Here is a 57,671-nt window from a genome sequence, read left to right on the forward strand (position 1 = left end):
GTGAAAAATTTTAAACATTTGTTTGGGGATCGGGTGAGAGTGTGGGAGGGTTGGAGAGTTTGAGCGTTGGAGAGGGTGAAAATGGATCATTCGGGGGAGTTTCGAGATGCAGGGTGCGGGGTGTGGGCTGCGAGCGGGGTGAGTTTGAGAGTAAGGAGTAAGGATATGATATAGGATGCGGGGAGCGAGATGCGGGGTTTTTAGGGTGACCATTGATCAAAAGAAGGTATATATATTATATAGTAGAGTTTTTTTTAAATTAATAATCTATATATAAGCTTGGGCTAAAGCCGAATTAAGGAATTCCTTTTGATTAAACGGGCTTCCTTCGACGATGCTCAGGATTATAGTCCGTTCCTATTGAATGGTTTTTATTTTTAACCGCGGATGAAACAGATTGACACGGATCATGTTGAATATTTTATTATAGCCTATGTGAACTTGTTTTCATTTGTGCCAACTTATTACTTATTACTTATTACTTATTACTTATATCCTCCCCTCGTCCCCTAGCCCTGATAGTAATGGTTACCCCGCAGCAGGGGTTGGAGGGTTGGAGGGGCTGAGCGTGGGAGTGCGCTGGTGCGAGGAGTAGAAATGGATAGCAGGAAATAGCTCCTGAGAAAGAAAATCATACTATATACATATATAATAAGTGCTGAAAATAGATATTCTTTATACTATAATATAATAGGCAGGTTCATCCGGATGTCATAATCAATCAAATAGTCTTAATTGCTGATCGCGGGTTCCGGTAAAATTAGTGGCTGAAAGTTTTGGAAATTCTTTGCCATCAAAAAACTTCTTTCTGCCGATCTTAAAGGTGGTATGAATCATTTCTGCAATATTCCCTTCTCCCATTTGTCTTTCAAAATATCTTTTATCTCCAAGTTTTCCGCCTCTCATAGAACGGATAAGGTTTAATACTTTCTGCGCCCTGTCCGGAAAATGAGTTTCAATCCAGTTCACAAAAACCGGCTCAACGGTATCATTTAGTCTTACAAGGGTATATCCGAATCCTAAGGCGCCGGCATCCGAAATAGCCTTCAATATATTTAAAGGTTCATCACTATTGAGACCTGGGATAATAGGGGCAACCATTACGTGTACAGGAATTTTGTTTTCAGAAAGAATTTCTACAGCTTTTAATTTATTTTTTGCTGAGCTCGTTCTTGGCTCCATCTTTCTTCTTAATTCTTCGTTAATGGTTGGAATGCTTAGAGAAACAGAAACCAGATTCTGTTCTGCCATTGGTTTTAATATATCGAGATCTCTTAACACCAGTGCATTTTTTGTCAGAATATTGACAGGATGTCTGTAATCAAGACAAAGCTGCAGTAGTTTTCTGGTAATTTCAAATTGTCTTTCGGCCGGCTGATAGCAGTCTGTATTTCCGGACAATAAAATCGGGGCAGCTTGATAGCCTCTTTTTTGAAAAAATTTCTCCAGTAGTTCGGGAGCATTTTTCTTTACCATGATTTTTCTTTCGAAATCAATTCCGGCACTGTAGCCCCAATATTCGTGGGTAGGTCTTGCAAAGCAGTAAGAGCAGCCATGTTCGCATCCCTGATAAGGATTCATGGAATATTCCATTGGAAGATCTTCACTTTTAACCTGATTGACAATAGTTTTGGGAAATACTTCTGTGAAAGAGGTTTTTACCGTCTCGAAATCTTCATCCTCAGGTTCATAGGTATATCTGTCGAAACGATTGACAACGTTCCGCTGAGCTCCCTGACCTTTTATGAAATTTTCGTTTTGCATTCTGTTGTAAAATTAGAATGGAATTTTTATAAAATAATGAGTTTTAACATTAAAGTTTTCCACAAGAAAAATCCAACACTTTCAAAAGCGTTGGATTTAAACATAATTAAATATATTTTTTTACTACTTCAGCGCGAATAATTCTACTCCATGAGTTTCATCATCATTATTTTTTTCATCAAAGTGTCTGTGATAGTCCGAATAGGAATCACTATATTTTTTATCTTTTTTAGTCAAAATTTTTTTAATGCTTATTAAACTCAATACTGCCAAAAGACCAACTCCTCCTGCCAGTAAAACTCCAACTTCTTTTTTCATATTTTCTCTGATTTATTATTGATACCATTGCAAAAAGTATACCTATTTTATTTTTTAAGATTATAATTTTTGTTAACATTAAACTTTATTTTTAGGAAAATTACAATCTGCTATTTTTCTTGCATTTAAGATGGCAATGGTTTAATTATTGTACTTAAAAACAAAAATATTATTATGGAAAATCCAGAAAACATTGACAGAATGACGACCTTGAGCCAAGTGATGAAAACGCTTTCTGAAAGAGGAATACACAGGGAGTTCAGAATGAACGAAAAATGTGAAATGAAGTTTGAAAACTCTGAGAAAGTGTACCAGCCATCTGAACTGATAATTTTAAAAACTTACCGCTTTGAAGGGGACAGTAACCCTGATGATAATGCAGTACTTTATGTGGTAAAGGATAATGCAGGCAACCGTGGAATGATTATAGATTCTTATGGTGCAGACAGCAATTATCCCGGTGAAGAATTTGATAAGTTTTTAAGAGACATCCCTATTCAGGAAAGTGACGAATTCAATTTTTAACAATTTTATCATATTTTAATTTTTTAAACCATTAAGGTTGTTGTAATTAAAAACATTGGGATCCTTATCTCGCAGTCAACAATTCCACCTTAATGGTTTAAAGAATTATTCTACGTTTTTCTCCTTTTTTCTGAACATATTTTTCAGAAAACCTTTCTTTTCTTTTTTCTCAGCTTCGGGCCGGGGAGTTTCTTTTTTATTTTTTATTTCCTGCTTTATTTCTTTTACCGACTGTTTCATTTCTTTTACAGAAGAAACTGCTTCTTTGACTTTCTTTTCCGTTTTTTCGACATTTGCACCAATCAGGGTTTTCTTTAATCCCTGTTCTATTCCTCTCCAGAAAAGATTAAAGAAAGATTTTGTAGGATCACGTTCAACATTTTCTACCGTCACTGCATCAGGGAAGTTTCCTGAGTTTGATTTCAGAAAAACATTAGCTACTACGGTCAGAAATCCTTTTTTCTCATGGTTATTCTTATTGAGAACAGCAATTTTCAGGTCTTTATGCTTAAGATTAAAGGTTCCGTGTAATCCGGCAGGGTTTCCTTTGAAGTTAAAAAGCATTTCCTGGATAGTTCCTGCAGTAGCTGTCACATGAAGATAAGGCCTGATAAAGGGATTGATCCCACTTGCAGGAAGATTGGATGTTTTTCCGGAAATGGCAAATCTATCATTCGGGTCCGCTACATCAAAGTTCCAGTTTACGGAAAGTGGTGAGAGATTCATGAAAGAACAGTTGATTTTTATGTCCACTTTTGTAGGTCTTCCTTTTATTTTAGCAGAATTCAGATTTTTAACGTTCATATTAAAGTTGCTGAAGGTCAGTTTTCCCGGTCCCATACTTTCCGGAGTATCTTCTTCGTATACCAGAACCGAATTTTTCAGATCAAGGTTATGAATGGTCATTGGAATTTTAATAGAACGCAGCATTTTAGAATATAATGCTTTTATTTTTGGGTCATCTTTGGGGATTTTACTTCTGAAAATATTGGCATGTGCGGACTCAATACCTACTTGCGAAGCATTTACCATTTTATTGTGAGAAAACAGGTCCCATTCTCCTTCTGCGGTAATTTGTCCGGCTTCTAAGTCATACAGATCTCTTTCAACGGGTATCATTTTGATAAACTGTGCTCTTGAAACGAGAGGCTTCATGGCAAAACTGGTAATCTGTATCTTATTTTTATTCAGCTTAAGAAGTCCAAGGCTCATGTTGTAAAACGGTGTTTTATAAGCCAGGTTCCTCATGGTAATATAATAGTCTTTCACTTTGAAGGACAGCCCCGGCTGATTAGGCTTAGGAGATAATTCAATATTATTTACCGTTGCATTAAGATCATGGAAAGTCAAAGGCTGTTTTCCTTTATCATAAGTAATGTTTGAGTTTTTTAAAGATGTTTTTCTTATGATGACGGAATTAATAATACCGGGCCCGGCAGATTTATTGGCTGGCTTTTCTCCTGCTCTAAAAGTACCGTTTACATTTTCTATAAGAAGGTCTTTAAGATCAACATTGAGTTTTTTATCAATAAATTCCAGTTTATTGATATTAAAAGCAATATGATTCGTTTTTAAATCTGCTGCTGTCTTTCCTGGTGCAGGATGACCTGACGTCAATACAACGTCCCGGATTTCCCCATTGGCGGGCTTCAGCGCAAAGCTTCTTACTGTGATATTCTGAGCGTTGGAATATTCAATATTCCTGGCTGCAATAGTAAAATCTTTGTATCCTACAGGAATGACCTGCTCGGACGTTTCTTTATTAAACCTCAGCTGATTGATATTCAGCATAAGATTTCCAACGGACAGAAGATTATTTCCATCTGGTTTAGTAACCTTTACTATAGCATTATTAAGCTTTACATTTTTTAAATCAACCTCAAAATTTGATTTTTTTTCAGTTTTTTTAGGTTTTACTCCAGTATTATAGACTTTCAGAACAGGATTCCGGAAGTCTGCATTGGTAAGTGAAACTTTATTTTTGTTTAAAATGACATCGGTAAAATCCATCTTAGGAACCGCAAATTCAAATAATTGGGCTTTTTTAGGATAAAACTTTTTGAACTGAGCGAATGAGAGCAGCGGAGTCAGTCTGAAATTCTCGACTGCCATCTGCCCGTTACTGGTATTGATACTGCTTATAGTGACCGCATACGTGTCATCAGGGCGGAAAAAGAATTTTTCTCCTTTAATACTGTATCTGTCAAAAACGACGGGTAGTTTATCTTCTACAGATTCTTCCGTCATTTGTAAATTTTCTACAAACAGATCCAATTGCTGTACCGATAGAAATTTCTGCTTGGTATGTCTGAAAACAGCAATTTTACCCTCGTTGATCCTTATATTTTCAAATAAAACCGGATTTCTTTTTTTTCCGGTTTTGCGGTCTACAGGCTTTGCAAGAATGACATTTAAAACAGGTTTTGAAAGCAGCAGATCGGATGAGTTGATTCTTTTATTAAAAACAGCATCATAAATCCCGAAACGACTTATTTTTAAGGTATCTACAGTACCCTGCAGTCCAATAACGTCTGTGTTTTGGGGATCTTTACTGTTAACAGAGATTCCCGTTGCTAAAATATTTCCGGTTCCTAAATCCACATCAAGGGCTTTGTAGGAAACCTGATAGTCCGTGTTCTTTTTTATATAGTCCGGAAGCTGGGTTTTAAGCCATATATTTAATCCGAAATTTGCAACGAGAACAAGTCCCACCAGAACCCCGAAAACTATGAGTAAATTTTTAATCCATCTGTTCATTTCCTGATCTTGTTAAATGTAAGTTTAAATATAAGATTATTAAGTGCATATTTTACTTGTTTATACTTCTTAATAGTAAAATAAATATGATTTATCACTTTTAAACAGGAAAATATTTCATTGTAAAACAGCAAAAGACCATCTCAATTTAAGATAGTCTTTTGCCCGCTAAAAAGAAAATTCGTTTATCGAAAATAATTAAATTACTCTTTTACTATTTTTTTTGATAAAGCTTCGCCTCTGCTATTCTTAAAAAAAACAATATAATTACCCTGCTGCAGACGAGAAACATCTATAACATTTTTTCCATTTTTAAGGTTTCCAGCCAAAGCAGTTCGCCCATCAGTGGTATACAGGATATAGGATAAATCTTCTTTGGAAGTTATATTGATTACAGATTTGACACGGGTTACATCAATTTCAGCAAAAGACGTCTTGCTTTTTGTCATATCATGTACTCCTAATGTCGCATTAGGATTATATCTGTAGGTAAATGTTACAGGTGTACCATATTCATTATTAAAGTTATCAACCAGATAATATTTTATTATATAGTCCATTGGGAATGTTCCTGAACCAGTGTCTTTGTTCCACATGGTATACCCACCTGAAACTTCAGAATTTGCCGGAACATTGATTGCCGGTTTGGAATTTCCGGGATAAACTGCTCCTAAAATGATAAATGGTAGACATGTATTCTGGTAACAGAACTGAAAATTACTTCCGTCAGCATTGATAATATTCATAACTTTTGATCGAACATTAACAGGGCTGGAAGAGGTATTTTTAATCTTGTAATGTAAAGTTGCGAGGTTTTCATCCACGCTGTTATAAGTAATAACACTTCCGTCATTTATTGGTGTTCCGTCTTCTTTTGCCAATGCAAGCTGCGCTTTCCCATAAAAAGAGATAAAAACGAGCAGAAATATAATGTAATTAATATTTTTCATAATTTTTTAATTTATAAAACCAGGAAGCTGTTATACAGCTTCCCGGATTGTGAGAAATTACTTAATAATTAACTTTTTAGTAACCGGTTCCGCATCTTTTTCTTTGATGGAAACAAGATAAGTTCCTTTTACAAAATCATGTACAGAAATCGGAGTATTAGGCTCTACACCTTCTTTTTCAAGAATTATTCTTCCATTGACATCAAAAATTTTAATGTTCACTTTTCCTTTTCCGTTAATTTTGAAATAGTCTTTTGCAGGATTAGGATATAATGTATGCTCATTATCTGTCTTTTCAGCAGTATGAACTCCTAATGTTGTGCTTATGGCAAAAGGTCCTGCAGCATTTACTATTTCACCGGTTGTACCATCCAATAAAAGCAAAACAACTTTTATTTTATCCAAGTTATATGTGGTTGGAATATCTGCTGTAAATGTATAATTTACAACCTGTCCGTCAGTTATGGTAGCAGGAACAGATCCGGTTTGTCCGGCATATCCACCCAACAGCATTCTGCCTACATGATCATAAACCATATCCGCAGCAGGCACCGGATTGGGCTTACTTTCATATCCACCCATAGGTCCGGCCGCTCCTCCGGCATAATAATTTGCCTGGTTATAGCCTGAAATAGTTCCTTTTACTTCATTTTCTATAACAACTGCTGCGAATCTGAAGTTAGCATTTGTAAAGTTAGTTCTGAAAACAGCAGATGCATTGAATGTTAAGGATCTTCCTGCCAGGGAAGATGTTGCATTTAGTGCAACTGGGACAATCAGTGATTTTCTTGCATTAATAAACTCAGAAAAGTCAGGACCAACACTCAACTTCAGAAGGCTTCTGTCCACATTCATTCCCGGAAAGCTGTTAAAGCTTGCTCCTGTATTATATGCAGCCAAAGTCATTGGATCATTATTATGTACGGCAATTCCTATAAAATCATTAGGAAAACTATTTTCAGCATTATGCATTCCTACCGCTCCTCTTGGACACCAGCCGCACCATGTTCCCGTCCCTTCTTCAATCACTACTTTTTTAGGTGAATTCTGGCTTACACTTATAAACTGGGTTGACAATGTATTGTCTGCGGGAGTAGAATCCGCTGCTCCATTGACTCCGGTAACAGAAAATGTAATATTTTTATTTACGACTGTAGGATAATTCACAGCAACCGAATGCGTAATTACTTTTTCCTGTCCGGCTGCTAAAGGCGTAGTTAATGCTATTACAGCAGAATGGTCTGTGCCATCATTCCAGTTCAGCGTTATATTATTAACACTTTGTGCTCCGTTGTTTTTTACAGTTGCTGCGATAAAATAATCTGTATTGATTACTCCATAACGGGTTAAGGAAATGTTTTTCAGTGCAACATCATTGTTATTTAATGTTTTTACAACAACATTATCCATCCCAATTAACCAAAAAGGGGTAGAATCATAATGCCTGAAGGATACATATACCTGCTGTCCTATAAAAGACGAAAGGTCAATAGTTTTTGTTTGAACCCCGGCATAAGAAGGGCTTTCAGTATAAACCGGAGTAGAAGCTGTAATGGCCGTCGGATTATTGGTTGTAGTAATATAAACAGAGTATTTTTCTGGTGTTCCTGAATTTTGAGGATGTGTCATGACATCATACAACAGGAAAACATTGGAAGCAGTAACCGTACTCAAATCGATTAATGGAGAAGTAAGCAAGTCATTGGGTGTAAGTGCCTGTCCGCTTTTATAAGAATATGAAACCATAGTTCCCGAACCGAGATTGGGATATATACCGGAAGCATTTCCATTAAACCACTGATTCCCATCACCGTCGATATCCGTGCTCACCCATCCGTTGAGCCCGGCAGTATTAAAATCCTGACTGTAATAAGTCTGTGAATAGTATATCCCGAACATCAGGATACACATCGTGAATAAAATCTTTTTCATTTGTTTGATAATTTAAGTTAGTAAATAATAATTTTATAAAAATTCATAGGTGTTGGTTATGCCTATCTTTTCTTCTCTTACATTCAACACATTTCCTTTTCCATCCATTACCATCACAATAATTTTAAGGTGGTCCCGCTGGTATGCTGAAGGAATAGTATATTGAAATGTTCTTGAATATTCGTTGGAAATCCCGGTCTGTGAATCCGGAATGTTTTCTCCCGCAACCGATGACGTCAGCTTGTCCCGTAAAACATTATGGTGAACATAATCGTAAATTGTAGCAGGACCCAAAGCTGGAACATAATTCTTTTGTTTACCTACCAGCTCGTCTTCTACAATAAACGCAGCCATTGTAAGTCCTGAAAAATTTTGGGCAAAAGAAATCCGGGCATCAACATTCAGGGTATTGCCAGACACATCAGAGCCTATTTTTATCCCAATTTTACTGAAGGCTTTTAACTGAGACAACGGTAACGACATATCAGTATAATTTTCACTATCGTCCCACATTATATTTCTGTTAATGAACATAGTGGGCCAGCCAAGGTCTGATCCCGTAACATTTTTGAAAATTTCAGTTTCAGTACTTACAGCATTTGACCAGGGATCCTGGCCGCTCGGACCATGGATTCCCATAAAGACAAAGCCATCATCCGTCTGCAGTTTCAGATTTTTGGCTCTGGCACCCGCACGGGTACAGTTTCCACACCATGTGCCAGTAAAATCCTCATATAAAATTCTATGTTTAAAATTAACGCCGTCATTGATGACAGCATTTACAGAGATGGGATTTACAGGGAGATTTCTGTATTGGGCACGAATAGTGTACACTCCTTTTTCTAATGGCGTATAGAGATTTCCATTTATCAGCAGATTATTGACATAAATTTCACTTTCTGCAGTAATGTCATTATTGAGATTATCTTTTACCTTGAAAGTAAAGGTTTTTCCCAACAATTTTTCGTTACCTCCTTCTGAAGAAATTGTAAGATAGGTAACCGCATTATCTCCTTCGTCACTCATAGATCCTTTACAGGAAGCCAGTAACAAAAAAAATAAAATCACACAATTTTGAAATAATAACTTTTTTTTCATTTTAATTTGAAATTTTTAATGTGTTATTTTAAAAAATGAAGCTTTACGTGTGCGATGTTAATGAATAAGTTGAAAATTTAAACATTAACATTTTGATAAAATCAATGATTTCAACAAATACATGAATAATTCGCATTAAATCTACACAATTTATTATATATTAGCCAACAAAATAAATGTTTAATTATTAAAAACAATATCATGTCAAAAATAATCTTATCAGCAATCTTATTTTTTTTAGTAAGTTTTTGTTACGCTCAGGACCTTCCCAATATTTCAGTAAACACATTGTCTGGCGATAGAATCAATTTTTCTAAAATAGATTCCTCTAATCCGGTGATTGTCAGTTTTTGGGCTACTTGGTGTCTGCCCTGTATGGAAGAACTTACTGCAATTAATGACAAGTATGAAGACTGGCAGAAAGAAAGCAACTTTACCTTATTGGCAACCGCTACAGATGATGCCCGTACGGTATCGAAAGTAAAAACACTTGTTAAAAGCAAAGGATGGCCTTACACGGTATTACTGGACTCTAATCAAACCCTTAAGAGAGCCTTAAACATTAACAGTATTCCCCACGTCATAATCATTCATAAGGGTAAAGTTGTATATTCACATATAGGCTATTCTCCCGGAGATGAAGATGAACTGATCAAAAAGATTAAAGAATACAATACCGCCCATTAATTATGCAAAAGAAATTATTATATGGTGCCGCTTTTTTGTGCAGTGTCAATCTTTTCAGCCAACTTTCTGTAAATCTGGAATCCAATTCACAATATTATATTGATGACGGCAAAGTAAAACTCTCCGATGCTGAAAAAGACCGGAGATTCAGATCAAATAACTACCTGAATGTCAACTATAAATTAAAAAACTTCACCGCAGGGGCACAGCTTGAAGCATATGAACCAAAAGCCTTACTTAATTATTCCCCGGTTCTGAATAAAACCAACCTGGGCACTTATTTTATAAACTATAATAATGAAAAGGCGGGAATAGATGTCACATTAGGTCATTTTTATGAACAGTTCGGCAGCGGCTTAGCTCTACGTGTATGGGAAGATAAGCAGCTTGGAATTGCCAATTCCCTGCTGGGAGGAAAAATAAAATATACTGATCCCAGCCAAACCGTCATTCTAAAAGCATTAATAGGTAAACAGAGATTAGGATTTCATCTTTCAGACGGACTGATAACAGGACTGGACACCGAACTGAAACTGGATAATATGATAAAGGCGAAAGATCTTCACACAAGTATCGGATTCAGCTATGTTAATAAATATGAAGATAATGGAGAAAACACCAAGTTCCCTAAAAATGTCAGCATCTATTCGTCCAGAATGAAAATGGAGCATTCTAATTTTACAATGGAATTGGAATATCTTTACAAAACCAGAGATAATATCAAGCAGGTAAACTCATTGGATCCGAATAATACATTTTCAGGCAATGCTTTTCTGCTTAACCTTTCTTATGCTACAGACCGCTTTGGAATCATTGCCGGACTGAGAAGACTGGAAAACTTTAACTTTTACTCACAACGAGACCAAATCGGAAACATTTATCATAATTCCGTTCTGAATTATATTCCTTCACTCACCAAACAATATGATTATAGCCTGGCCAATATTTATGTGTATCAGGCACAACCAAGACTGTCTTTTCTTCCTCAAAAGAAGTCAGGAGAAATAGGCTCTCAATTTGACATCTTCTATAAGATAAAAAAAGGAACATTATTGGGCGGAAAATACGGAACAGACCTCTCTCTGAATATTTCAAACTGGTACGGATTGAAAGGAACATACAGATCATACATCAATGATATCCGGGATTACACAACTGATTTCCTTGCATTAGGAGAAAAGTATTATGCAGACCAAAGCCTTGATATCAGAACCAGGCTGAAAGACAAATGGAAAATAGGATTAGTACTTATCAATCAGTACTACAACACCCAAAGAGTTGAAGAAACAAGTGGTGAGGTAAAAGCGCAAACCATCGTTCTCGATAATATTTACAGATTTTCCAAAAGCTCTATGAAACTTGAGCTGCAGCACCAATGGGCAAACGGCTATCATGGAAACTGGGCAGCCGGTCTTTTTGAATATAACTTCAATAAAAACTGGTCGGTTTTCGCAAACGACCTTTATAATTATGGAAATTCTGATAAAGAAAAGCAAATGCATTATTATACCGGAGGTCTGGTTTTCAGAAAAAACAGCACGAGAATTCAGGCTTCTTATGGCAGACAAAGAGGAGGGCTGCTTTGCGTAGGCGGTGTTTGCAGATTTGTTCCTGAGAGTGCCGGCCTTTCTTTGGGTATAAGCACCAGTTATTAAATAAAAGTAATTCAAATTAGTTTAGTAAAATGAAATTTAGAAATTGGTTTTTATTAATTCTACTATTTTTAGCGACAGGAATTAATGCGCAGATAAAAAATCCTGTAAAGTTTAAATTCACCATCAATGATTTGGGAAACAATCAATACGAAGCGGTATTGAATGCTACCATGGAAAGCGGATGGCACATTTACTCTAAAGATTTACCGGAAGATACCGGAATTCCGACGGAGTATAAAGTGACAGGAAAGAATATTGAGTTGATTGGAAAATTTACCGAAGTAGGTAAAAAACATGAAGAATTTTCTGAAGCCTTTGGAGGGACCATTGTATTCTACTCCAATTCTGCCGGATTTAAGCAGAAATTTAAATTAAAAGATCCGACAAAACCTGCAGATGTCACTTCGGAGATCACCTATCAGACTTGTGACGACAGAGTTTGTCTGGCTCCCAATACATTAGAGTTCAGCCAAAAAGTTACCCCAAAAGGTGCAACGGAAGAGGCCGCAACTGAGGAAACCACAGGTCCTGTAAAAGACTCTGTAAAAATTACTGAAACGGTTACTGAAAATCCAGCAAAAACAGAAGCTACGATCACAGAAACTTCAAAACTGGATCCCAAGCAGCTGAAAATTGCAACCATCGATTTCAAAAAACCTTTGACTGATTGCGGTACAGCGTCTACCAAAGTGGATGAAAATTACTGGACATATTTATTCCTTGGATTTATCGGAGGGTTAATTGCCTTGCTTACGCCATGCGTTTTCCCGATGATTCCACTGACGGTTTCTTTCTTTACCAAAGGGAGCAAAAACAAGGCAAAAGGAAAAAGAGATGCACTTATTTACGGTTTTTTCATTCTTCTGATCTTTGTTTTACTAAGTATTCCTTTCCATATTATTGACGGAATTGCCGGAAATATCTTCAACGAGATTTCCACCAGTGTATGGCTGAATATTGCATTCTTTATTATATTCATCTTCTTTGCCGGAAGTTTCTTCGGGTATTATGATATCACGCTGCCAAGTTCTATTGCCAACAAATCTTCTAAGGCAGAAGAGGCAGGAGGAATTATCGGTATTTTCTTCATGGCATTAACGTTGGTTATTGTTTCTTTCTCATGTACAGGACCTATTTTAGGAAGTTTACTGGGAAGTGCCGTGACAGGTTCATCCAATGTTCCTATGCTGCTGACTTTTGCGTTGGCAGGATTCGGGCTGGCATGGGCCATTATTTTTGGGTTGCTGGCATTATTCCCGCAGGCATTACAAAGTCTTCCGAAATCCGGAGGATGGATGAATACGGTAAAAGTAGTTTTAGGATTCGTAGAACTGGCATTGGCATTGAAATTCTTGTCTAAAGCAGATCTTGTTTCCAAAACATTCTTCTTAAAAAGAGAGCTTTTCATTGCCATCTGGATTATTATTGCTTTAGGATTAGCATTGTATTTATTAGGATTCATCAGATTCCCGCATGATGATAAAAAGCCTAAAATCTCTGTCACCAGAAAGATATTGGGGGTATTGGGAATTGGTTTTGTCATTTACCTTATTCAAGGGTTAATCCCATCCGAACGTCCGAAACTTCAATTATTAAGCGGAATTTTACCTCCTCTGAACGTAAGTTATTTCCATGATGAAAAAGACGGAATTTTAGGAATGCATCCGGAACACGACTTCTTCAAAGCAATAGAACTGGCTAAAAAAGAGGATAAACCCATCCTAATTGACTTTACAGGATACGGATGTGAAAACTGTAGAAAAATGGAGGAATTTGTTTGGAGCGAGCCGGACATTCTGCCGATCCTTCAGAATGATGTCGTATTAGCTTCCTTATATGTAGATGACAAAGAAGAACTTCCTGAGGATCAGAAAACCAAAATTGACCTTGGGGACGGACAAATCAAAAAGGTAAAAACAATTGGAGACCGATGGAGCTTATTTCAGCAGGTGAACTTTAACAATAATTCTCAGCCTCACTATGTTTTAATAACTCCTGATGGAAAAGTAATTAACACACCTGTTTCAGGATATATGCCCAAAGAGGATTTCAAAAAATTCCTTGAATGCGGAGTGAGTCATTACACCCGATAAATAAGACCCTACAAACTATTATCTTAGCTCAGAACATATGATATTCCGAGCTAAGATATTTATATTTAATTTTTTATTCCCAGTTCTATCACATATCCTTCGTGCCCTCTTACATTGATAAAGTTTCCTCCTTCAAATCCCAGGTACTGACCTTTAATTCCGGTAAGTCTTCCTGTAAACTCAGGTTTTTTATCTAAAGTAAATGAAGAAACTTTTTCCGGTTTTTCGAAAGGATAATCAAACATCCACAACTCTTCTCCGTCGCTGTAAAATTTCTGGAAATCATCAGGAAAATATTCTTTTATCTTTTGTCGGAAATCCGCAAGGTCTACTTCTCCTTCAAAATCATCCTGCAGCATCTTTCTCCAATTGGTTTTATCTGCCAGATGCTCTTTTAAAGCCACCTCTATCATTCCGGCCTCATAACGGTTTTCTGTTCTGGCAATGGGTAATGCAAAGGTTGCCCCCTGATCAATCCAACGTGTAGGAATCTGTGTATTTCTGGTTACTCCTACCTTTACATCTCCGGTATACGCCAGATAAACGGTGTGTGGTTGCAACTGAATTTGCTTTTCGACCTCCAGATCACGTTCTGCAATATCTAAATGCGCTGTAGAAAGTTCCGGACGGATAATCGTATCACTTGCATAAGGGCTTTCAAAAAAACAGTTTTTGCAGAATCCCATTCTGTAAATCGGCTTATTTTCACCACAATTTACACATTGGAATCCCGTATGTTTTATGCTTAACTCTTTTCCAAACAGCTCATTCATGTGGATCAGATCTCCAGAAAGATTGAGGTAGTATTGGATTGGCCTAGCATCGTAGCTTGTCATCTTTAAAATTTGCCCTTGAAACTGCATATGATATTTATATTACTTTTTTAAGTAAATTTAATGATTATATTTTTCAAAAAGTAAAATTTATATTTTTGTGCTAATAAAAAATACAAATGGTTTATCTTATAACAGGCGGTAGTGGGTTCATCGGTTCCCATTTAGTTGAACAATTATTAAGAAATGGACATTCTGTCATAAACGTTGACAATTTTGATAATTTCTATGACTATCGGGTAAAAATTAAAAATACTTTAGAGTCAATCGGTAAAAATTCGGATTTTGAATTCTCGGATAAAGAGACGGATATTCTACGTTTGGCTTCCCTCACTCATTCTGAACAATATTCCCTCTATTGTCAGGATATACGTGACAAAAAAGGTCTTGAGAACATCTTTAAGAATCATCCTGTTGATATGGTGATTCATCTGGCCGCACTTGCCGGTGTACGCCCTTCTATTGAGCGCCCTCTGGAATATGAAGAAGTAAATGTACGCGGTACCATGAATCTTTGGGAACTGTGTAAGGATTTTAATATTAAAAAATTCGTTTGTGCATCTTCTTCAAGTGTGTATGGAAACAATGAAAAAATTCCCTTTGCAGAAACAGACAATGTAGATAATCCTATCTCTCCTTATGCAGCTACCAAGAAAAGCGCAGAAGTAATAGGGCATGTTTACCATAGTCTATACCATATAGATATGATACAGCTTAGGTTCTTCACCGTATATGGACCGAGACAAAGACCTGACCTTGCGATATACAAGTTTACAAAGCTTATTTCAGAAAATAAGGAAATTCCTTTCTATGGTGACGGCAGTACAGCCAGAGACTATACTTATGTAGATGATATCATTGATGGAATTACCAAATCTATTCTTTATCTGGAAAACAATTCGGGAGTCTATGAAATCATGAATCTGGGTGAAAACCAGGTAATCACTTTGTCTGAAATGGTGGCCACTATTGAAACGGCACTGGGAAAATCTGCCATCAAAAAAATTCTGCCAATGCAGCCGGGAGATGTCACAAAAACGAATGCCGATATTACAAAAGCAAAGGATTTAATAGGGTATAAACCGGCCACAGACTTCCAAAATGGCATAAAAAAATTTGTGGAATGGTTTTTGAGAAAACGACAATAAGTAAATTACTGACACAGCTGCCAGTTAGTTAGTGACAGCTATTTATTAGAAAATATTATAAAAAGAATTGAAAATCAAGTATAAAAAAGTTTATTATACAAGCTATTTTTATACTTTTGCAAAAAATTAGAAAATTATGTACTGGACATTAGAATTAGCTTCATATCTAAGTGACGCACCTTGGCCAATGACAAAAGCAGAGCTTATTGACTACGCAATCAGAACTGGTGCACCTATGGAAGTAGTAGAAAACCTTCAGGCTATTGAGGACGAAGGAGAAATTTATGAATCTATCGAAGAAGTATGGAGTGACTATCCTACTGACGAGGATTTCCTTTGGAACGAGGATGAATATTAATAAAGCGATAAGCTTTAGGCTGCTTGCTTAGAGCTTTTTTGCCCTTTTTATATATTAATTTACACGATAAGTGTTATTTAAAACGCTTAAAGCATTTTGCATTAAGCATAAAGCAAAAAATTTATGAGTTTTTTAAACAAAGTTCTTAAAGGGTTTTTGGGAGACAAGAAAGCGCAGGACCTAAAAGAAGTAAAAAAAGTTGTAACAAAAATCAGAGCTGTAGAACCAACCATCCAACAATTGTCGGATGATGGGTTGAGACAAAAAACTGCTGAGTTTAAAGAGAATATAAAATCTGCAACCAGCAAGATCACAGCTCAAATAGAACAGATTAAAGAGCAGATAAAAAATTCAACCAACGTTGATGAAAAAGAAGCTCTTTTCACAAAAATTGAGGCTCTAAAGAAAGAATCATACGAAATTGAAGAAAAAGTTCTGGTTCAGGTTCTTCCCGAAGCTTTTGCATTGATCAAAGAAACGGCAAGAAGATGGGCTCAGAATGGAGAAATCCGTGTAACTGCTAGTGACTGGGATAGAGAACTTGTCGCTTCAGGAAAAGATTTCGTTAGCATTGAAGGAGACACAGCTATTTGGAAAAACTCATGGGACGCTGCCGGAACTCCTGTAGTTTGGGATATGGTCCACTATGATGTTCAGTTTATCGGAGGGGTTATTCTTCACAGTGGTAAAATTGCCGAGATGGCAACCGGTGAAGGTAAAACTTTGGTAGGAACATTACCTATTTACTTAAATTCACTTCCGGAAAGAGGAGTCCACGTTGTAACCGTGAACGACTATCTTGCAAAAAGAGACTCCGCATGGATGGGTCCTCTTTATCAGTTCCACGGAATGTCTATCGATTGTATCGATAACCACCAACCGAACTCTGACGGAAGAAGAAAAGCATATAACTCGGATATTACCTATGGAACGAATAACGAATTCGGTTTCGATTATCTGAGAGATAATATGGTGACATCACCTTCAGAACTGGTACAAAGAGAACTGAACTTTGCCATCGTGGATGAGGTGGACTCTGTATTGGTAGATGACGCAAGAACACCATTGATCATTTCCGGTCCTGTTCCTCAGGGAGACAGACAGGAGTTTGATGTTCTTAAACCTTCTATCGACAGAATTGTTGAAGTACAAAAGAAAACCGTTTCTGCGATTTTCAATGAAGCAAAAAAATTAATTGCTGCAGGGAATACAAAAGAAGGTGGATTCAAATTACTTCAGGCATACAGAGGTCTTCCAAAAAACAGACAATTAATCAAATTCTTATCGGAAAGCGGAAACAGAGCATTGCTTCAGAAAGTTGAAGCGCAGTATATGCAGGACAACAACCGTGATATGCCGATTGTAGATAAAGATCTTTACTTCGTAATCGAGGAGAAAAACAATCAGGTAGACCTTACAGACAAAGGTGTTGAATACATGTCTCAAGGTAACTCTGATGCCAATTTCTTCGTTCTTCCGGATATCGGAACTGAGATTGCTGAACTGGAAGCTAAAAATCTTTCTAAAGAAGAAGAGTTTGAAGCAAAAGAAAGACTTTTCTCTGATTTTGCTGAGAAGTCTGAGCGTGTTCACACCATGAGCCAGCTATTGAAAGCGTACACATTATTTGAAAAAGATGATGAGTATGTAGTCATTGATGGTGAAGTTAAAATCGTTGATGAGCAGACTGGTCGTATCATGGAGGGACGTCGTTATTCAGACGGACTTCACCAGGCGATCGAAGCGAAAGAGAATGTAAAAATTGAGGCAGCTACTCAAACTTTTGCTACCATTACGCTTCAGAACTATTTCCGTATGTACAACAAGCTTGCGGGGATGACAGGTACTGCTGAGACTGAAGCTGGAGAGCTTTGGGAAATCTATAAATTAGACGTTGTGGTAATTCCTACCAACCGTCCTATTTTAAGACATGACAAACAAGATTTGGTTTTCAAAACCAATAGAGAAAAATATAATGCTGTAATTGAAGAAATTGAAAGATTAACTGCAGAAAAAAGACCGGTATTGGTAGGTACTACTTCTGTTGAAATTTCTCAATTGCTTTCAAAAGCACTTCAGCTAAGAAAGATTCCACACCAGGTATTGAATGCGAAGCTTCACAAAAAAGAAGCAGAGATTGTAGCTGGGGCAGGACAGCCGGGAGTTGTAACCATTGCAACCAACATGGCAGGTCGTGGTACGGATATCAAGCTTTCTAAAGAAGTAAAAGATGCAGGAGGTTTAGCTATCATCGGTACGGAAAGACACGATTCAAGACGTGTTGACAGACAGTTGAGAGGTAGAGCGGGACGTCAGGGAGATCCGGGAAGTTCTCAGTTCTATGTGTCTCTTGAAGATAACTTAATGCGTTTGTTCGGTTCTGAGAGAATTGCTAAAATGATGGACAGAATGGGTCACAAAGAGGGAGAAGTAATTCAACACTCTATGATCAGTAAGTCTATTGAAAGAGCTCAGAAAAAAGTGGAAGAAAATAACTTCGGAACAAGAAAGAGACTTCTTGAGTATGATGACGTTATGAACAAACAACGTGACGTAATCTATAAGAGAAGAAAGAATGCTCTTTTTGGAGACCACTTGAAATATGATATTACCAATATGATTTTTGATGTTGCCAATTCTATCGTTGCGAAAGGAAAAGCATCAGGAAATTATAAAGATTTTGAATACGAAATTATTAAAACATTCACAATGGAATCTCCGGTTTCTCAAAGTGATTTTAATAATAAAAATGTTCAGGACCTTACCAATATCTTATTTAAAGCGGCTCAGGAAGACTACAAAATGAAGCTGAACCTGTTGAAAGAAAAATCATTCCCAATCATTGAGAATGTATATCAAAATCAGGGTTCCATGTTCAAAATGATTCAGGTTCCTTTCACAGACGGACATAAAACAATGACTATTGTAGCTGATCTTAAAGAAGCATATGATACTCACTGTGAAAGCTTAGTGAACGATTTCGAAAAGAATATCACTTTATCAATTATTGATGAAAACTGGAAGCTTCACCTTCGTGAGATGGACGACTTGAGAAGATCATCACAGGGAGCTGTATACGAGCAGAAAGATCCGTTGGTAATTTACAAACAGGAATCTTTCCACTTATTCAGTGAAATGATTGACAAATTAAACAAAGAAATTATTTCTTTCTTATATAAAGGAGAAATTCCAGCGTAAGAAAAATTTAATAATATCATCAAAAAACCGCTCTGGCATTGACCATAGCGGTTTTTTGTTATTCAGTATATAATAATTTTATGATAAATATCAATATTATTATTTATTTAGAACAGTTAAAAATAATATATTTGCAGAAAATTTGACTTTCATGAAAAATGTACTGATCTGTGCTTCCGCACTGGGAACAATGTTGGTTTCTGCGCAAAAAAAAGACACCATCAAATCCAATGATATTGAAGAAGTAGTTGTTAACGGAAGATATTATCAGAAGTACAAGCTGAATGAGGTTTCAGGTTCACTGAGAATTCAGACGCCTATTCTTGAGTTGCCACAAAATGTACAGTCTGTAAGTTCACAGGTTCTTGCTGATCAGATGACTTTGAATATGTCTGAAGGAATTGTCCGCAACGTAAGCGGGGCAAGAAAAGTAGAACACTGGGACAATGTATATTCCAATGTTTTCATGAGAGGAGCAGGTATTGCCACTTTCATGAACGGAATGAATGTTTCCTCTACCTGGGGTCCAATTAATCCGGATGCTTCTATTATCGACAGAATAGAGTTCGTAAAAGGTCCTGCCGGGTTTATGGGTTCTATGGGAGATCCTGCCGGGTTTTATAATGTGGTCACTAAAAAACCAACAGGAAAATTTGCCAATAGTGTACGTTTTACAACAGGAAGTTATAACCTCTTCAGAGGAGAAGCAGATCTTGATGGTGTTCTTGTGAAAGACGGAGTTTTAGATTACCGTCTTAACTTAATGGGAAGTTCCAATAATTCATGGGTGGAAAATGATAAAACAAGCAAAATTATTGTTGCTCCTTCCATTACTTTCAGACCTACAAAGACGACTACATTTACAGCACAGTACAACTACCAATACTTAAAATTCAATCAGCCGGGCGCTTATCTTATGTCTAACGACGGATACGCTTCACTGAATGTACATACCAATTTTAATGATCCAAACTTCAAGAAAACTGAAGTAAAAGACCAGAGTTTATTCTTAAGTTTAGATCAGAAGCTTTTCAAAGACTGGTTTTGGAGCACACAATATGCTTATATGGACCTGAATTATGACGGAGGTTCTTGGTGGGGAACATTTGATCCAGCCAATAAAAATGTTTTAAACAGAACATTAAGCAACTGGCAGGCAAAAGGAAAAAATCATATTTTCCAGACGTATGTGAGAGGAACCCTTAATACAGGGAATATTGTTCATAAAATAATCGCAGGTTTTGATTACGGAGACAGAAAATACACTGCTGACTTTTCTTCTTATTCAAAAATTGTAGATGGCAAAGAAACCTTATTATTTCCAATTGACATTTATAATGTGAATTACGGAGTGGACCCTTCAACACTTCCTTCTTCAGATTTTTATACCTTAAACACCTCTGCTCCATTTTATAATGATCAGGGCGTAAAATATACTTCTTATTATGCTCAGGATCAGATTGAAATGTTTAATAACAAGCTAAGATTAACATTAGCAGGAAGATATACAAGCGGAAAAACCTATTCTGCATATCCTAATCTAAGCCCTGGTACTCCTATTGTACCTGATACAGCAGGAGAGTTTACACCAAGAGTGGGAGTAAGCTACTCTATTAATGAAAACTTCTCTGCTTACGGTATCTATGACAAGACCTTCGTACCACAATCCGGAACAGGAATTAACAAAACCAAAATTACAGATCCTTTCAGAGGACAGAATATTGAATTCGGACTGAAGAAAGACTGGTTCGGAGGAAAATGGAACTCTACTTTCGCTGTATACGAAATCAGAAGACAAAATATTCTTGTTGCGGGACCTAAAGAACAAAATGAAGGACAGCCTTTCCAGGTTGCTACAGGAGAACAAAGAGCAAGAGGTTTTGAAACTGATATCAAGGGAGAAATCATTAAAGGGTTGAATATTATCATCAACTATGCTTATACTGATGCAAAAACCGTTAAAGACACAGATCCTACAAGAATTGGAATTCAGTCTCCGGGGAATGCTAAAAATGTTCAGAATACCTGGATTAACTATAGATTTGAAAATGGCCTTATGAAAGGGTTCGGTATTTCAGCCGGTTATCAGTATCAGGGAGGAAGACAATCATGGTATGGAGTAAGTGCCACAAAAGATCAGAGCCTTCCGGATTATTTTGATACCAATTTCGGGATTTCCTATGTTGCTAAAAAATTCGATGTCAATTTAATGTTGAACAATGTCCTTAACAGAAAATTGTACAGTGGTTACAGAGGAGATGCCGGCGAATACGCATGGATCTATAATGCTCCGCGTAACTGGAGATTATCAATAGGATATAAATTTTAAAAAAACAAAGGTTAGCCCCTCACGGGGTTAACTTTTTGCTATGAGAAAAAAGCATCACCATAAAAAGAAAACTCCTTCAAAAAAATGGTCTGCCAAGCTGCATTTATGGTTTGGCTTGTCTGTTGGTTTCATTGTATTTATAGTCTCTCTTTCAGGGACTTTATATGTTTTTAAGGATGAAATACAGGATAGCCTTCGCAAAGAAGCCATTTATCTGAAAAAAGAGGAGATCGGGACAAAGCCTTTACCGATCAATCTGCTTCGTGAAAAAGTATCATTGGAACTTAATGAAAAATACCCGGTAAGTGCTGTAGAAATTCCTCTGGATAAAACAAAATCCTATCAGTTTGAGTACTATGACAAAAGTAAAAAAGGATGGAACTATTTTCAGCAGGTACGTATCAACAAGCTGGCCTATGTCAATCAGTATACCGGAGAAATCCTTGCTGTCTACAATGAGAAGTATGATATATTCAGTATTCTGAAATATCTACATTGGGGGCTTTTACTCAACTCAGAATGGGGGCCGTATACTGTAGGAATCCCAACCGTTATTTTTGTTATTATGCTGATAACAGGAATCATTTTATGGTGGCCTAAAAACAAAAATGCAAGGAAAGGACGTTTTTGGTTCAATTGGGAAAATGTAAAAAACTGGAAGCGTAAAAATTATGATCTTCATAATGTACTCGGATTCTACGCATCATTTATTGCCTTGCTCCTAAGTGTTACCGGACTTTATTTTGCTTATCCTTATGTAAAAAACTCTTTTACATTTGCATTATCCGGTTCATGGGAACTTCCAAAAGAAAAAGAAAGAAAATCGCCGGACTCTCTGATGGCAAAGAATGAAGCTGTCTTTGATCTGGCAGCAGCACAGACTGAAAAGCTGTACGCAAAATCATCCAGCTTCAGAATTACTTTGAACGGAAAGAATAAAAAAGGAAAAGAACTGAAAAATCTTCCGGTAACGGTTTACGGAATGGATGGAAGATACAGTGAAAGAAACATCCTGACATTCGATAAATACTCCGGAAAACTGCTTGCCAACAAACCTCATCACAATCTCAATACTGCCGAGAAATATTCTAACGCCAATTATGATATCCATACCGGATCCTACTTCGGAATCATTGGAAAAATCATCTGGTTTATGGCCGGCCTTACGTGTACATCACTCCCTGTAACCGGATTTCTGGTTTGGTGGGGAAAAAGAAAGAAAAAAGGAAAGAAAATATAATGAAAAAAGTGCTTTTATCAGCTGCCTGCTTAGGAACTACTACTGTTTTTGCTCAGGTAAAAGATAGTTTACAAACTCAAAATGTAGACGAGGTTGTAATGACTGCTTCCAGAAAAAAAGAAAACATAAAAGAAGTACCAAGCTCCATCACGGTGGTAGGAGAAAAACAAATTCAGTCTCAGCTGACTGTTAACTCAGATATAACAAGCATTCTCCAGTATACCGTTCCCAGTTTAGGAACGAATTCCGGGCAGACTTCCAATACAGGACAGACCTTAAGAGGGCGTCAGGTTCTTGTTTTAATTGATGGAATTCCACAGTCCACCCCACTTCGTAACGGAGCAAGAGATTTAAGGACTATTGACCCTTCAGCAATTGAAAGAATTGAAGTAATCAAAGGAGCTTCTTCCATCTATGGTAACGGAGCAGACGGAGGAATCATTAATTATATTACGAAAAGAAACAAAACAGATAAAAAGATCTCCGGAATTTCACAGATTGGTCTTACCGGACAGTCTTATGGCGGTACATTAGGAGTAAGAGCCAGCCAGCTTTTGTCCGGAAAGATAAATAGATTCGACTATACCCTTTCATTAGCCTATGAAAGAACAGGCTATACAAAAGATGGAGACGGCGTTTTGATAAGTCCTACCTACAGTATTGCCAAGATGGACAACTACAACGGATTGTTGAAAGTAGGTTATGATATTAACCAAAATCAAAGAATTGAAGCCTCCTATATTGGTTATTCTTCAAGATCAGACCTTAATGTAGGATTGAAGACAGGAAAATACGGAATCACTCCCACCATTGGTGAAGGAATAGGAAAAGGATTGGAAACCACGCCTCAGGGAACTCCGAAAAACCACAACATCAGAGTAAGCTATGACAATAAGAACCTGTTTGCAGGAACTTCTTTAAATATTAATCTTTATTATCAGGATTTTAAAACCGTTTACGGATACAGTGATACATTCTTTAACGGTGGGCAATCCAATGTTATTTCCCAGAAAAAAGGAGCAAGAATCAATTTGGATACCCAATTATGGAACTCCCCTAATTCACAGGGAGAAATCATCTACGGAGCTGATATTCTGAATGATGAAACGGTCCAAAAGCTTGAAGACGGACGTTTCTGGACTCCTAATATGAGCATGACCAATATTGCGCCTTTCGTATTGGCAAAAATTGATCTTTTCAAAAAACTGACCATCAAAGGAGGACTTCGTTACGAGAACATCAAAGTAAACGTTGACGATTTCAATACTCTTTCCACTCTTAAAAGTGACGGAACTTTCACGAAAAGCATCCCTGTAACAGGAGGAAAACTGAACTACAATGCACTGGTAGGAAATATTGGTATCCGTTATAATATTGAGCCCTATATCAACCTTTTTGGAAGCTTTTCTCAGGCCTACTCTATCAATGAGCTGGGAAGAATCCTGAGAACCTCAACTTCTGAAACGATTAAAAGTCTGGAAACAAAACCAATTATCGTTAACAATTATGAATTGGGAGCAACAGGACAACTTTCCAGCTGGCTGAACTATGAACTAACTTCTTATGTGAGTACCTCTAAACTAGGTGCATCATTCGTACAAAGTCCGGACAGAGCATTAATGATCCAGAGATCTCCTGAAATTGTATACGGTGTTGAAGGTTTCTTACACTTTACCCCTGTAAAATGGATCCAGTTCGGTGGAAGCTACAGCTGGATGGAAGGAATTACTTCTGTAAAAGATGACGGTGATTATTCTACCAAGATCAACAACAGTAGAATTTCCGCTCCTAAAGTATTGGCTTATGTTCAGGCAAGACCTGTTGCGGCTTTGTCTGTTGGTATTGATATGCTGCATTCTTTCCAGCAAAACAGATTTGAACCTAATGCAAAAACAGGATTGTATGCTTACGGTGAAGGATATGTTCCAGAATATACTGTCTTTAATTTCAAATCAAGCTATGAAGTTACCAGCAATTGGAGACTATCATTAGGTATTGAAAACCTTTTCAACAAAGTTTACCAACCTGCTATTTCATGGTGGACTGCAAGAGACAGTGACTTCACGAATGCTCTTGGACTGAGAGGGACCTTAATGATCGAATACAAATTTTAATTAATCTAAATAAAAAGTAAATTCTATCTTTGCATTGCTTTTTACTGTTATATGAAGAAAAACCATCATCATAAAAAGAAACCGGGCTTTATCAAAAAATGGTCAGCCAAGCTGCACCTGTGGTTCGGATTGGGAATAGGGTTTCTGATCTTTATTATCTCCATTACCGGGGCATTATACGTATTTAAGGATGAGGTGGAAAACATCACCCGAAAAGATGTTATTTACCACCATGAGCAAAATATTGAACAGAAACAGGTCCTTCCTATCAGAGTGATGGAAAAAGCTGTTGCGGAACAGGTAAAAGAAAAATATCCTATCCACTGGGTAAATGTTCCTATCGACAAAAAGATGTCCTATATGTTCTTCTGGTATGAACATAATACGGATGCCTGGAACTATTTTGATGAATTTCCCATCTATAAGCAAGCTTATGTAAACCCATACACTGGAAAAGTACTGAGAGTTTATGATGAGAAAAACGGATTCTTCAATATTGTAAAAATGATCCACTGGAGCTACCTTTTGAAGCAGGACTGGGGAACATATGTTGTGGGAATTCCTGTTATCATCTTTATCATTATGCTGATTTCCGGAATTATTCTCTGGTGGCCTAAAAATAAAGCAGCAAGAAAACAGCGTTTTGCCTTCAAATGGAAAAATATTAAAAGCTGGAAACGAAAAAACTATGACCTTCATAATGTATTGGGATTCTATGCCTCTATCTTTGCTTTGATCTTTTCCATTACCGGGCTTTTCTACGCATTCTTTGTCGTTCAGGCGATGATCTATGTTATATTTTCCGGTGGAGAAACAAAGTATCCAGACTTCTCACACATTAAAACAAAAGCTCCTATCGAACTGAGAACAGAAGGAACACTGGATAAAATCATCAATACAGTCCAGGCAAAATACCCTGATTCTTATGGTTTCGCCATAGATTTAGGACATCCGCACATGGATGATCATGAACACCCCAACTTTGAAGTGTACGTGAAACACCTTTCTTATTCTTATCATAAAAGCAGCAGCTTAATCTTTGATGAAAACTCCGGAGAATTGCTGCATACTCATGATCCAAAAGATAAAAACTTCGGTGAAAAAGTAGTAAATGCCAATTATGATATTCACGTAGGCGCTATTTTAGGGCTTCCTACCAAGATCATTGCTTTTATTGTAAGCCTTATCTGTGCTTCTCTTCCGGTTACCGGATTTATGATCTGGTGGGGCAGAAAAAAGAAAAAAACAGTAAAAACGGTTTAACATATTAAATAAAACCCTATTAATAATCCATTAATACAATCTTTTTTATAATTTTAGCCCCTAGAATTTAATAATAGAAATGTCATTAATAGATTTATCAAAACAAGTTGCCCTTGGAGTTGACATCGGCGGAACCAATACTAAATTCGGAATCGTAAATCACCGTGGTGAAGTTCTGGATAAAGGAAATCTGAGAACTGATGCCTATGACAAAGTGGAAGATTTCATCGATGCTTTATATGAACATGTTCGTCCAATGATGGAAAAGTATGGTACTGAAGCACACTTTGACGGAATCGGAGTAGGCGCACCAAACGCCAACTATTACAAAGGAACTATAGAACTTGCCCCCAATCTTCCATGGAAAGGTGTAATCCCTTTCGCTGAGCTGATGACAGCAAAATTCGGACTTCCCTGTACCGTGACCAATGATGCGAATGCTGCTGCCCTTGGAGAAATGCTTTTCGGAGCAGCCAGAGGAATGAAAGATTTCATCATGATTACACTGGGAACAGGAGTGGGAAGCGGAATCATTGCTAATGGAAGCTTAATCTACGGACATGACGGGTTCGCCGGAGAATTGGGACATACGATTGTAAAACCAGGCGGTAGAAAACACTGGAGTACGGGTTCTGAAGGCAGTCTTGAGGCTTACGCTTCTGCGACAGGAATTACCATTACAGCAAAGAAAATGAGAGCCGAATTCCCGGAATCTATGCTAAACCAGTATCCTGAAGATGAGATCAATTCTAAAACAGTATACGAATGTGCGATGAAAGAAGACCCAATTGCTATTGAAGTTTTCAGATATACAGGCCAGAAACTGGGTGAAGCATTGGCTAATTTTGTGATGTTCTCATCCCCTGAAGCGATTCTTTTATTCGGTGGAGTGATCAAAGCGGGAGATTTTATTTTAAAGCCTGCTAAGCTTCATATGGAAAGGAACCTTCTTCCTATTTTTAGAAATAAAGTAAAACTGGTATTCAGTGAACTTGACGAAGCAGATGCTGCCATTCTTGGAGCAAGTGCTTTGGTTTGGGAAAAATAACTGAACACTATTTTAATAATATAGAGCATCCTCTTCAGGGTGCTTTTGTTTTTTAACCACGGATTGCACAGATTTTCACAGATGATTGCGTTGTATTTTTCTTGTGGTTATTTACGAAAACATTGGTGTTATTTGTGTTTAAAATTAAAATAGGTGAATATTATTCATCCTAATTGAGATGCTTCGACTATGCTCAGCATGACAGCGCTAATACCCACTGTTTTAAATGATCTCAGATTTCAACCATTAACATTTATATTGAATCTATTTTGACCACAGATTGCACAGATTTTCACAGATGATTGCGTTGTATTTTTCTTGTGGTTATTTGTGAAAACATTGGTGTTATTTGTATTTAAAATTAAAATAGGTGAATATATTCATCCTAAATGAGATGCTTCAACCCTGCTCAGCATGACAGCGCTAATACCCACTGTTTTAAATGATCTCAGATATCAACCATTAATATTTGTATTGAATCTATTTTGACCACAGATCGCACTGATTTTCACAGATGATTGCGTTGTATTTTTCTTGTGGTTATTTACGAAAACATTGGTGTTATTTGTGTTTAAAATTAAAATAGGTGAATATTATTCATCCTAATTGAGATGCTTCGACTATGCTCAGCATGACAGCGCTAATACCCACTGTTTTAAATGATCTCAGATTTCAACCATTAACATTTATATTGAATCTATTTTGACCACAGATCGCACAGGTTTTCACTGATGATTATGCTATATTTTTTTGTGGTCATTTGTGAAAGCATTGGTGTTATTTGTGTTTAAAATTCAGCTTAATTGAAATGCTTCGACTCTGCTCAGCATGAAAATGCTAATACTAACTGCTTTACTACTATTTCCGTCATTTACCCTCAATATTTTGTTCTTAACCATGTTAAAATCATTTGTAGCATCTATCATTACAATTTGAGTTTATGAGGTTAAAATGCTGTTCAAATGAAAAAGTTTTTCCTATTTTTGATCAGCTTTTCCGGATATAAGGAAGAGAAAATAAAACAATATAATTACCGACAATGGACAATAATAATTTAGAGCAGATTACTTTCGGAGGCGGATGTTTCTGGTGTGTGGAAAGCTGTTTCAATATGCTGAAAGGAGTACAATCCGCTATCTCCGGATATTCAGGCGGGCATAAAGACAATCCGACTTATCAGGAAGTCTGTACAGGGGAAACCGGGCATGCAGAAGTAGTACAGATCACTTATGATCCAGCCGTTATTTCTTATGAGCAGCTGATGGATGTATTTTTCTTCCTTCATGACCCTACCCAACTGAACAGACAGGGAAATGATATCGGCACTCAATACCGTTCTGTAATTTATTATAAAGATGATGCGGAAAAAGCAAAAGCTGAAGAAGCTATCAAAGTTTCTCAGGAATCAGGAAGATGGTCTGGTACTTATGTAACGGAATTAACGAAATTCGACAAATTCTGGCCGGCAGAACAATATCACCAGGGATATTATAATGAAAACCCGACACAGCCATATTGTAGTGCTGTAGTGGGACCCAAAATTCAGAAGTTTAAAAAGCATTACGGAGAGCTGGGAATGCTGAACGCAGAGTAAGGCTGTTTGTAGCAAGTTCCGGCTAAAGCCGATGGATCGCAGAGATATTGATAAACGCACTAAAGTCCGTTCCTATTGATATCATTTCACAAAAACATATCCGGACGTTTACAAAAACAATATAAAATAACAGAAGCGAAGAGATTTTCTCTTCGCTTTTTGTTTGATGCAAAAAATAAATCTTTATGCAAAAATAATATCCTGGATTCTGTGTAAACTCTTTTGAGGCATCAATAGTTGCCTGAGGACTAGGGAAAATAACTGGGAACCCAACCGGATCACGATTCCCTGTTGCCAAATAAAAACGTATTTCATATTTCTGATGATACTGTTCTAAACTAGTATGCAGCCCTCCAAGATTATAAGTCTGCCCATGATCTGAAAATCTGCGGCCGTGGCTACAATTTTAATTCCTTTCGCTGCAATATCATCTAACGTCATGAGAAAAGCAAATAAAATGAAAATACAGGAACAGATAAGGATTTGTTTAATTGAGTTTTAAATTATTGTGAAGAAAGGTTATTCCGTCTGTATTGAGTCTTTAGATTTACCTGCATATTTCTCAATCATAAATGGGGTCGATTTTCTCAACTCCTTTTTGCTATCAGGATCAATGCCATCAGCTGTAAAAAACTCCACCCCTCCATTATATTTTGAATACCAGGTCTTTCCGATAGAATTTTCAATGGTCATTGTATCTTTTCTTGTAATCCTTTTAAAATAGTTCATTTTATATTCATCCCAGGCAACCACCTCAAATTCAGGCCCTATATTATTGCTATCAGTAGCAATATATCTTTCCCCATCCCAGTACATATATTTTTTATACATATCAAAACTGGGTATTGAAAAAAATCCTAAGGGGGCACGCGTTGAGCGTTCTTTTCTATCATTTGGAAAATACTTATTGCCTAAAAAACTACTTACAATTAAAAGGATTCCCACCACCCCAAATCCATTTTTCTTCATAAATTCAGAAAAATTAAAATACTGGGTAATAATTATCTTAATAGCTTTTGGTTCTGTTTCTGATAGAAACCCATCATAATTATCTACATCTATGTGTACCGTAGTAGATTTTGTTTCATCTTCCTTTCTAACAAATTTCATGGAGAAATCTGCAAAGTTTTTAAAACCTATATACTGACTAAGTTTATCAAGAATTTCTTTATCTATAATATCTGGTTCCTTATTATCACGTATACAGGCATTATAATACCTTGTTAATGTTCTTTCATGGATAATAAAATTCCATGTTTTCTCAAAATAATCAGAAAGCTCACTTGACCAACCACTCTTTGTACCCTTATTGGGAAAATCTTTCTCTGCTTTCTTGAAAACCTCATGAATTAGTAGTTTTTTTTTGGACATAATTAGTTTTTAAAGGCAATTACAAAATAGGTGATTTTCTACTGTGTCGCATTACGGCTTTCCGTAATGGAATCCTGTCCATCAATGTCCATACTTTGTCTAACATTTACCTCCCTTTCTTCCCCATCTTTGTCATATCAAAATCAGTGATAAACAAATAATTAAAACAAAATACAAAAACAAATTTACAAAACTGATTTTGAAATCACCAGATAAAGCGGAGGAAAACTCCGGGTTGGGAAGCAGATGTTTCTCCTCCGTTTTTGAAGGTTCACTTCCCAAAAAATTTAGAAGCGCTTCAATTTTTTTTAAACGTATAAAACTATCTGCGATCTGCTTCGCAGGGAAGAATACGAATGCTTTAACAATAAATTTTTTGAAAAATGTTAGAAATTATATTGATGCTATTCGGTTTAGCATTCTCAAACAATACTGCCAATACAACAACGACAAATGATAATGACCCAACAACTGTAACAACTCAGAATTTAGGAATGGGAGAAGACCCGGATACGGGAGGTAGCGATACGGGAGGAGATACAGGTCCAGTTCTACCACCTAAAAAATAGAAAAACAAACCGTTCTTTATTAGAGCGGTTTTTTTTATTTTAGTGAGATGATACGATATTTATTTTTTATTCTGTTATTTTTTATTGCTTGTGAAAAGAAAACAGTCATTCATAATGCTCCAGAAGCAGATAAATTATATGATGAAGGAACCAGTCTTCTCCTCAAAGATAATATTGAAGCCTATAAAAAGTTTCAGGAAGCTTTAAATTATTACTATAAAACAAGAGATTCTTCTAATATTTCTAAAAGTTTGATATGCCAGGCAATAGCTCAAAAATATACTGGAGATATATTTGGGGCAGAAGCTACTTTAGTAGATGCCCTCACTTTTATGAAAGAAGGAGATGAAAGTCTTTACTCTGCATATAGTACGCTTGGAGATATAAAATATGCACAAAAAGAATATTCATCTGCTGAAGAATGGTACGCTAAAGGTCTTTCTGAAAAAAACACTTCTGAAAAGGACAAATTTGATATGCTTAATAATAAAGGAGCGGCTGAATACAGACAAAAGAAATATTCAGAGGCTTTAAAAACATTAAGAAGTATAGACCCTAAAAATGTAAATGATATCAATCTAAAAAATAGAATAAAAGAAAATATTGTATATACTCAATGGCTTCAAGATAAAAATTATCCTGCTCAATCAGAATTTGAAGAACTCCTAAAACTTAAGTTAAAAAACAATGACAATTGGGGAGCAAATTCTAGCTATTCGCATCTAGCTGAAATAAATCAGGATAGCAATCCTAACATCTCTTTATATTATGCACACCAAATGCTCAATACAGCTGAAAAAATAAAAAGTCCTGACGATAGGCTAGAAGCAATAGAAAAAATATCATTAGTTGACAATCCTTCTAATGCTATTAAAAACTTTAAACAATACAAGCATCTATCAGACAGTATTCAAAGTTATAAAAATGACAATAGAAACAGGTTTGCATATATAAAATATGATGGAGAAAAGAAGGAAATAGAAAATCAAAGATTAAAGGCTGAAAAGGTTGAAAAAGAATTTCAATTACTTTGGCAGTATTTTCTTTCAGGGTTACTTGTTGCTCTAATAATCATTATTATCATTTTATATAAAAAAAGGCAAAAAAAACTTCAACAAGAAAAAGAAATTGAAGTAAAAAACACCCAGCTCAAAATGTCTAAAAAAGTGCATGACGTAGTGGCTAATGGGCTTTATCACATGATGATTGATGTTCAGAATAACCCGGAAATGGACAAAACAAGAATTCTTAATGATATTGAAAAAATGTATGAAGAATCTAGAGATATTTCTCATGAGAATATTGCAGAAAAAGATTTTGCATTACGTTTTATTAATATGATCACTTCTTATTCTTCCGATGAACAAAAGGTTTTACCTCTAGGATACAAAGAAAATATTTGGGAGTCTATTGCGTACAATACGCAGCTTGAACTTTATTATACTCTGAGAGAGATCCTTGTAAATATGAAAAAGCACAGTCAGGCAAAATTAGCTTCTGTCAGATTTGAGAAAGACAATTATAATCTGAAAATAAAATATACAGACAATGGCATAGGTATCAACAACTTAGATCAAAAAAAAGGAACAGGAATCCATAATACGGAAAACCGTATTGAAAACATTGGGGGAGATATTACTTTTGAAAAAAATCCAACAGGTGGATTAATTGTTCAAATAACCATTCCAATACAATCAAAATATGTTTAAAAAAGTCCTTATAGCCGAAGATCACGAAGTCAGAAATTTAGGTGTTGTAAATACGCTTACAGAATTACAGATTCAGAATTTTGATTTTGTAAACTATTGTGATGATGCTTTTCAAAAAATAAAAACTGCCGCTACAGACAATATTTCTTATGATCTTTTAATTACAGACTTATCTTTCGATAAAGATCACATGGAACAAAAAATCAATTCTGGCCAGAAATTGATTGAAGAAGCAAAAAAAATTCAACCAAATTTGAAAGTCATTGCTTTTTCTATAGAAAAGAAACCCAAAATAATTGATGATCTTTTTAAGGTACACAATATCAATGGCTTTGTAAGCAAGGGGAGAAATGATGGTAAAGATCTCAAAAATACAATCAAGAAGGTTTTTTCTGGCGAAACAGTTATTCCGCAAGAGATTTTAAATTCTATACGAAATACATCATTTGAATTTACAGAATATGATGAAAAACTTATTGAACTTCTTTCCAAAGGGTGGAAGCAAAGTGAAATTGAGACCTTTTTTAAAGAAAACAAAATAACCCCGGATAGTAGAAGCGCCATAGAAAAAAGATTAAACGATCTTCGTTTCGAGCTGGGCGCGAAAAATAATATTGAATTAATTGTAATATGTAAAGATATTGGTATCATATAACGATCCCTTATTCTAAAAATTAATAACCTTTCAGCATTTCTGGAAGGTTTTTTTATTAAGTAATTTCAGTTTACGGTTTTCCGTAATGAATCAAGATTTAATGCTCATATTTTTGGACTGTTAAAACAATAAACAATTTTTATTATGAAAAAGTACTATGTAAACAAAAAAGCTCAAGCAAATGGAGACCATGAAGTACATCATGAAAACTGTATATATCTCCCGAGCATTGATAACAGAAAATATTTAGGTCAGTTTTCGTCTTGTAAAGACGCAGTAAGAGAAGCAAAAAGAGATTATTCTAAAGCGAATGGTTGCAAAACATGTTCTAACGAATGTCACACAAGTTAAAATAATAATCATGGGAAAATTTATCATCACACAAAGAATCAACAACGAGTATCAGTTTAACCTGAAGGCCGGAAATGGCGAAATTATTTTAACGAGCGAAGGATATGTCCAGAAAGCATCTTGTCAAAAAGGAATCGAATCCATAAAAGTTAATTCACAGGATCTTTCAAGATATGATAGAAGAGTGGCGAAAAACGGAAAAGACTATTTTGTATTAAAAGCAAGAAACGGTGAAATTATTGGGAACAGCCAAATGTACAATTCAAAATCTGGATTGGAAAATGGTATTGCCTCTGTAAAAGCAAATGCACCAACGGCAGAAATCGTTGATGAAACTTTAAAAAAATAATACTATGGATCTCAAAATTAAACTTGAGCAATTACATCAGAAAGTAATTGGATTGAAAGAACAGATAGGAACAGAAGAAGCTACAAAAAATGCTTTTGTAATGCCTTTTATACAAATTCTGGGCTATGACATCTTCAACCCAACGGAAGTTGTCCCTGAACATGTTTGTGATATTGGGACGAAAAAAGGAGAAAAAGTGGATTACGTTATCAAAAATAACGATGAGCCCATCTTCATTATCGAATGTAAGCATTGGAAAGAAAGTGCAGATGCCCACAATTCACAGCTACACAGATATTATCATGTTTCGAAAACGAGATTTGGTGTTTTGACAAATGGTATCGTATATAACTTTTATACAGATCTGGAAAAACCTAATATTATGGATGAAAAACCCTTCTTCACCATTAATATTGAGGATTTAAAAGACAGTTCCATTAAAATTCTGGAAAATTTTACCAAGAAAGATTATAATTTGGAAAATATTCTTGATTCAGCGGAGGCATTAAAATACATCAAGGCCATCAGAAAAGAATTTGAAAAGGAAATTGAAAATCCTTCTGATGAACTGGTAAAACTATTGGTAAACCGCTTCTTTGAAAAGCCCTTAACAGCCAACAGAATGATTTCTTTTAAAGAATATGCTAAAAAAGCATTGACTACTTCTATTAATGAGTCAATCAGCTTCCGGTTAAAATCGGCTTTGAGCATCAATGAACAGATAGAAAAAAGCGAAGATGATGTGAAATCATCACAGCCCATCGATCAAAATAACGATTCTAAAATTGTAACCACGGAGGAAGAACTCGAAGGATTTCAAATTGTAAAAGCGATTCTGAGAGAAAAAATTCCTTCTTCCAGAATTGCTTACAGAGATACCCTTTCATATTTCGGAGTTTTGTTGGATGATAACAATAGAAAGCCGATTTGCAGACTACACTTTAATACAGCGAATAAATATTTAGAAACTTTCCATAACGGAAAAGAGGCCGGAGAAAAGATTTTATTGAACACTCTCGATGAAATTTATAATTACAGAAATCAGCTTCATCAGACCCTGGAAAACTACAACTAACCATGAAAAAGCTAATACCTTTCATTATACTTACATTCAGCTTATTTCTTTTAAATTCTTGCTTAAAAGCCAATGACAATGCAGGACACGGCGGAAGATGTACCGGTTCTTCCTATTGTACAGCCTGCTCCAACTGCTCAAGATGTGGGCACTGCAGTAGTGGTGGAACGTGTGGTGTTTGTGGCGGTGGCTCTTCTGGAAGAAGTTCTTCTTCGGGCAACTCTAATAAAAAAAGTAAGGCTGAAAAATATAGGTCATCAGGTTCTAATGAATCTTCCAAAACAAAATCCAATAAACCAACAAAAGTATTTATTGATGAAGTTAATTTCAATATTAGTTCCAGCAACAGATACACGGCAGGAATAGAAGCAACAAATATTTACGAGAAGCCATCCTTAAAATCTAAAATAATAGCAACAGTTTCTAAAAAAGCCAAGCTGATTCAACTTTCCAAAGACGGCTTGTGGTACAAAGTACAAGTTAAATCAAGTGGAAAAACAGGATATGTTTATTATAAAGATGTAAAATAATCAAAACAAAATAATATGAACTTAAAGAATTTTTTAAATGAGGAACAGGATCCTCAAGCTGTTGAAAAGCTTTTAGGAAGAATCAATAGTCTTCTTACCTCACAAGAAGTTGTAGAATACATAGCTGTTCAGAAGAAACCTGTAATTAATTTATCTCCTGATTGTATTGCTCTTACCAACAGGAGAATTATTTTTTGCAGACCGAAAAACTTCGGCTTATCAATGGATTTTCAGGACTATAGCTGGGTAGATATAGCTGATTGCCATATCAAGGAAGGAATTGTGGGCGCTACATTTATCATGAGAACAACGAACAGCTTTACCAATATGATGGATTATCTTCCTAAAAACCAAGCCAGAAAACTATACCAGTTTGCACAGGAAGTAGAAGAAAGAATGCGCGGTCTGAGAAGAGAAAAAAATCTTGAAACATTGAGAGCTTCAGCAGGAGGGGTTACTGTGAACAATACTACCCCTATTATCGCACAACCTCAACAATTTCAGGAAGAAAAAAGGCCACTATTAATTGAAAATGAAGATCCTTTTGCTTTATTGCAGAAGTTAAAAGACTTAAAAGAGAACGGAATCATTTCTCCTGAAGAGTTTGAAACAAAAAAGAACGAAGTTTTATCAAGAGTTTAAATTATGAAATCGAAATCCACCGCCGCTTTACTTGCTTTTTTCTTGGGAGGATTAGGCATTCACAGGTTTTACCTAGGTCAAAATATTATGGGAATAGTTTATCTGGTATTTTGCTGGACTTTCATTCCCGCATTAATTGCATTTTTTGATTTCTTCGTACTTATTTTTATGTCTGAAAGCCGTTTTAATTATAAATATAATCTCAAAACAGGATTTTAAGCAAACATTATGAAACCATTTCTCACCTTCTGTGCGTTATGTTGTTTCGCAGGTATTTTCAAACTTCCTATAGAATATTATACTTTTCTTAGAATTATTATTTCCATTGGAGCTTTATTGGTTTTATACATTACTCTAAGTTCCAAACAATATTATTTCAGTATACCATTTCTAATTATTCTCATTCTTTTCAATCCTGTATTTCCTTTTTATTTATATCAAAAAAGTATTTGGATCCCGATTGATATAATCGCAGGAATTTTATTTCTGTTGATCAATTTCGTAAAAAAAACAGAACAAAAAAAGGAAGAAGAAATTACCGAAGAAACTACAGAACCTTCGTTACCCATTCACCAAAGAACTGTTTCAAGAGACAGAATTATTAACCCTAGAAAAACAAAAGAATAGTAACCATCATGGAAAACAATCATATAACAGAAAATCTCAAAGCTCATTTCTTAAGATTGTATCAAATGGCCATCTGTGATGATGATTTCAGCGCATTAGAACTTAAAATGCTCTATAAATGTGCAGAAGAAAGAGGAATTCCATCCAAAAACCTAGACGAAATCCTTTTAAACCCTATCAATTTAAAATCATTAGTTCCCCAATCTATTGAAGAAAAAATAGATTATTTATATGATCTCACAATCATGATCTGGGCAGATGGCATTGTTTCACCAAACGAATATGCTGCAATGCAAAAATACGTTTTGATGTTTGGCTTTTTGGAAGAAAATGTAACGGCAATTGTAGACTATCTCATTGAAGCCGTAAGAATCGGAAAGAACAAAAGTGAAATTTTATATGAATTAAAAAACTAACTCATCATGGACACCACCAGTATAAAAAATTTATTTAAACTTAAATCCGTTCTGATAGAACCGAAACCGGAACCGCTTCCCTCAAATAATGACCTGAACGATGAATCTCTGGAAGAAACAAGAAAAAGAACTTATCATGAATCAGGATACAGGGATAGCTCACGAACGAATGGAAATCACTCTACTCTATCTATCTGCCTTGATGCCGTTTATTCAAAATTTCAGAATGAAGAAAAAGAAATGGTTGAAAAACAGAAAAATCTTAAAGAATCTTATGTAAACGAACAGAAAAACCGGGAAACTGAAATCAAAGCTTTATTCGTTTCACAGGAGACCAAAGAAGAACAATTACAAAGCAAGAGCGCTGAAATTGAGAATCATCAGCATACCATTGAAACATTAAAAGCTGAGATCCTTGATCTTCCCAGAAACCCGGAAAAATATAATATAAAAGCGACAAGAGGAGCTTCTGCAAAATTCTGGATCGGACTTTTTCTTTTGATTCCCATCACCTTATATTTAGGAACATTCTATATCTCAACTTCCTATTCGGCTTTTTTTAAAAGTTTTGATGCAAAAAGTACGATTATCCAAAGCGTTTTAGATGCACAGGCTCTCAGCAAAGCATGGAACGAAGGAGTTATTGAAGGAGCATTTGTCACCTTGATTCCCTTTGTATTCCTAGGATTGGGTTACTTGATTCACATGTTCTGGGAGAATAAAACGAGAGCCAACTATATCAAGCTTGGATTATTATTTATTGTAACATTTATTTTTGATTGCATTTTAGCCTACGAAATTGAATCAAAATTATATGAATTAAACAGAACCTTTAATTCTCCATCTTTTGATCTTAAGATTGCTTTTACCAAAATTCAGTTTTGGGGAATTATTTTTGCCGGATTTATTGTTTACATTATTTGGGGGCTGGTTTTTGATTTTGTAATGAAAGAACATCGTGAAAAGGATAAGATTAAAAACGAACAGGAAATCAGACAGAAAAAAGTTGAATTCTTTCAGGAAAAGATTAATGTTTTGAAAAAAGAAATTGAAGAAATCCTTGCCAGTATCGGAACGATAAAAGAAACCGTTATCAAGACACGAGGAAGAATCGAAGAACTTCAGAATATTATCGACGGAGTCATCATTCCAACCAAAGATTACAAACTGTATGCTTCGGAATATGTTCAGGGCTGGATCACTTTTATTGGTGAAAAAATAGCCGTTTCAAGAACGGAAAAACAAACAATGATTGACGACTGTATTGTCACCTACAATACCAATTTAGAAACCGTAGGTGCTAATTCCGACAATCAGAACTTAGTGTATTTATCATCTTTATAACTGAAAATTATGAAAAAGATATTCTATTTATTATTCATTATTTCTTTGGCTTCTTGCTGTAAAGGCAAAGATGACGGAACAGAGATAGAAAAGAAAGATACTATTGTTGTTGATTCAAACAATATCAATCTAAGTATCCTGATTGATCTTTCAGACAGAATTGATCCGGCAACCAACCCTAATCCTACAATGCAATATTTTCAACGGGATACAGAGTATATTAAAGCCATTGAAAAAGGATTTTTAAATCATGTTAAATCAAAAAAGATCATCACTTATGACGATCAGATGCAGGTTTTCTTTAACCCGGAACCTTCAGATCCAAAAATAAATGATTTCACAAAAGAGTTGAAAATTTCTTTTAATAAAGATATTCCAAAGAGCTATTTTGATTCTGTTGATAAAAAATACTCAGAATTACCTATAAACATTTATCAGTCAGCTATAAAAGACGGCAAATATGTCGGTTCGGATATCTGGGAATTCTTTAAAAACAAAGTTAATGATTATTGTATCAAACAAGATAAAAGAAACATTCTGTTCATTCTGACAGATGGTTATATGTATCATCAAAATACCAAGTTTGAAGAAAAAAAAGAAAATTCATATAAAACTTCCTATTTAACAACCAAACTTATAAAAGCCAATAACCTAACAACATCTGGTTTTAAAGATGCTATTGAAAAAAACGGCTATGGATTTGTAAAAGCAAATGAAAATCTGAGTAATCTCGAAGTCATTGTTTTGGGAATCAATCCCGAAAAAGGGAACCCTTTCGAAGAAGCTGTTATTAAAGAATATTGGGAAAATTGGTTTAAAAAAATGAAAATTAAAAACTATCAGATCAAATCCGCTGATCTTCCTTCTAATTTAGAGCCCATTATCTTAAAAGCGATTTCAGGGAAATAAAAAACACACTCAACATATTTAACTATTAAAAAAAGCGAAGAATACATTTCCTCGCTTTTTCTTTACTTTCTTACCATTTCCGTATGCGGAATATCATCTTCAAGATATTTTTTTCCTGTATCTACAAATCCGAATGCACTGTAAAATCTTAACAGATAATCCTGTGCTGAAATTCTGATTTCAGAAGTATGAAAACGGTTTTCTATGGTTTCTACAGCATATTGTATCAACTGTTTTCCAAGACTCTTACCTCTCGCCTGCTCTGTCGTCAAAACTCTGCCGAAGGAAGTTTCATCATATTTTATTCCTTTGTCAAAAACACGGCAATAGGCTAGCACTTCCCCGTCTTCCTCAGCCCAGATATGAACCGCTTTCTGATCATAATTATCCAGATCAGGGTAAGGACAGTTCTGTTCAATAACGAAAACATCAATGCGTGCTTTCAGTACCGCATATAATTCCGGGACAGTAAACTCGTCAAATGTTTTTATTTTCCAGATCATATTACTCATCGAAGCTTATATTGTTATTGATTAAAAACTCATTGGTCTTCTGTATAAAGTTAAGGATGTTGTCCCCTCCCTCTTTCTTTTCTGCTGAGGTAATATACAACTCTGGAAGATCTTCCCATGTTTTATGAAGTTCAGCCTTATAATCTTCAACATTTTTAACCACTGCATTCGGCTTTAGTTTATCTGCCTTAGTAAAGACAATCGAAAATGGGATTCCACTTTCTCCGCACCACTGGATGAATTCCAGGTCAATTTTCTGCGGCGTATGCCTTACATCTACCAATACAAAAAGGTTAACCAGATTCCTTCTGTTCAGAATATAATTGGTGATCAGCTTTTCAAAATCCTTTCGCTGAACTTTTGAAACCTTGGCATAGCCATATCCCGGTAAATCGGTAAGATACCAGTTTTCATTCACTAAAAAATGATTGATCAGCTGGGTTTTCCCTGGGGTCTGTGATGTTTTGGCAAGATCTTTATGATTCATCATTGCATTGATCAGTGATGATTTTCCTACGTTCGACCTTCCGATAAAAGCATATTCGGGAATATTTGGTTCAGGGCATTCCTGCCATTTTCCGCTACTCTTTACAAACTCTGCTGTCTTGATAATCATTTTTGAATGTATTTTAGAAAAATAAACCATTAAGAAAAGCTCTTAATGGTCATTTATATGTTTTAAACTTTATCTTTTATCCAGTTGTACAGGATTTCATTGAATTCATCTGGTTTTTCCATCATCGCTGCATGCCCGCATTTATCAATCCAGAATAAGTCCGAATTAGGAATAAACTTGTGCATATCTTCTGCCACTTCGGGAGGAGTAACATTATCCTGTTTACCCCAGATCAGACAGGTAGGTGTCACAATCTTCGGAAGATCATTCAGCATATTGTGTTTGATGGCACTTCTGGCCAGCATTACCGTCTTTATTCCTTTCATTCTGTCATTTACAACTGCAAAAACTTCATCTACAAGATCTTCTGTTGCCACCTTTGGATCATAGAAAACTTCTTCCGTTTTCTTTCTGATATAAGAACGGTCATTTTTTCTTGGAAAGCTGTCTCCGAAAGTTCTTTCATAAAGACCGGAACTTCCCGTAAGAACAAGATTTTTTACCAGATCAGGTCTTGCTAAAGTTAATATAAGCCCTACGTGACCTCCCATTGAGTTTCCTACAATAGTTACCGGACCAGAAATATGACTTTCTATAAACTTGATAATATATTTTGCAATCGTGGTAAGATTCGTATTGAGTACCGGCAGATCATAGATCGGCAACTGAGGAACATATACTTTGAAGCCTCTATCCGAAAAAAAATCTACCATTTTATCGAAATTACTCAAACCACCCATTAACCCGTGCAACAGCACTAATGGATGTCCTTCTCCCGCTTCTACATAGGAATATTTCTTTTCTTTTTTTGTACTAAATATCATAAAACGCCTTAATAAAGCCCTGCAAAAATACAAATTAAACCTCAAAAAAATTTTGATTATCCTAATTTAAGATAAAAATAATATAATATTCTCCTTTTTAACTTTTTTTTTCAGAACAGCTTTATTATGGCCTAAATAGGACTTTCAACAAGTGTCTTCATATCAGTATTTTACATTATTGAAATTCAATCTTTAATAAAACTTATTAACATTGAGTCAAAAAGTGGGAAAAAGTGGGAAATTTTGGAAATTATTATATAAATTTGTCCCAAATGAAAAATTTCATTGGGACATATGAGTGTAAAATTGACGACAAAGGCCGCTTAAAAGTTCCTTCATCTTTAATCAAACAGATGGAAAACTTCGACGATAAGGCGTTTGTAGTCAAAAGATCTGTGTTCCAACCTTGTCTGGAAGTTTATCCTATGAATGCATGGGACAAACTGATGGGCAAAATTAATAAACTGAACAGGTTCATAAAAAAGAATGCTGATTTCATACGAATGTTTACGGCAGGAGTAAAAACAGTAGAGTTGGATAATGCGGGAAGACTGCAGATCTCTAAAGACCTCACGGTTTTTGCAAATCTTCAGAAAGAGATTGTGATCACCAGTGCAGGAGAACTCTTTGAGATTTGGGATAAAGAGGCCTACGAAAAGGTAATTGCTACCAACGAAGCTGATTTTGCAAGCCTGGCCGAAGATGTGATGGGCTCTTTTGACGAAGAATAATGACAGTAGGTTATTAATTGATTAGTATTAAATAAAAAACACAATTAAGCATGTATCATAACCCCGTTTTGTTGAAGCAGAGTGTTGATGATTTGGTGACGAATCCTGACGGAATATATGTGGACTGCACCTTTGGAGGCGGAGGCCATTCAAGAGAAATCTTAAGCAGACTTTCCGACAAAGGGAGATTGTTCAGTTTTGATCAGGACCTGGATGCACTTAAAAATACAATTGATGACCCAAGGTTTACATTAGTTAATCAGAATTTCAGATTTCTGGAAAACTCATTGCTGATGTATGGCATTTCACAGGTAGATGGTGTTTTGGCAGACTTAGGGGTATCTTCCCATCAGTTTGATGAAGCAGACAGAGGTTTCTCAACAAGAAGTAATGCTCCTTTGGATATGAGAATGAATGTGATGCAGAATCTGGATGCCAAAAGAGTGATTAATGAATATGGAGAGGAGGAACTTGCAGACATCTTTTACCACTACGGCGAATTGAGAGAAGCAAGAAAACTGGCGAGAGAAATTGTACACCACAGGAAAACAAAAAGCATAGAGACCACAGAGGATCTGAAAAAGCTTTTCAGCTATATTCCACCTCATAAAGTGAATAAATTCTATGCCCAGCTCTTTCAGGCAGTAAGAATTGAAGTCAACCAGGAGCTTGAGGTATTAAAAGAAATGCTGGTTCAGGCTTTTAATATATTAAAGCCGGAAGGAAGATTAGTCGTTATTTCTTACCACTCTCTGGAAGACCGTTTGGTAAAGAGATTCCTGAAAAACGGAATGTTTGAAGGAGAACCGGAAAGAGATATCTACGGAAATTATAAAAAAGCATTCGAGCTGATCAAGAGTAAAGCAATCATTCCTGACGATCAGGAAATAGAAGAAAACTCGAGAGCAAGAAGTGCCAAGATGAGAACAGGAATTAAAGTATAAATGATAACAGATAATTGATCAATATTTATCAATCATCAATTATAAAAAAAGCTTTGGCAAAAAGAACAACAAATCGCCCCCAGAAAAGACTCACTTTTATAGATATTATAAAAGGAAACTTTCTGAATCGTGATGAGATCAAAATACATTACAGGTATTTTCTCCTCTTGTTTGTTCTGATGATGGCCATGATTTATACCAACCATCTCGTCAATAAAAAAATAAAAATTGTAAACGCCTTAAAGGAAGAAACAGAAGAATATAAATCACGAAATGCTTACGCCCAAAGTAAGCTGATCAAAGTAAAAATGGAATCAGAGCTCGGGAAAGAGGTTGCACGGGATTCACTGATGACCCTGGAAAACCACCCTCATAAATTGCTAATAAAACTGGATAGTACAGATGCAAAAGCAAAATGAATACGACAATAAGCGTAAGAAAACGTTACGATGGGGCTACCTCTTTGCAGTGGTAGCTTTGTGCGTGTTTGTAATGTTCTTGGCGAGGATCGTGATCCTTCAGAATACCAATGTCCAGGAAATAAAAGATGATTACATTAATAAAAACTATCGTGAAGCCACTTTAAAAGCTGCCCGAGGTAACCTTTTTGCTTCTGACGGCTCTATTCTTGCCACAACAGTAATGAGATATGACATCTATCTTGATTTTAAAACAATGAAAGATACGGTGTACTCCAACAATATCGGAGCACTGACTGATTCCCTGAGCAAAATGTTCGGAAAATCCAGAGGCGAATTCAGACAGAAGTTTGACGAGCAGAAGAAAAAGAAAAACCAGTACTATACTTTGGTAAAAGGACTGGATTTCGATCAGTATGACAGAATCCGAAAGTTTCCGATCTTTAAAAGAGGTAAAAATAAAGGAGGATTTATCGTTGACCGAAACTATAAAAGAGAATTGGCCACTTCAGAAATCGGAGCCGGAACCATCGGTATGGATAACGGCGAGCTTAAATCCGGACTTGAAGGAGCTTTCTCCAAATATTTAACCGGAACAGACGGAAAAAGACTTGAGCAAAGAATCAATTCTTCCCAATGGAAACCTATCGACTTCTGGAAAGTTCAGGAACCGGTAGATGGTGAAGATGTCTACACCACTTTAGACCTTAGAATTCAAGACATTGCACACTCTGCTCTTGAGAAACAGCTTATTAATTTCGAAGCCAAACACGGAACCGTAATTGTGATGGAAGTTGAAACCGGAAAAGTACGTGCTCTGGTTAACTTAAGAAGAACAGATTCAGGGGATTACGAAGACTCGTACAACTATGCCCTGAAAGATAATATCGAACCGGGATCCACCTTTAAAACCATTTCGCTTCTAGCAGCAATGGACGATGGATTCATCGATGAAAATACAACTGTAAACGTAGGAAACGGAGTTTGGGTCTATGCGAAACAGAGAATATCTGACGGCCACGGAGGAGGAACATACGATATCAGTGATGTATTGGCAAAGTCCAGTAACGTAGGAACTTCAAAGCTGATCACAAAGTATTATGCAGAAAAGCCACAGATTTTCCTCGACCATCTGAAACGTTGGAAATTATTCGACAAAATGGATATCGAGCTTCCGGGGATCACAAAACCGAAGATTGTAACGCCGCAAAATAAAAGATGGAATGCCGCAACGCTGGCTTCTATTTCCTACGGATATTCTTCCAACATCAATCTTCTGCAGTTGACAACCTTCTACAACGGAGTTGCCAATGGAGGTAAAATGCTTAAGCCTTTATTCATTGATAAAATCATGAAAGACGGAAAAGTAATGTACAATGCAAAGCCTGAAGTAATGGTAAACAAAATGGCTTCTGAAAAAGCCATTAAAATGATGACCAGTGCTTTAACCAAAGCCGTAGAAAAAGGAACAGGACGAAGCATTTTTACTCCCAACCTGAAAATGGCAGGAAAAACAGGTACCGCAAGGTTTGAATACTGGCTGCCCGGCCCAATGAAATACCGTGCATCATTTGCAGGATTTTATCCGGCAGATGCGCCAAAATATACATGTTATGTCATGATCAGTGAACCCAATACCGCAAAAGGATTTTATGGAGGTTCCGTTTCAGCACCGGTGTTTAAAGAAATTGCAGGAAAAACATTCCTGAAAACACCTCAGAATATTGAAAAAGAAATGCTTGTAGACAAAAAGGTAAACCTGAGTAAAATGGTGGAACCAAATGTTAAAGTAGCAGTCAATGATAAACAAATGCCTAATGTGGTAGGATTAATCGGGAAAAATGTAATCCCGCAGCTGGAAAACCTAGGCTACCGTGTCGATTATAAAGGAGTTGGAAGAATTAAAGAACAATTCCCTCTGGAAGGCACCACGATCAGTAAGAACCAGAGAATTTATTTATCTCTGCAGAATTAAAAACAAGGTTTCGGAAGGAACATTTAAACCAAAATAGGGCAAAGCCTTATTGATAAAGATGATTATAACAGAATTAGTAAACAGAATCCCAGTATTGGAAATCCACGGTGATAACAACCGTGAGGTTACTGAATTGGTGATCGACAGCAGAAAGGTTACAGAAAACGCACTTTATATTGCGATGAGAGGAACAGTGGTAGATGGTCACTCATTCATTGCATCTGCTATTGAAAAAGGAGCCGCAACAATTGTTTGCGAGGAATTCCCAGAGACATTGGCAGAAAATGTAACTTATGTTCTGGTAAAAGATTCTTCTAAAGCTTTGGGTCAGCTTGCTTCCAATTTCTACGGAAACCCTTCTGAGAAGTTAAAACTGATAGGAGTTACAGGAACTAACGGAAAAACATCTGTTTCTACCCTTCTTTTTGACGTTTTCAAAAACCTTGGATATCCGGCAGCTCTGCTTTCTACTGTTGAAATCAGAATTGGAGATGAGATCATTCCGGCTACCCATACTACTCCTGATGTGATTACCATCAACAGGATATTGGCGGAAGCAGTAGAAAAAGGGTGTGAATTTGCTTTCATGGAAGTAAGCTCACACGGAATCGCCCAAAACAGAATTGAAGGACTTCACTTCAAAATTGCCGGCTTTACCAACCTTACTCATGATCACTTAGATTATCATAAAACATTCGAAGAATATTTAAAAACTAAAAAAAGATTCTTTGATCAATTAGAAGATACAGCCATTGCTATCACCAATGTAGATGATAAAAATGGGAATGTCATGCTTCAGAACACTAAGGCTAAAAAGAAGTCTTATGCTTTGAAAACCATGGCAGACTATCACGGAAAGCTTTTAGAAGTAGATTTCAACGGAATGCTGCTGAACTTCAACGGAAAAGAATTCTGGACGACCCTTACCGGGAAATTCAATGTATATAATTTGCTGCTTGTCTTCGGAATTGCTGCTGAACTTGGTTTTGAACAGGATGAAATTCTTCAGGCAGTCAGCAAACTAAAAAGAGTTTCCGGAAGATTTGAAACATTCAAATCTGATGGTGGAATTTTCTTTATCGTAGATTATGCGCACACTCCTGATGCTTTAGAAAATATCCTGGACAGCATCAACGATATAAGAACCAAAAACGAAAGATTAATCACCGTATTCGGCTGCGGAGGAGACAGAGATCACTCCAAAAGACCTGAAATGGGAAATATTGCCACAAAAAAATCAACTCTGGCAATCATCACTTCAGATAATCCGAGAACAGAAGATCCTGCACAGATCATCAAAGAAATTGAAGCAGGCGTTGAACCTCAGAACTTCAGCAAATACACTTCAATTCCGGACAGAAAAGAAGCCATAAAAATGGCCATAAAGTTTGCAGAACCAAAAGATATCGTTTTAGTTGCCGGAAAAGGCCACGAAACCTATCAGGAGATCAATGGTGTAAAACATCATTTTGACGACAAAGAAGTAATTAATGAGCTTTGGAAATTAATGAGCAAATAAATTACAAGTGATAATTGAAAGAACTGCTCTAATCATTCATCAATTATCAATGATCATTTATTAACAATTGAAACTATGCTATACTATCTATACGAATATCTAACCAACCATGGAATTCACGTTCCGGGATTAGGATTGTTGAAATACATTTCCTTCCGTGCCGGAATGGCTGTATTATTCTCTCTGATTATTGCTCTTGTCTACGGAAAAAGAGTAATCAATTACCTGAGAACAAAACAAATGGGAGAATTGGTACGTGATCTGGGATTAGATGGCCAAAAACAAAAAGAAGGAACTCCAACAATGGGAGGACTTATCATTATTCTGGCAACGATCATTCCTGTATTGCTGTTTACAAGAATTACCAATGTGTATATTGTACTGTTGCTGGTTTCAATGTTCTGGATGGGTGCTATTGGTTTCCTGGATGATTATTTAAAGAAAATTAAAAAAAATAAAGACGGATTAAGTGGTAAATTCAAAATTGTTGGTCAGGTTGGCTTAGGCTTGATTGTCGGAATTACCATGTATTTCCACCCGGACATCACCGTTAAAAGAAAATATGCAGATGCTAAAGTGGTGAACAGAAATAATGTGGAGCAGAATTTTATGCCTACAGAAAAAATTACCGTTTCCACCGTTCCTTTTGCAAAAAATAATGAATTCGATTACAGTGGAATTTTATTCTGGATGAATGATAAAGATGCCCATGAGTGGGCATGGATTGTCTTTATTCCCATTGTAATCTTTATTGTAACAGCCGTTTCGAATGGAGCTAACATCACAGATGGAATTGACGGTCTTGCAGCAGGAACAAGTGCCATTATACTGCTCACGCTGGCTCTTTTCGCTTACCTTTCAGGGAACATCATCTTTGCAGACTATCTTAATATTATGTTCCTTCCCAACATGGGTGAAACCACCATTTTTGCGGTAGCAATGGTAGGTGCCGTGATCGGATTCTTCTGGTACAATACCTATCCTGCGCAGGTTTTCATGGGAGATACCGGAAGCTTAATGCTGGGAGGCGTGATTGCTGTCTTAGCCATTATTTTAAGAAAAGAATTATTGATTCCTGTATTATGTGGAATCTTCTTAATTGAAAACCTGTCTGTAATGCTTCAGGTAGTTGTTTTCAAATACAGAAAAAGAAAATACGGGCTGGAATATGCCCAAAACAACAGACTATTCAAAATGTCACCATTACACCACCATTACCAGAAAGAAGGTTTCCACGAGAGTAAAATCGTGAACCGAATGATCATCATCGGAGTAATATTGGCAATTGTATGTCTGATCACACTAAAAATGAGATAAAAAATCAATTTAAAAATTAAAAGATTGAAGCATTGAATATTTTTTTAATCATTAAATCTTTTAATCATTAAATCAAAATAATATGAAAATAGTTGTTTTAGGAGGTGGAGAAAGCGGATGCGGAGCTGCTTATTTGGCTAAAAAGAAAGGTCTGGAAGTATTTCTTTCAGATAAAGGAGCCATTAAGGATAACTATAAGCAGTTTCTTACCGATAATGAAATTGAATTTGAAGAAGGAAACCACGATGAAGAAAGGATTTTAAATGCTGACTGGATTGTAAAAAGCCCGGGAATTCCGAAAAAGGCAGACATCATTCATAAAATTCATGAAAAAGGAATCAGGCTTTCCTCTGAAATTGAATTTGCTTCTGAATTTACAGACGCGAAGATCATTGCCATTACCGGAAGCAACGGAAAAACAACCACTACTTCCCTGATCTATTATATCCTGAAAAATGACGGATTGAATGTAGGTTTAGGAGGAAATATCGGATACAGCTTTGCCAAGCAGGTCGCAGATGAAAATCATGAATATTATGTACTGGAAGTTAGCTCTTTCCAGCTGGATGACATTCAGAATTTCAGACCTTATATTTCTTTATTGTTAAACCTGTCTCAGGATCACCTGGATCAGTATAACTACAACTATGAAGAGTATGCGTTAGCAAAGTTCAGAATCACTGAAAATCAGGAGAATGATAACTTTTTCATCTACAACAAAGATGATGAAATGAGTAAGAATCTTCTTGAAAAGCTTGAAATAAAGGCTAAAATGGTTCCTTTCTCAACCAAAGAGAAGTTATCTGAAGGAGGTTTTGTGAATGATGATGAAATTGTGGTAAAAATGAAGGACGAATTCTCAATGAAAGTTGATGAATTGTCTCTGCTGGGAAATCACAATGTAGCCAACAGCCTTGCAGCATCTATTGCCGGTAAGATATTAAAAATCAACAATGAAAGCATCAGACATTCACTGATGACCTTCCAGGCCGTAGAGCACAGATTGGAATTGGTGACTGAAATTGACAGTGTAAAATACATCAATGACAGTAAGGCAACCAACGTAAATGCCACTTACTATGCTTTGGAAAGTATGAAAACACCAACCGTATGGATCGTTGGTGGATTAGATAAAGGAAATGACTATACCGAAATTGAAGATTTAGTCAAAAGAAAAGTAAAGGCCATTGTGTGCCTTGGGATTGATAACAAGAAGATCATAGATTTCTTTAAAGATAAAAAAGAGCTTATTTATGATACTTCAAGCATGGAAGAAGCCGTGAGAATTTCAAAATCACTGGCTAAAAAAGGCGATACCGTTTTATTATCTCCATGCTGTGCAAGCTTTGACTTGTTCAAAAGCTATGAAGACAGAGGACACCAGTTTAAACAACAGGTATTAAAAGCCAATGGCCAATAGCCAGAATAGCATTAGATATGGACGAACAGAACACAGAAAGCAGATTTGAATTTCTAAAGGGCGATAAAGTACTTTGGATGGTCATCCTTGTGATCTCCATTTTCTCTATTTTCCCGGTATACTCTGCAAGTTCAAATCTCGAATACATTGTTAATAACGGGACCACAACAGGCCACGTTATCAAACATATGTTTTTTGTAGTCCTGGGATTAGCCATTATGAGACTGGTAGGAACCATAAAATATGAATACATCGGAAAGCTCAGCAGTATTCTGCTCGGCCTTATGATTGTTCTGTTGATTGTTACCATGTTTACGGGACAGACCATTGACGGAGCTAGCGCCTCCAGATGGCTGAAAATTCCGGGAACACCAATCTCTTTCCAGCCTTCATCATTTGCCTTTTTAATGCTGATCATCTATCTGTGCAGGTATCTGACTAAAAAGATCACCAGAGAAAGGCTTCCGATAGAGAATATCATGTATATTTTCGGGCCTATCCTGCTTGTTTTCGTATTGGTAGCAAAGGATAATGGTTCCACGGCATTAATGATTCTAATGGTTTCCGTTGTGGTTCTTGTCATAGGACAGCTTCACTGGAAATACATTGCAGGATTTATCTCAGCATCATTTGTAGCCATTGTTTTATTTTTATTAATAGCGCTGAATACAAACATGATCGGTGGTAACCGTGTTCACACATGGATGAGCCGTGTAGAAACATTTACCTCAAGCAAAGCAAAATCTGCCGATGTAGATGATGAAAGCGTAAAAGCAAAAAACTATCAGGTAATGCAGGCCAAAGCAGCCATTGTTCATGGCGGAATTACCGGAATGGGACCAGGAAAAAGTGCATTGAAACAAATGCTTCCACAATCTGCCTCCGACTTTATTTTCGCAGTCATTGTAGAAGAATACGGAGTGATAGGAGCTGCTTTTCTGATCAGTTTATACCTGATTATGATGATAAGGATCGTGATGATTGCCAGTAAAATGCCGGCATTTTTTGGATCGTTGCTCGTGCTCAGTCTTGGAGTGATGATCTTCATTCAGCTTTCGGTCAATATCGCTGTTGCAGTGAATCTGATCCCGGTAACAGGACAGCCTCTGCCTTTGATCAGTTACGGAGGAACCTCAATGCTGGTCACCTATTTACAGTTAGGTATTATTTTAAATATAAGCTCAAGGATTCAGATTTATGATGAAGAAGGAATGGGCAAAAAACAAAGTATAGCAGAAATAAACGATATTGCTTAAAATGGACAAAAAATTAAAAATACTATTATCCGGCGGAGGGACAGGAGGACATATCTTCCCGGCTATCGCCATTGCGGATGAGATCAGAAAAAGGTTTCCTGATGCAGAATTTTTGTTCATTGGTGCCAACGGGAAAATGGAAATGGAAAAAGTTCCTCAGGCAGGCTATAAGATTGAAGGAATTGATATTGCAGGAATTGACAGAGGAAACCTGTTATCCAATCTGGGACTTCCTTTCAAGATTCTGAAAAGTTTATCAAAATCTAAAAGAATTATCAAAAATTTCGCTCCTGATTTTGCTGTAGGAACCGGAGGATTTGCCAGCGGGCCCGCGCTTTATGAAGCAAGTAAAATGGGAATTCCGATCTTTATTCAGGAACAAAATGCTCACGCAGGAGTTACCAATAAAATTCTAAGCAAAAAAGCGAAAGCCGTTTTTACAGCCTATCCGAAAGTAGAAGGTTTTCCGGCAGAGAAAATAAAATTCCTGGGAAATCCGATTCGTGAAAATATTGTTTCAGGAATGCAGGAAACTGCTCAGGCAAAAGAAAAGATGGGATTGGATAAAGACAAACTTACGATTCTGTCTGTAGGAGGTTCATTAGGATCCAGAACTTTGAATAATGCATGGAAAGAAAACCTAGATAATCTGAAAGAAAAAGGGTATCAGTTAATTTGGCAAACAGGAAAGTTGGATTACAGCGAATTGTCTTCCAGCCTCCAGATTCCAGATTCCATTCATTTGAAAGAATTCATTAAAGATATGGAATTGGCGTATTCTGCGGCTGATATCATCGTTTCGAGAGCCGGAGCTATTGCCATTTCAGAATTGGCCGTAGCACAAAAGCCGGTGCTTTTGGTTCCTTTCCCTTTTGCAGCGGAAGACCATCAAACCAAAAATGCTATGAACCTGGTTGAAAAGAATGCAGCCAGAATGGTAAAAGACTCTGAAATGAAGGAAAAATTCTGGAATACTTTATCAGAAATCTGCGAGAATGAAGAGGTAAGAAAAGAAATGACCGACAATCTGAAATATTTTGCCAAACCCAATGCAGCAAAAGAGATTGTAGATGAAATATTTAATGTGATAAAATAGAAAGGCTTCGACAGGCTCAGCCTGACACGAGTAAAATAAAACAGTTAGTATTAGAGCTGTCACCCTGAGCTTGTCGAAGGGCCAGTAAGCAAACACAAATGAATGAAAATATATTATGTATACATTGTAAAATGTTCCGATAATTCTTACTATACAGGCTTTACCAATGATTTGGAAAGAAGAATTAATGAACATAATGAAGGATTAAATCCTGAAAGTTACACGTATACAAGAAAACCCGTAGAACTTGTTTTCTACCATGAGTTTAATGATGTTAATCAAGCTATAAGCTTTGAAAAACAAGTTAAAGGCTGGAGTAGGAAAAAGAAGGAGGCAATAATAAATAATAACTGGGACTTATTACCCTTGTTATCAAAAAATAGGATGAAAGATTAGGAGGCTTCGACAAGCTCAGCCTGACACCGTTAAAGTTTAATTTATTAACGAGTCATTGATATTAGCTGATTAAAGCCCTATAATATAAAATATTAGTAATAAAACTCTGAACTGGTTTAAGAGTTTAAAGATTAAAATATAAATGAACATTTTACAAACATATCAGACTTTTTATTTCGTTGGAATCGGAGGGATCGGAATGAGTGCATTAGCACGCTATTTCAATGCATCCGGAAAAAACGTATTGGGATACGACAAAACCAATACAAAACTGACTCAGAATCTGATGAATGAAGGCATTGATATTGTTTTTGAAGACCTTATTGATGAAAGGATTACTTCTCTTCAAAAAGAAGATACATTAGTTATTTATACACCAGCCATTAAAACACTGGGAATCCTTGATTTCTTCAACCAAAATCAGTTTGAAGTGTTGAAACGTGCTAAAGTTTTGGGATTAATCACTGAAAATACAGATTGTATCGCCATTGCAGGAACGCATGGAAAAACCACCACATCTACCCTTGTGGCCCATTTATGTAAAGAGGCAGATCTTCCATTCTCATGCTTTTTGGGAGGAATTTCTGAAAACTTTAAATCCAACTTCCTGTACAATGGCTCTACCTATTCTGTAGTAGAAGCAGATGAATACGACAGAAGCTTCCTGAACCTGTCTCCGGACTGGGCAGTAGTAACATCCACAGACGCAGACCACCTGGACATTTATGGAGACATCAATCATATTGAAGAAGGATTCAGACAATTCGCAGCGTTAGTACCTCAGGACAAACAACTTTTTGTAAGAAAAGGTCTGGAAATTGGCAGAGGGCACCAAACTTATGCGGTAAATGAGCCTGCAGATTATTATTCAGACAATCTGCGTATGGATCATGATAAGATATATTTTGACTTCCATACTCCAACTGAAACCGTAAAAGATTTTGTCTGGGAAATTCCGGGAATCCATAATGTGGAAAATGCCACTGTAGCACTGGCTATTCTGCATAATTTAGGCGCAGATTTTGATACGCTGAAAAAAGCAATTGCCAACTTTAAAGGAATTAAAAGAAGATATACCAAACATATTTATCAAAACGGTAAAATTTACATTGATGATTATGCTCACCATCCTACAGAAATCAATGCTGTAATGAGTTCAATCAGAACATTTTACCCTGATAAAAAACTTCTGGTAGCCTTCCAGCCCCACCTTTTCAGCAGAACAAGAGATTTCGCAGATGGGTTTGCAGAAAGTTTAAGCAAAGCAGATGAGCTTATCCTTCTCGATATTTATCCTGCAAGAGAACTTCAGGAAAACTTTGAAGGAATCACTTCAAGCTGGCTGCTGGATAAAGTAATATTAAATAAAAAAGAAGTATCAACATTATCAGATGCTTTTGAAAAAATAAAAGAAAAAGACTTTGACATCCTTCTTACGGTAGGCGCAGGAAATATAGACACCCTGTATGACCCTATTTGCGAATGGATACAAAAAATTTGATTTAAACGCTGCGTTCGCGAAGAAAAATATGAAAAATAAATACAGAATATTAAAAATAGTTGTCACTGTAATCATCTTAGGATTGTTACTGAGCTTCTCATTGCGCAGATTCAGCCGTGAGCAGATTACAGACAATAAGATTTCTGTAAAAATGAGTGAGAAAACGCCCGTGTATTTTGTGGATGAAAAAGATATCCGGGAGATTGTAAAAAAAGAAAACCCATCAGGGAAGGTAGGAGATCTTAATATTCCTTCTTTGGAAAAAAAGATCAATTCCCTGCCGGCAGTAGACAGTGCCAATGTTTATCTGAATCTGAATGGAAAACTAAATCTGGATATCAAGCAGAGAGTCCCTGTTTTCAGATTAAATAAAGATGGAAAAGATTTTTATGTAGATGAAAAAGGAGTTGAATTCCCGATTTCAAGAACCTATTCACACCCATGTATGCTGGTAACCGGAAACGTGCAGCCGGATGAATATGAAAAACTGGCAGAGCTGGTAGAAAAGATAGACAAAGATGATTTCAGTAAGAAATATTTTATCGGAATCTCAAAAAGTAAAGATAATTACAGCCTTCTGACAAGCGAAGGAAACTACAGAGTTGAGATTGGAGACCTTGATAATATTGATTTTAAAGTAAGAGGATTTAAAACCTTCGTGGAAAAATACCTTGTGTATCAGGACCCTCAGAAATACAGCATGGTTTCTGTGAAATATCAGAATCAGATTGTCACTACTTTAAATCCTTATTTTAAAGAAAATGACAGTATTTTAAAAGCGGGAAAAATGGAACTGGCAAAAGTTCCTTCTCCTACGGCCGCTAAAAAGACGGAGGTCACTCCTAAAATTGCAGAGGTAAAAAAAACCTCATCGGTAAAACCAAAAGAGAGTACAAAACCGAAAAACCATACAAAAGAAACTAAAAAAGCAGAGAAAAAGCCACCCGTCAAGGCACAGTCCAAGCCTAAGGCAAAAGTTAAAATAGAATAAGTTATACACAAATAGGAAACTATCCTTATAGATAAAAAAAAGTAGAAAAAAATCAAATCGATATAAAAATGGAAAATCAAGAGTATTCAGTAGGTCTGGACATCGGGACAACGAAGATAGTCGCGATTGTCGGAAGAAGGAATGCACACGGGAAAATAGAAGTTCTCGGTGTAGGAAAAGCTAAAAGTCTTGGTGTTCATAAAGGTATTGTGAATAATATTTCACAAACTATTAATTCAATCAAGGCTGCAGTATCCGAAGCACAATCCAGCGCCGGAGTTCCTATCCGCAAAGTTACGGTAGGTATTGCAGGAAAACACATCCGTTCTCTGCAGCACTCCGATTATATTATGCGTGAACATCCTGATAAATTTATTACAGACGACGACATCGAAGCATTAAAAGATCAGGTAAAAAAACTGGTTATGCTTCCTGGAGAAGAAATTATCCACGTACTTCCTCAAGAATATAAAGTGGATTCCGAGGGGGAAATTCAGGAACCTGTCGGAATGCATGGAAAACGTCTAGAAGCCAACTTCCACGTTGTAGTAGGGCAAATGGGCAGCATCAGAAATATTGCAAGATGCGTCCGTGAAGCCGGATTAGAAATGGAAGCCCTTACTTTAGAGCCATTGGCGTCATCAGAAGCTGTCCTTACAAAAGAAGAAAAAGAAGCTGGTGTGGCCATTGTTGACATTGGTGGTGGTACAACCGATATTGCGATCTTTAAGGATAATATCATCCGTCATACCTGTGTGATTCCATACGGAGGCGGAATTATTACTGAAGATATCAAAGAAGGTTGCTCCATCATAGAGAAACATGCAGAACAACTTAAAGTAAAGTTTGGTTCGGCTGTTCCCGAATTAGAAAAAGACAGTACTTTTGTAACTATTCCCGGGCTTCACGGAAGACCGGACAAAGAAATTTCTTTAAAAACCTTAGCGCAGATCATCAACGCGAGAGTAGAAGAAGTTTTGGAAATGGTGAATACAGAACTGAAAGCTTACGGTGCTTTTGAACAAAAGAAAAAATTGATTGCCGGAATCGTTCTTACAGGTGGTGGTTCAAACCTGAAGCACCTTCGTCAGCTTGCCAATTATACGACAGGTTTTGACAGCAGAATCGGTTTTGCGAATGAATATATCGCCAACGATAAAAATCAGTATCTGAAAGGCCCTGAATTTGCTACATCCATCGGATTACTGATGGAAAGTTTAAAGATCAGAGACAAAAAACAGAATGCTGATGAGGAGATAGAAGTTGTTGCCGAGCAGCCTAAGCAGGAAACAGCTGTAGTACAGCCGGAAACGGTTCAACCTATCCAACAGGCAGCACCCGTTCAGGAACAGCAGTCTTTCGAAAACGAAAAGCAAGAGAACAGAAAAGCAAAATTGACCTTCGGGCAGTCGCTTATGGAAAAAGTAAAAAAATTCTTTGAAGAAGTAGAATAAATATAAATGATACAAGATTAATGGTCAATGATAGCTGGAAATAATTTAATATTTATTAATTTAATAACGAATATCATTCATCAATTATCATCTATCACTTATCAATTATTAAAAGTATAGTTATGGAAAATATAGGTACACAAGGATTTTCATTTGATTTGCCAAAAGGAAATTCATCCATTATAAAGGTAATCGGTGTAGGGGGCGGTGGAAACAACGCTCTGAAGCACATGTACGAGAAAGGAATTCACGGAGTTGATTTCGTGATTTGTAATACAGATGCTCAGACTTTAGATAATAACCCGGTAGCTAATAAAGTTCAGTTGGGAACTTCTATCACAGAAGGTCTTGGAGCCGGTGCCGATCCTGAAGTAGGAGAAAAATCAGCCATCGAAAGTATTGAAGATATCAAGGCTGCTATGGGCCAAAACACCAAAATGGTGTTCATCACTGCCGGAATGGGTGGTGGTACAGGTACCGGAGCTGCTCCTGTTATTGCTAAAGTGGCAAAAGACATGGGAATTCTTACTGTAGGTATTGTAACCGTTCCTTTCAGTTTTGAAGGGAAAAGAAGGTTGGAACAGGCAGAAAACGGTCTGGATAAATTAAGAAACAATGTTGACTCACTTATTGTAATCAACAATGATAAACTAAGACAGCAATTCGGAAACCTTGGATTCAAGCAGGGATTCTCAAAAGCCGATGAAGTTTTAACAAATGCTGCGAAAGGTATGGCAGAAGTTATTACAGGTTACTTTGATGTAAACATTGACTTTAGAGATGCTAAATCTGTCCTTCAGAATTCTGGTACGGCATTGATGTCTACAGGAACGGCTTCAGGTGAAAATAAAGCTGAAGAAGCGGTTAGAAAAGCCCTTGATTCCCCATTATTGAATGATAATAAGATTACAGGTGCCAAGAACGTACTGTTATTGATCAGAAGTGGTGCTGAAGAAGTTACCATGGATGAGATCGGTATCATCATGGACCACATTCAGAAAGAGGCCGGAAATACAGCAGATATCATTTTCGGGGTAGGTGCAGATGAAGAATTAGGGGATGCAGTTAGTGTTCTTGTTATCGCAACAGGATTCTCTAACGATCATAAGAAGTTTGCAGGACCTACAGAGAAAATCAGAATCAGTCTTAACGACAGTTTTGAAGCTCCTAAAAATTCTCCTTTCAAAACAAGAGAAGAAAGAGAATCAGCTCCTGAACCAACCCATGATTTTGGGGGTAAAAACCTTTT

General features: G+C 36.4%; 50 protein-coding genes (1 of these 50 running past the window's edge). 39 read left to right on the plus strand and 11 right to left on the minus strand.

Annotation, left to right across the window (positions count from 1 at the left end; genetic code table 11):
- Nucleotides 1–717: 717 nt before the first annotated feature.
- Together J2786_RS21525 and J2786_RS21530 are read right to left on the minus strand one after the other, a co-directional pair.
- Nucleotides 718–1,764, minus strand: a complete 1,047-nt coding sequence (locus tag J2786_RS21525) for a PA0069 family radical SAM protein (RefSeq protein ID WP_047426216.1) — start codon at nt 1,762–1,764, stop codon at nt 718–720.
- 123 nt (nt 1,765–1,887) lie between these two features.
- Entirely contained in the window at nt 1,888–2,082 is a 195-nt protein-coding gene (locus tag J2786_RS21530; protein ID WP_047426218.1) for a hypothetical protein, read from the minus strand.
- 174 nt (nt 2,083–2,256) lie between these two features.
- On the opposite strand from J2786_RS21530, the gene J2786_RS21535 reads away from it, so the two are divergent.
- On the plus strand, nt 2,257–2,607 hold the full coding sequence (locus J2786_RS21535) for a hypothetical protein (RefSeq protein ID WP_047426219.1): 351 nt from the start codon (nt 2,257–2,259) through the stop codon (nt 2,605–2,607).
- Nucleotides 2,608–2,712: 105 nt separating this feature from the next.
- Here J2786_RS21535 and J2786_RS21540 read toward each other — a convergent pair whose 3' ends face one another.
- The 4 genes from J2786_RS21540 to J2786_RS21555 all read right to left on the minus strand — a co-directional run bounded on the left by J2786_RS21540 (nt 2,713) and on the right by J2786_RS21555 (nt 9,344).
- Nucleotides 2,713–5,364, minus strand: a complete 2,652-nt coding sequence (locus tag J2786_RS21540) for a DUF748 domain-containing protein (protein WP_310026724.1) — start codon at nt 5,362–5,364, stop codon at nt 2,713–2,715.
- Nucleotides 5,365–5,567: 203 nt separating this feature from the next.
- Nucleotides 5,568–6,314 (minus strand): T9SS type A sorting domain-containing protein, encoded by a 747-nt coding sequence (locus J2786_RS21545; protein ID WP_047426223.1) that lies wholly within the window; start codon nt 6,312–6,314, stop codon nt 5,568–5,570.
- A gap of 57 nt (nt 6,315–6,371) precedes the next feature.
- Nucleotides 6,372–8,246, minus strand: a complete 1,875-nt coding sequence (locus tag J2786_RS21550; RefSeq protein WP_047426225.1) for a T9SS-dependent choice-of-anchor J family protein — start codon at nt 8,244–8,246, stop codon at nt 6,372–6,374.
- A 33-nt stretch (nt 8,247–8,279) separates the two neighbouring features.
- Complete coding sequence (locus tag J2786_RS21555) at nt 8,280–9,344, minus strand: Omp28-related outer membrane protein (RefSeq protein ID WP_047426227.1); 1,065 nt, start codon at nt 9,342–9,344, stop codon at nt 8,280–8,282.
- Between the two features lie 201 nt (nt 9,345–9,545).
- Between J2786_RS21555 and J2786_RS21560 the strand changes: the two genes are divergently transcribed.
- The 3 genes from J2786_RS21560 to J2786_RS21570 are packed head-to-tail and all read left to right on the plus strand — an operon-like array spanning nt 9,546 to nt 13,779.
- Nucleotides 9,546–10,031, plus strand: a complete 486-nt coding sequence (locus J2786_RS21560) for a TlpA family protein disulfide reductase (RefSeq protein WP_052186709.1) — start codon at nt 9,546–9,548, stop codon at nt 10,029–10,031.
- A gap of 2 nt (nt 10,032–10,033) precedes the next feature.
- Nucleotides 10,034–11,686: a DUF6029 family protein gene (locus tag J2786_RS21565; protein WP_047426230.1), complete on the plus strand. Its 1,653-nt coding sequence runs from the start codon at nt 10,034–10,036 to the stop codon at nt 11,684–11,686.
- Between the two features lie 29 nt (nt 11,687–11,715).
- Nucleotides 11,716–13,779, plus strand: coding sequence for a protein-disulfide reductase DsbD family protein (locus J2786_RS21570; protein WP_310026730.1), 2,064 nt, complete (start codon nt 11,716–11,718; stop codon nt 13,777–13,779).
- Nucleotides 13,780–13,844: 65 nt separating this feature from the next.
- Here the strand turns inward: J2786_RS21570 and J2786_RS21575 are convergent, their stop codons facing one another.
- The gene (locus tag J2786_RS21575; RefSeq protein WP_047426234.1) at nt 13,845–14,642 is read right to left on the minus strand and encodes a DUF2797 domain-containing protein; all 798 of its coding nucleotides are present in this window, start codon (nt 14,640–14,642) and stop codon (nt 13,845–13,847) included.
- A gap of 89 nt (nt 14,643–14,731) precedes the next feature.
- Here J2786_RS21575 and J2786_RS21580 point away from each other — a divergent pair, with 89 nt between their 5' ends.
- The 9 genes from J2786_RS21580 (at nt 14,732) to msrA (ending at nt 28,904) form a co-directional block, all read left to right on the plus strand.
- Nucleotides 14,732–15,760, plus strand: coding sequence for a GDP-mannose 4,6-dehydratase (locus J2786_RS21580; protein ID WP_047426235.1), 1,029 nt, complete (start codon nt 14,732–14,734; stop codon nt 15,758–15,760).
- A gap of 136 nt (nt 15,761–15,896) precedes the next feature.
- The gene (locus tag J2786_RS21585; protein WP_002662059.1) at nt 15,897–16,118 is read left to right on the plus strand and encodes a DUF2795 domain-containing protein; all 222 of its coding nucleotides are present in this window, start codon (nt 15,897–15,899) and stop codon (nt 16,116–16,118) included.
- A 123-nt stretch (nt 16,119–16,241) separates the two neighbouring features.
- The gene (gene secA, locus J2786_RS21590; protein ID WP_047426237.1) at nt 16,242–19,316 is read left to right on the plus strand and encodes a preprotein translocase subunit SecA; all 3,075 of its coding nucleotides are present in this window, start codon (nt 16,242–16,244) and stop codon (nt 19,314–19,316) included.
- Between the two features lie 151 nt (nt 19,317–19,467).
- Entirely contained in the window at nt 19,468–21,645 is a 2,178-nt protein-coding gene (locus J2786_RS21595; protein WP_047426239.1) for a TonB-dependent siderophore receptor, read from the plus strand.
- A 40-nt stretch (nt 21,646–21,685) separates the two neighbouring features.
- On the plus strand, nt 21,686–22,885 hold the full coding sequence (locus J2786_RS21600) for a PepSY-associated TM helix domain-containing protein (protein WP_047426241.1): 1,200 nt from the start codon (nt 21,686–21,688) through the stop codon (nt 22,883–22,885).
- A complete protein-coding gene (locus J2786_RS21605) occupies nt 22,885–24,999 on the plus strand; it encodes a TonB-dependent receptor (protein WP_047427757.1) in 2,115 nt (704 codons plus the stop codon). The genes J2786_RS21600 and J2786_RS21605 overlap by 1 nt, the downstream gene beginning before the upstream one ends.
- Nucleotides 25,000–25,050: 51 nt before the next feature.
- Complete coding sequence (locus J2786_RS21610; RefSeq protein ID WP_047426242.1) at nt 25,051–26,262, plus strand: PepSY-associated TM helix domain-containing protein; 1,212 nt, start codon at nt 25,051–25,053, stop codon at nt 26,260–26,262.
- A gap of 79 nt (nt 26,263–26,341) precedes the next feature.
- A complete protein-coding gene (locus J2786_RS21615; RefSeq protein ID WP_047426243.1) occupies nt 26,342–27,310 on the plus strand; it encodes an ROK family protein in 969 nt (322 codons plus the stop codon).
- Between the two features lie 1,039 nt (nt 27,311–28,349).
- The gene (msrA, locus tag J2786_RS21620) at nt 28,350–28,904 is read left to right on the plus strand and encodes a peptide-methionine (S)-S-oxide reductase MsrA (RefSeq protein ID WP_047426245.1); all 555 of its coding nucleotides are present in this window, start codon (nt 28,350–28,352) and stop codon (nt 28,902–28,904) included.
- A 519-nt stretch (nt 28,905–29,423) separates the two neighbouring features.
- Here the strand turns inward: msrA and J2786_RS21625 are convergent.
- Nucleotides 29,424–30,275: a hypothetical protein gene (locus J2786_RS21625; protein WP_047426247.1), complete on the minus strand. Its 852-nt coding sequence runs from the start codon at nt 30,273–30,275 to the stop codon at nt 29,424–29,426.
- A 383-nt stretch (nt 30,276–30,658) separates the two neighbouring features.
- Here J2786_RS21625 and J2786_RS21630 point away from each other — a divergent pair, with 383 nt between their 5' ends.
- The 12 genes from J2786_RS21630 to J2786_RS21685 all read left to right on the plus strand — a co-directional run bounded on the left by J2786_RS21630 (nt 30,659) and on the right by J2786_RS21685 (nt 39,451).
- Entirely contained in the window at nt 30,659–30,844 is a 186-nt protein-coding gene (locus J2786_RS21630) for a hypothetical protein (RefSeq protein ID WP_047426248.1), read from the plus strand.
- Between the two features lie 47 nt (nt 30,845–30,891).
- Entirely contained in the window at nt 30,892–32,553 is a 1,662-nt protein-coding gene (locus J2786_RS21635; RefSeq protein WP_047426250.1) for an ATP-binding protein, read from the plus strand.
- Nucleotides 32,546–33,208: a response regulator gene (locus J2786_RS21640; RefSeq protein ID WP_047426252.1), complete on the plus strand. Its 663-nt coding sequence runs from the start codon at nt 32,546–32,548 to the stop codon at nt 33,206–33,208. The genes J2786_RS21635 and J2786_RS21640 overlap by 8 nt, the downstream gene beginning before the upstream one ends.
- Nucleotides 33,209–33,569: 361 nt before the next feature.
- On the plus strand, nt 33,570–33,908 hold the full coding sequence (locus tag J2786_RS21645; RefSeq protein ID WP_310026742.1) for a YegP family protein: 339 nt from the start codon (nt 33,570–33,572) through the stop codon (nt 33,906–33,908).
- A gap of 4 nt (nt 33,909–33,912) precedes the next feature.
- Nucleotides 33,913–34,983, plus strand: coding sequence for a type I restriction endonuclease (locus tag J2786_RS21650; RefSeq protein WP_047427759.1), 1,071 nt, complete (start codon nt 33,913–33,915; stop codon nt 34,981–34,983).
- A 2-nt stretch (nt 34,984–34,985) separates the two neighbouring features.
- Nucleotides 34,986–35,513: an SH3 domain-containing protein gene (locus J2786_RS21655; protein ID WP_082001884.1), complete on the plus strand. Its 528-nt coding sequence runs from the start codon at nt 34,986–34,988 to the stop codon at nt 35,511–35,513.
- Between the two features lie 15 nt (nt 35,514–35,528).
- Nucleotides 35,529–36,155, plus strand: a complete 627-nt coding sequence (locus tag J2786_RS21660) for a PH domain-containing protein (RefSeq protein ID WP_047426261.1) — start codon at nt 35,529–35,531, stop codon at nt 36,153–36,155.
- Nucleotides 36,156–36,158: 3 nt separating this feature from the next.
- The gene (locus J2786_RS21665; protein ID WP_047426263.1) at nt 36,159–36,374 is read left to right on the plus strand and encodes a TM2 domain-containing protein; all 216 of its coding nucleotides are present in this window, start codon (nt 36,159–36,161) and stop codon (nt 36,372–36,374) included.
- Nucleotides 36,375–36,383: 9 nt separating this feature from the next.
- Complete coding sequence (locus J2786_RS21670) at nt 36,384–36,782, plus strand: DUF6804 family protein (RefSeq protein WP_047426265.1); 399 nt, start codon at nt 36,384–36,386, stop codon at nt 36,780–36,782.
- A gap of 8 nt (nt 36,783–36,790) precedes the next feature.
- Entirely contained in the window at nt 36,791–37,198 is a 408-nt protein-coding gene (locus tag J2786_RS21675; protein ID WP_047426267.1) for a hypothetical protein, read from the plus strand.
- Nucleotides 37,199–37,204: 6 nt separating this feature from the next.
- Nucleotides 37,205–38,542, plus strand: coding sequence for a beta-carotene 15,15'-monooxygenase (locus tag J2786_RS21680; protein WP_310026749.1), 1,338 nt, complete (start codon nt 37,205–37,207; stop codon nt 38,540–38,542).
- A 9-nt stretch (nt 38,543–38,551) separates the two neighbouring features.
- Nucleotides 38,552–39,451: a hypothetical protein gene (locus tag J2786_RS21685; protein WP_047426272.1), complete on the plus strand. Its 900-nt coding sequence runs from the start codon at nt 38,552–38,554 to the stop codon at nt 39,449–39,451.
- A gap of 62 nt (nt 39,452–39,513) precedes the next feature.
- Here J2786_RS21685 and J2786_RS21690 read toward each other — a convergent pair whose 3' ends face one another.
- The 3 genes from J2786_RS21690 to J2786_RS21700 all read right to left on the minus strand — a co-directional run bounded on the left by J2786_RS21690 (nt 39,514) and on the right by J2786_RS21700 (nt 41,403).
- Nucleotides 39,514–39,963: a GNAT family N-acetyltransferase gene (locus tag J2786_RS21690; RefSeq protein WP_047426274.1), complete on the minus strand. Its 450-nt coding sequence runs from the start codon at nt 39,961–39,963 to the stop codon at nt 39,514–39,516.
- Nucleotides 39,956–40,579 (minus strand): ribosome biogenesis GTP-binding protein YihA/YsxC, encoded by a 624-nt coding sequence (gene yihA / locus J2786_RS21695; protein WP_047427761.1) that lies wholly within the window; start codon nt 40,577–40,579, stop codon nt 39,956–39,958. The genes J2786_RS21690 and yihA overlap by 8 nt, the downstream gene beginning before the upstream one ends.
- A gap of 62 nt (nt 40,580–40,641) precedes the next feature.
- Nucleotides 40,642–41,403 carry an alpha/beta fold hydrolase gene (locus J2786_RS21700; protein WP_047426276.1) on the minus strand — a complete coding sequence of 254 codons (762 nt, stop codon included), beginning with the start codon at nt 41,401–41,403 and terminating at the stop codon, nt 40,642–40,644.
- A gap of 272 nt (nt 41,404–41,675) precedes the next feature.
- Between J2786_RS21700 and mraZ the strand changes: the two genes are divergently transcribed.
- From mraZ to ftsZ, 14 genes are all read left to right on the plus strand, one after another.
- On the plus strand, nt 41,676–42,134 hold the full coding sequence (gene mraZ / locus J2786_RS21705; RefSeq protein ID WP_047426278.1) for a division/cell wall cluster transcriptional repressor MraZ: 459 nt from the start codon (nt 41,676–41,678) through the stop codon (nt 42,132–42,134).
- Between the two features lie 50 nt (nt 42,135–42,184).
- Nucleotides 42,185–43,078, plus strand: coding sequence for a 16S rRNA (cytosine(1402)-N(4))-methyltransferase RsmH (gene rsmH, locus J2786_RS21710; RefSeq protein ID WP_047426280.1), 894 nt, complete (start codon nt 42,185–42,187; stop codon nt 43,076–43,078).
- A 53-nt stretch (nt 43,079–43,131) separates the two neighbouring features.
- The gene (locus J2786_RS21715; RefSeq protein ID WP_034693891.1) at nt 43,132–43,497 is read left to right on the plus strand and encodes an FtsL-like putative cell division protein; all 366 of its coding nucleotides are present in this window, start codon (nt 43,132–43,134) and stop codon (nt 43,495–43,497) included.
- Complete coding sequence (locus tag J2786_RS21720; protein ID WP_047426281.1) at nt 43,481–45,472, plus strand: penicillin-binding transpeptidase domain-containing protein; 1,992 nt, start codon at nt 43,481–43,483, stop codon at nt 45,470–45,472. The genes J2786_RS21715 and J2786_RS21720 overlap by 17 nt, the downstream gene beginning before the upstream one ends.
- Nucleotides 45,473–45,530: 58 nt before the next feature.
- The gene (locus tag J2786_RS21725) at nt 45,531–46,991 is read left to right on the plus strand and encodes a UDP-N-acetylmuramoyl-L-alanyl-D-glutamate--2,6-diaminopimelate ligase (RefSeq protein ID WP_047426282.1); all 1,461 of its coding nucleotides are present in this window, start codon (nt 45,531–45,533) and stop codon (nt 46,989–46,991) included.
- A 75-nt stretch (nt 46,992–47,066) separates the two neighbouring features.
- Nucleotides 47,067–48,308, plus strand: a complete 1,242-nt coding sequence (mraY, locus tag J2786_RS21730) for a phospho-N-acetylmuramoyl-pentapeptide-transferase (RefSeq protein WP_034693896.1) — start codon at nt 47,067–47,069, stop codon at nt 48,306–48,308.
- Nucleotides 48,309–48,390: 82 nt separating this feature from the next.
- The gene (gene murD / locus J2786_RS21735; protein WP_047426283.1) at nt 48,391–49,728 is read left to right on the plus strand and encodes a UDP-N-acetylmuramoyl-L-alanine--D-glutamate ligase; all 1,338 of its coding nucleotides are present in this window, start codon (nt 48,391–48,393) and stop codon (nt 49,726–49,728) included.
- A 17-nt stretch (nt 49,729–49,745) separates the two neighbouring features.
- A complete protein-coding gene (locus J2786_RS21740; protein WP_047421942.1) occupies nt 49,746–50,984 on the plus strand; it encodes an FtsW/RodA/SpoVE family cell cycle protein in 1,239 nt (412 codons plus the stop codon).
- Nucleotide 50,985: 1 nt separating this feature from the next.
- Complete coding sequence (gene murG / locus J2786_RS21745; RefSeq protein WP_047426285.1) at nt 50,986–52,080, plus strand: undecaprenyldiphospho-muramoylpentapeptide beta-N-acetylglucosaminyltransferase; 1,095 nt, start codon at nt 50,986–50,988, stop codon at nt 52,078–52,080.
- 102 nt (nt 52,081–52,182) lie between these two features.
- Nucleotides 52,183–52,476: a GIY-YIG nuclease family protein gene (locus tag J2786_RS21750; RefSeq protein ID WP_047426288.1), complete on the plus strand. Its 294-nt coding sequence runs from the start codon at nt 52,183–52,185 to the stop codon at nt 52,474–52,476.
- 142 nt (nt 52,477–52,618) lie between these two features.
- Nucleotides 52,619–53,977 (plus strand): UDP-N-acetylmuramate--L-alanine ligase, encoded by a 1,359-nt coding sequence (murC, locus tag J2786_RS21755; RefSeq protein WP_047426290.1) that lies wholly within the window; start codon nt 52,619–52,621, stop codon nt 53,975–53,977.
- A 28-nt stretch (nt 53,978–54,005) separates the two neighbouring features.
- The gene (locus J2786_RS21760) at nt 54,006–54,968 is read left to right on the plus strand and encodes a cell division protein FtsQ/DivIB (protein WP_047426292.1); all 963 of its coding nucleotides are present in this window, start codon (nt 54,006–54,008) and stop codon (nt 54,966–54,968) included.
- Nucleotides 54,969–55,036: 68 nt separating this feature from the next.
- The gene (gene ftsA / locus J2786_RS21765) at nt 55,037–56,422 is read left to right on the plus strand and encodes a cell division protein FtsA (protein ID WP_047426294.1); all 1,386 of its coding nucleotides are present in this window, start codon (nt 55,037–55,039) and stop codon (nt 56,420–56,422) included.
- A 122-nt stretch (nt 56,423–56,544) separates the two neighbouring features.
- Nucleotides 56,545–57,671, plus strand: the 5' portion of a protein-coding gene (gene ftsZ / locus J2786_RS21770; RefSeq protein ID WP_047426295.1) for a cell division protein FtsZ. Its footprint extends 787 nt past the window's final position; only the first 1,127 of its 1,914 coding nucleotides appear in the window; its start codon is at nt 56,545–56,547; its stop codon lies beyond the right edge, outside the window.

Origin of the sequence: Chryseobacterium vietnamense (assembly GCF_031454475.1) — a bacterium.
Classification (GTDB): domain Bacteria; phylum Bacteroidota; class Bacteroidia; order Flavobacteriales; family Weeksellaceae; genus Chryseobacterium; species Chryseobacterium vietnamense.

Excerpts from the sequence above, each read along its gene's own strand:
- J2786_RS21595 (WP_047426239.1), top strand. The coding sequence starts at position 19,468 with ATGAAAAATGTACTGATCTGTGCTTCCGCACTGGGAACAATGTTGGTT.
- J2786_RS21555 (WP_047426227.1), bottom strand. The coding sequence starts at position 9,344 with ATGAAAAAAAAGTTATTATTTCAAAATTGTGTGATTTTATTTTTTTTG.
- J2786_RS21720 (WP_047426281.1), top strand. The coding sequence starts at position 43,481 with ATGCAAAAGCAAAATGAATACGACAATAAGCGTAAGAAAACGTTACGA.
- J2786_RS21740 (WP_047421942.1), top strand. The coding sequence starts at position 49,746 with ATGGACGAACAGAACACAGAAAGCAGATTTGAATTTCTAAAGGGCGAT.
- J2786_RS21575 (WP_047426234.1), bottom strand. The coding sequence starts at position 14,642 with ATGCAGTTTCAAGGGCAAATTTTAAAGATGACAAGCTACGATGCTAGG.
- J2786_RS21565 (WP_047426230.1), top strand. The coding sequence starts at position 10,034 with ATGCAAAAGAAATTATTATATGGTGCCGCTTTTTTGTGCAGTGTCAAT.
- rsmH (WP_047426280.1), top strand. The coding sequence starts at position 42,185 with ATGTATCATAACCCCGTTTTGTTGAAGCAGAGTGTTGATGATTTGGTG.
- J2786_RS21680 (WP_310026749.1), top strand. The coding sequence starts at position 37,205 with ATGGACACCACCAGTATAAAAAATTTATTTAAACTTAAATCCGTTCTG.
- J2786_RS21660 (WP_047426261.1), top strand. The coding sequence starts at position 35,529 with ATGAACTTAAAGAATTTTTTAAATGAGGAACAGGATCCTCAAGCTGTT.
- J2786_RS21725 (WP_047426282.1), top strand. The coding sequence starts at position 45,531 with ATGATTATAACAGAATTAGTAAACAGAATCCCAGTATTGGAAATCCAC.
- J2786_RS21605 (WP_047427757.1), top strand. The coding sequence starts at position 22,885 with ATGAAAAAAGTGCTTTTATCAGCTGCCTGCTTAGGAACTACTACTGTT.
- J2786_RS21530 (WP_047426218.1), bottom strand. The coding sequence starts at position 2,082 with ATGAAAAAAGAAGTTGGAGTTTTACTGGCAGGAGGAGTTGGTCTTTTG.
- J2786_RS21670 (WP_047426265.1), top strand. The coding sequence starts at position 36,384 with ATGAAACCATTTCTCACCTTCTGTGCGTTATGTTGTTTCGCAGGTATT.
- yihA (WP_047427761.1), bottom strand. The coding sequence starts at position 40,579 with ATGATTATCAAGACAGCAGAGTTTGTAAAGAGTAGCGGAAAATGGCAG.
- ftsA (WP_047426294.1), top strand. The coding sequence starts at position 55,037 with ATGGAAAATCAAGAGTATTCAGTAGGTCTGGACATCGGGACAACGAAG.
- J2786_RS21645 (WP_310026742.1), top strand. The coding sequence starts at position 33,570 with ATGGGAAAATTTATCATCACACAAAGAATCAACAACGAGTATCAGTTT.
- J2786_RS21610 (WP_047426242.1), top strand. The coding sequence starts at position 25,051 with ATGAAGAAAAACCATCATCATAAAAAGAAACCGGGCTTTATCAAAAAA.
- J2786_RS21570 (WP_310026730.1), top strand. The coding sequence starts at position 11,716 with ATGAAATTTAGAAATTGGTTTTTATTAATTCTACTATTTTTAGCGACA.
- mraZ (WP_047426278.1), top strand. The coding sequence starts at position 41,676 with ATGAAAAATTTCATTGGGACATATGAGTGTAAAATTGACGACAAAGGC.
- J2786_RS21685 (WP_047426272.1), top strand. The coding sequence starts at position 38,552 with ATGAAAAAGATATTCTATTTATTATTCATTATTTCTTTGGCTTCTTGC.
- J2786_RS21550 (WP_047426225.1), bottom strand. The coding sequence starts at position 8,246 with ATGAAAAAGATTTTATTCACGATGTGTATCCTGATGTTCGGGATATAC.
- J2786_RS21635 (WP_047426250.1), top strand. The coding sequence starts at position 30,892 with ATGATACGATATTTATTTTTTATTCTGTTATTTTTTATTGCTTGTGAA.
- J2786_RS21655 (WP_082001884.1), top strand. The coding sequence starts at position 34,986 with ATGAAAAAGCTAATACCTTTCATTATACTTACATTCAGCTTATTTCTT.
- J2786_RS21640 (WP_047426252.1), top strand. The coding sequence starts at position 32,546 with ATGTTTAAAAAAGTCCTTATAGCCGAAGATCACGAAGTCAGAAATTTA.
- J2786_RS21545 (WP_047426223.1), bottom strand. The coding sequence starts at position 6,314 with ATGAAAAATATTAATTACATTATATTTCTGCTCGTTTTTATCTCTTTT.
- J2786_RS21700 (WP_047426276.1), bottom strand. The coding sequence starts at position 41,403 with ATGATATTTAGTACAAAAAAAGAAAAGAAATATTCCTATGTAGAAGCG.
- J2786_RS21525 (WP_047426216.1), bottom strand. The coding sequence starts at position 1,764 with ATGCAAAACGAAAATTTCATAAAAGGTCAGGGAGCTCAGCGGAACGTT.
- mraY (WP_034693896.1), top strand. The coding sequence starts at position 47,067 with ATGCTATACTATCTATACGAATATCTAACCAACCATGGAATTCACGTT.
- J2786_RS21600 (WP_047426241.1), top strand. The coding sequence starts at position 21,686 with ATGAGAAAAAAGCATCACCATAAAAAGAAAACTCCTTCAAAAAAATGG.
- J2786_RS21540 (WP_310026724.1), bottom strand. The coding sequence starts at position 5,364 with ATGAACAGATGGATTAAAAATTTACTCATAGTTTTCGGGGTTCTGGTG.
- J2786_RS21560 (WP_052186709.1), top strand. The coding sequence starts at position 9,546 with ATGTCAAAAATAATCTTATCAGCAATCTTATTTTTTTTAGTAAGTTTT.
- murG (WP_047426285.1), top strand. The coding sequence starts at position 50,986 with ATGGACAAAAAATTAAAAATACTATTATCCGGCGGAGGGACAGGAGGA.
- J2786_RS21535 (WP_047426219.1), top strand. The coding sequence starts at position 2,257 with ATGGAAAATCCAGAAAACATTGACAGAATGACGACCTTGAGCCAAGTG.
- J2786_RS21675 (WP_047426267.1), top strand. The coding sequence starts at position 36,791 with ATGGAAAACAATCATATAACAGAAAATCTCAAAGCTCATTTCTTAAGA.
- J2786_RS21650 (WP_047427759.1), top strand. The coding sequence starts at position 33,913 with ATGGATCTCAAAATTAAACTTGAGCAATTACATCAGAAAGTAATTGGA.
- J2786_RS21690 (WP_047426274.1), bottom strand. The coding sequence starts at position 39,963 with ATGAGTAATATGATCTGGAAAATAAAAACATTTGACGAGTTTACTGTC.
- J2786_RS21760 (WP_047426292.1), top strand. The coding sequence starts at position 54,006 with ATGAAAAATAAATACAGAATATTAAAAATAGTTGTCACTGTAATCATC.
- J2786_RS21585 (WP_002662059.1), top strand. The coding sequence starts at position 15,897 with ATGTACTGGACATTAGAATTAGCTTCATATCTAAGTGACGCACCTTGG.
- murD (WP_047426283.1), top strand. The coding sequence starts at position 48,391 with ATGAAAATAGTTGTTTTAGGAGGTGGAGAAAGCGGATGCGGAGCTGCT.
- J2786_RS21615 (WP_047426243.1), top strand. The coding sequence starts at position 26,342 with ATGTCATTAATAGATTTATCAAAACAAGTTGCCCTTGGAGTTGACATC.
- msrA (WP_047426245.1), top strand. The coding sequence starts at position 28,350 with ATGGACAATAATAATTTAGAGCAGATTACTTTCGGAGGCGGATGTTTC.
- secA (WP_047426237.1), top strand. The coding sequence starts at position 16,242 with ATGAGTTTTTTAAACAAAGTTCTTAAAGGGTTTTTGGGAGACAAGAAA.
- J2786_RS21580 (WP_047426235.1), top strand. The coding sequence starts at position 14,732 with ATGGTTTATCTTATAACAGGCGGTAGTGGGTTCATCGGTTCCCATTTA.
- J2786_RS21625 (WP_047426247.1), bottom strand. The coding sequence starts at position 30,275 with ATGTCCAAAAAAAAACTACTAATTCATGAGGTTTTCAAGAAAGCAGAG.
- J2786_RS21630 (WP_047426248.1), top strand. The coding sequence starts at position 30,659 with ATGTTAGAAATTATATTGATGCTATTCGGTTTAGCATTCTCAAACAAT.
- J2786_RS21750 (WP_047426288.1), top strand. The coding sequence starts at position 52,183 with ATGAAAATATATTATGTATACATTGTAAAATGTTCCGATAATTCTTAC.
- J2786_RS21665 (WP_047426263.1), top strand. The coding sequence starts at position 36,159 with ATGAAATCGAAATCCACCGCCGCTTTACTTGCTTTTTTCTTGGGAGGA.
- murC (WP_047426290.1), top strand. The coding sequence starts at position 52,619 with ATGAACATTTTACAAACATATCAGACTTTTTATTTCGTTGGAATCGGA.